The sequence below is a fragment of the Rhizobium sp. ZW T2_16 genome (assembly GCF_044987325.1).
Lineage (GTDB): Bacteria > Pseudomonadota > Alphaproteobacteria > Rhizobiales > Rhizobiaceae > Neorhizobium > Neorhizobium cellulosilyticum.
Genome location: NZ_JBJDRG010000025.1, coordinates 1 through 43,133 on the forward strand (window position 1 = coordinate 1; position 43,133 = coordinate 43,133).

At 57.1% G+C, this 43,133-nt stretch carries 40 protein-coding genes and 3 pseudogenes; 12 read left to right on the forward strand and 31 right to left on the reverse strand.

The genetic code is table 11. The annotated features are described in order from the left end of the window. Positions 1-102: pseudogene (locus tag ACI3K0_RS27500) on the reverse strand (IS5/IS1182 family transposase); the annotation flags it as partial. Positions 103-210: 108 nt separating this feature from the next. Here ACI3K0_RS27500 and ACI3K0_RS27505 point away from each other — a divergent pair. Continuing rightward, on the forward strand, positions 211-1,242 hold the full coding sequence (locus ACI3K0_RS27505) for an IS110 family transposase (protein ID WP_148148374.1): 1,032 nt from the start codon (positions 211-213) through the stop codon (positions 1,240-1,242). A 388-nt stretch (positions 1,243-1,630) separates the two neighbouring features. Here the strand turns inward: ACI3K0_RS27505 and ACI3K0_RS27510 are convergent, their stop codons facing one another. From ACI3K0_RS27510 to ACI3K0_RS27560, 11 genes are all read right to left on the reverse strand, one after another. Beyond that, positions 1,631-2,548, reverse strand: coding sequence for an MBL fold metallo-hydrolase (locus ACI3K0_RS27510; RefSeq protein WP_404946692.1), 918 nt, complete (start codon positions 2,546-2,548; stop codon positions 1,631-1,633). A 250-nt stretch (positions 2,549-2,798) separates the two neighbouring features. Next, positions 2,799-3,164 (reverse strand): response regulator, encoded by a 366-nt coding sequence (locus tag ACI3K0_RS27515; protein WP_206828761.1) that lies wholly within the window; start codon positions 3,162-3,164, stop codon positions 2,799-2,801. Between the two features lie 120 nt (positions 3,165-3,284). Continuing rightward, positions 3,285-6,119, reverse strand: a complete 2,835-nt coding sequence (locus ACI3K0_RS27520) for an MASE1 domain-containing protein (protein WP_206828798.1) — start codon at positions 6,117-6,119, stop codon at positions 3,285-3,287. A 175-nt stretch (positions 6,120-6,294) separates the two neighbouring features. Continuing rightward, positions 6,295-7,710: a mechanosensitive ion channel domain-containing protein gene (locus tag ACI3K0_RS27525; RefSeq protein ID WP_286195073.1), complete on the reverse strand. Its 1,416-nt coding sequence runs from the start codon at positions 7,708-7,710 to the stop codon at positions 6,295-6,297. A gap of 159 nt (positions 7,711-7,869) precedes the next feature. Continuing rightward, positions 7,870-8,301 (reverse strand): CBS domain-containing protein, encoded by a 432-nt coding sequence (locus tag ACI3K0_RS27530; protein ID WP_206828763.1) that lies wholly within the window; start codon positions 8,299-8,301, stop codon positions 7,870-7,872. A gap of 174 nt (positions 8,302-8,475) precedes the next feature. Then, positions 8,476-8,886, reverse strand: coding sequence for a cupin domain-containing protein (locus ACI3K0_RS27535; RefSeq protein ID WP_206828764.1), 411 nt, complete (start codon positions 8,884-8,886; stop codon positions 8,476-8,478). A gap of 71 nt (positions 8,887-8,957) precedes the next feature. Next, positions 8,958-9,716: an SDR family oxidoreductase gene (locus tag ACI3K0_RS27540; RefSeq protein WP_404946693.1), complete on the reverse strand. Its 759-nt coding sequence runs from the start codon at positions 9,714-9,716 to the stop codon at positions 8,958-8,960. A gap of 35 nt (positions 9,717-9,751) precedes the next feature. Then, positions 9,752-10,567, reverse strand: a complete 816-nt coding sequence (locus ACI3K0_RS27545) for an alpha/beta fold hydrolase (protein WP_206828766.1) — start codon at positions 10,565-10,567, stop codon at positions 9,752-9,754. Positions 10,568-10,849: 282 nt separating this feature from the next. Beyond that, complete coding sequence (locus ACI3K0_RS27550) at positions 10,850-11,512, reverse strand: response regulator transcription factor (protein ID WP_206828767.1); 663 nt, start codon at positions 11,510-11,512, stop codon at positions 10,850-10,852. A gap of 152 nt (positions 11,513-11,664) precedes the next feature. Continuing rightward, a complete protein-coding gene (locus ACI3K0_RS27555) occupies positions 11,665-12,192 on the reverse strand; it encodes an Rrf2 family transcriptional regulator (RefSeq protein WP_206828768.1) in 528 nt (175 codons plus the stop codon). An 84-nt stretch (positions 12,193-12,276) separates the two neighbouring features. Further along, positions 12,277-13,023, reverse strand: coding sequence for a sensor histidine kinase (locus ACI3K0_RS27560; protein WP_206828769.1), 747 nt, complete (start codon positions 13,021-13,023; stop codon positions 12,277-12,279). A 233-nt stretch (positions 13,024-13,256) separates the two neighbouring features. On the opposite strand from ACI3K0_RS27560, the gene ACI3K0_RS27565 reads away from it, so the two are divergent. Further along, positions 13,257-15,275, forward strand: coding sequence for a mechanosensitive ion channel family protein (locus ACI3K0_RS27565; protein WP_404946694.1), 2,019 nt, complete (start codon positions 13,257-13,259; stop codon positions 15,273-15,275). Positions 15,276-15,477: 202 nt separating this feature from the next. On the opposite strand, the pseudogene ACI3K0_RS27570 reads toward ACI3K0_RS27565, so the two are convergent. Both ACI3K0_RS27570 and ACI3K0_RS27575 read right to left on the reverse strand, forming a co-directional pair. Beyond that, positions 15,478-15,660: pseudogene (locus tag ACI3K0_RS27570) on the reverse strand (MASE1 domain-containing protein); the annotation flags it as partial. Positions 15,661-15,830: 170 nt separating this feature from the next. Next, entirely contained in the window at positions 15,831-16,448 is a 618-nt protein-coding gene (locus ACI3K0_RS27575) for a TetR/AcrR family transcriptional regulator (protein WP_206828772.1), read from the reverse strand. Positions 16,449-16,777: 329 nt separating this feature from the next. On the opposite strand from ACI3K0_RS27575, the gene ACI3K0_RS27580 reads away from it, so the two are divergent. Then, positions 16,778-17,809 (forward strand): HlyD family secretion protein, encoded by a 1,032-nt coding sequence (locus ACI3K0_RS27580; RefSeq protein WP_404946695.1) that lies wholly within the window; start codon positions 16,778-16,780, stop codon positions 17,807-17,809. Next, a complete protein-coding gene (locus tag ACI3K0_RS27585) occupies positions 17,806-19,407 on the forward strand; it encodes a DHA2 family efflux MFS transporter permease subunit (protein WP_404946696.1) in 1,602 nt (533 codons plus the stop codon). The genes ACI3K0_RS27580 and ACI3K0_RS27585 overlap by 4 nt, the downstream gene beginning before the upstream one ends. Before the next feature lie 111 nt (positions 19,408-19,518). Here the strand turns inward: ACI3K0_RS27585 and ACI3K0_RS27590 are convergent, their stop codons facing one another. Continuing rightward, the gene (locus tag ACI3K0_RS27590; protein ID WP_206828775.1) at positions 19,519-20,394 is read right to left on the reverse strand and encodes an alpha/beta hydrolase; all 876 of its coding nucleotides are present in this window, start codon (positions 20,392-20,394) and stop codon (positions 19,519-19,521) included. 525 nt (positions 20,395-20,919) lie between these two features. Here ACI3K0_RS27590 and ACI3K0_RS27595 point away from each other — a divergent pair. After that, entirely contained in the window at positions 20,920-21,294 is a 375-nt protein-coding gene (locus tag ACI3K0_RS27595) for an SPW repeat protein (RefSeq protein WP_206828776.1), read from the forward strand. 353 nt (positions 21,295-21,647) lie between these two features. Continuing rightward, a complete protein-coding gene (locus ACI3K0_RS27600) occupies positions 21,648-22,589 on the forward strand; it encodes a mechanosensitive ion channel family protein (RefSeq protein ID WP_404946697.1) in 942 nt (313 codons plus the stop codon). A gap of 44 nt (positions 22,590-22,633) precedes the next feature. Here ACI3K0_RS27600 and ACI3K0_RS27605 read toward each other — a convergent pair whose 3' ends face one another. Further along, entirely contained in the window at positions 22,634-23,446 is an 813-nt protein-coding gene (locus ACI3K0_RS27605) for a class I SAM-dependent methyltransferase (protein WP_404946698.1), read from the reverse strand. Positions 23,447-23,815: 369 nt separating this feature from the next. On the opposite strand from ACI3K0_RS27605, the gene ACI3K0_RS27610 reads away from it, so the two are divergent. Then, complete coding sequence (locus ACI3K0_RS27610) at positions 23,816-24,097, forward strand: DUF4242 domain-containing protein (RefSeq protein WP_206828778.1); 282 nt, start codon at positions 23,816-23,818, stop codon at positions 24,095-24,097. Between the two features lie 269 nt (positions 24,098-24,366). On the opposite strand, the gene ACI3K0_RS27615 is transcribed toward ACI3K0_RS27610, so the two are convergent. From ACI3K0_RS27615 to ACI3K0_RS27625, 3 genes are read right to left on the reverse strand one after another with little or no spacing between them, the layout of a single operon-like run. After that, positions 24,367-25,386, reverse strand: coding sequence for a zinc-binding dehydrogenase (locus ACI3K0_RS27615; protein WP_404946699.1), 1,020 nt, complete (start codon positions 25,384-25,386; stop codon positions 24,367-24,369). Continuing rightward, positions 25,379-26,464: a Gfo/Idh/MocA family protein gene (locus ACI3K0_RS27620; protein ID WP_206828780.1), complete on the reverse strand. Its 1,086-nt coding sequence runs from the start codon at positions 26,462-26,464 to the stop codon at positions 25,379-25,381. The genes ACI3K0_RS27615 and ACI3K0_RS27620 overlap by 8 nt, the downstream gene beginning before the upstream one ends. Next, complete coding sequence (locus tag ACI3K0_RS27625; RefSeq protein ID WP_404946700.1) at positions 26,461-26,913, reverse strand: nuclear transport factor 2 family protein; 453 nt, start codon at positions 26,911-26,913, stop codon at positions 26,461-26,463. The genes ACI3K0_RS27620 and ACI3K0_RS27625 overlap by 4 nt, the downstream gene beginning before the upstream one ends. 100 nt (positions 26,914-27,013) lie before the next feature. Between ACI3K0_RS27625 and ACI3K0_RS27630 the strand changes: the two genes are divergently transcribed. Continuing rightward, positions 27,014-27,958, forward strand: coding sequence for a cupin domain-containing protein (locus ACI3K0_RS27630; RefSeq protein WP_404946701.1), 945 nt, complete (start codon positions 27,014-27,016; stop codon positions 27,956-27,958). A 147-nt stretch (positions 27,959-28,105) separates the two neighbouring features. Here the strand turns inward: ACI3K0_RS27630 and ACI3K0_RS27635 are convergent, their stop codons facing one another. The 11 genes from ACI3K0_RS27635 to ACI3K0_RS27685 form a co-directional block, all read right to left on the reverse strand. Beyond that, a complete protein-coding gene (locus tag ACI3K0_RS27635) occupies positions 28,106-28,951 on the reverse strand; it encodes an SDR family NAD(P)-dependent oxidoreductase (RefSeq protein ID WP_404946713.1) in 846 nt (281 codons plus the stop codon). Between the two features lie 123 nt (positions 28,952-29,074). After that, entirely contained in the window at positions 29,075-29,512 is a 438-nt protein-coding gene (locus ACI3K0_RS27640) for a DsrE family protein (RefSeq protein ID WP_206828784.1), read from the reverse strand. A 133-nt stretch (positions 29,513-29,645) separates the two neighbouring features. Further along, positions 29,646-30,611, reverse strand: a complete 966-nt coding sequence (locus ACI3K0_RS27645; protein ID WP_404946702.1) for an MBL fold metallo-hydrolase — start codon at positions 30,609-30,611, stop codon at positions 29,646-29,648. Positions 30,612-30,705: 94 nt separating this feature from the next. Further along, entirely contained in the window at positions 30,706-31,530 is an 825-nt protein-coding gene (locus tag ACI3K0_RS27650) for an alpha/beta fold hydrolase (RefSeq protein ID WP_206828799.1), read from the reverse strand. Between the two features lie 263 nt (positions 31,531-31,793). Further along, positions 31,794-32,093, reverse strand: coding sequence for a 4-oxalocrotonate tautomerase family protein (locus ACI3K0_RS27655; protein ID WP_206828786.1), 300 nt, complete (start codon positions 32,091-32,093; stop codon positions 31,794-31,796). A gap of 36 nt (positions 32,094-32,129) precedes the next feature. Then, a complete protein-coding gene (locus ACI3K0_RS27660; protein WP_404946703.1) occupies positions 32,130-33,131 on the reverse strand; it encodes a zinc-dependent alcohol dehydrogenase family protein in 1,002 nt (333 codons plus the stop codon). 129 nt (positions 33,132-33,260) lie between these two features. Then, positions 33,261-36,131, reverse strand: coding sequence for an ATP-binding protein (locus ACI3K0_RS27665; RefSeq protein ID WP_404946704.1), 2,871 nt, complete (start codon positions 36,129-36,131; stop codon positions 33,261-33,263). A gap of 219 nt (positions 36,132-36,350) precedes the next feature. Next, positions 36,351-37,319 carry an SDR family NAD(P)-dependent oxidoreductase gene (locus tag ACI3K0_RS27670; RefSeq protein WP_404946705.1) on the reverse strand — a complete coding sequence of 323 codons (969 nt, stop codon included), beginning with the start codon at positions 37,317-37,319 and terminating at the stop codon, positions 36,351-36,353. A 696-nt stretch (positions 37,320-38,015) separates the two neighbouring features. Then, positions 38,016-38,615: a LysE family translocator gene (locus ACI3K0_RS27675; RefSeq protein WP_404946706.1), complete on the reverse strand. Its 600-nt coding sequence runs from the start codon at positions 38,613-38,615 to the stop codon at positions 38,016-38,018. Next, positions 38,612-39,403, reverse strand: coding sequence for an alpha/beta fold hydrolase (locus ACI3K0_RS27680; RefSeq protein ID WP_404946707.1), 792 nt, complete (start codon positions 39,401-39,403; stop codon positions 38,612-38,614). The genes ACI3K0_RS27675 and ACI3K0_RS27680 overlap by 4 nt, the downstream gene beginning before the upstream one ends. A gap of 139 nt (positions 39,404-39,542) precedes the next feature. Next, on the reverse strand, positions 39,543-40,124 hold the full coding sequence (locus tag ACI3K0_RS27685) for an NUDIX domain-containing protein (RefSeq protein WP_404946708.1): 582 nt from the start codon (positions 40,122-40,124) through the stop codon (positions 39,543-39,545). Positions 40,125-40,207: 83 nt separating this feature from the next. Between ACI3K0_RS27685 and ACI3K0_RS27690 the strand changes: the two genes are divergently transcribed. The 4 genes and pseudogenes from ACI3K0_RS27690 to ACI3K0_RS27705 all read left to right on the forward strand — a co-directional run. Next, complete coding sequence (locus tag ACI3K0_RS27690) at positions 40,208-40,969, forward strand: DeoR/GlpR family DNA-binding transcription regulator (protein ID WP_404946709.1); 762 nt, start codon at positions 40,208-40,210, stop codon at positions 40,967-40,969. 84 nt (positions 40,970-41,053) lie between these two features. After that, on the forward strand, positions 41,054-41,503 hold the full coding sequence (locus ACI3K0_RS27695) for a hypothetical protein (RefSeq protein WP_404946710.1): 450 nt from the start codon (positions 41,054-41,056) through the stop codon (positions 41,501-41,503). Between the two features lie 55 nt (positions 41,504-41,558). Then, on the forward strand, positions 41,559-42,005 hold the full coding sequence (locus ACI3K0_RS27700; protein ID WP_404946711.1) for a GNAT family N-acetyltransferase: 447 nt from the start codon (positions 41,559-41,561) through the stop codon (positions 42,003-42,005). An 86-nt stretch (positions 42,006-42,091) separates the two neighbouring features. Further along, positions 42,092-42,466 (forward strand): annotated as a pseudogene (locus tag ACI3K0_RS27705) (M20/M25/M40 family metallo-hydrolase); the annotation flags it as partial. Between the two features lie 242 nt (positions 42,467-42,708). Here ACI3K0_RS27705 and ACI3K0_RS27710 read toward each other — a convergent pair. Beyond that, positions 42,709-43,133, reverse strand: a 425-nt coding sequence (locus ACI3K0_RS27710; RefSeq protein ID WP_404946712.1) for a class II aldolase/adducin family protein, incomplete at its 5' end; no start/stop codon positions are given.

Consider the following 43,133-nt stretch of genomic DNA (forward strand, 5'->3'; position numbering starts at 1 on the left):
GATCACCCGGCGGTCATCGACACGTTCAATTCCACGGCTATTGGTCGGCAAGAGAGGTGCGATGATAGCCCATTCTTCGTCGCTCAATTCGTGACGGCGCATGGCAAACTCCTTTCAAGGAGATTGATGGTGTGGAACGGCCCTTCGAACCCGCATCAAGGATGCGTATTGTGAAGACGCCAATCACCACACTATTGAAGGGACCGTTCCATGGAGAAGATTACCACAATCGGTTTTGATTTAGCCAAGTCGATCTTTCAGGTCCATGCCGTAACTGGAGAAGGGAAAGTAGCGGTTCGCCGTTCGTTGAGGCGTTCGCAGGTGCTTGATTTTTTCCGCTCCATCGAGCCTTGCCTCATAGGCATCGAGGCTTGCGGTACCGCCCACTATTGGGCGAACGCGATCGGAGAGTTCGGTCATACGGTTCGTCTGATGCCGCCTGCCTATGTGAAAGCCTACGTGAAAAGAAATAAGACGGACGCCGCAGATGCAGAGGCTATATGTGAGGCGGTGACACGACCGACAATGCGCTTTGTACCCGTCAAAACCGCGGAGGAACAAGCCGCCGGGATGGTTTTGAAGACGCGAGAGCTGCTTGTCCGTCAGCGCAGCCAGATGTCAAATGCCATGCGTTCTCACATGGCCGAACTAGGGATCATTGCCGCAACCGGGATGCCCAGCATCGCCAAGCTCGTCGTCATAGTACGCGACGAAGAAGATCATCGACTTCCCACTTCAGCTCGAGCGGCGCTTTTAGAAATGGGCGATCAAATTGAAATCCTGACAGGAAGGATTGAAAAGCTCGATTGCAAGATTGTCGCCGCAGTGAAGGCTGATGATGCCGCGCGCCGTCTGACAACGATTCCCGGCGTCGGACCCATCATTGCAGCGACTGTCTGCGCTTCAGTTCCAGATCCCGCTGGCTTTCGGACCGGGCGTGATTTGGCGGCCTGGATCGGCATTACACCGCGGGCGAACTCCAGTGGAGGAAAAGAGCGGCTCGGTAAAATATCGAAACGTGGCAACAAGCAGTTGAGGACTTTGTTAGTCGTTGGCGCGACTTCAATCCTGAAGCAGGCTCGAAGAGGCGCGAAACTACCAGCCTGGATCGCCTCTGTGCTGGAGCGGAGGCCCTATAAGGTCGCTGCGGTAGCGCTGGCTAACAAGATAGCGCGTACAATATGGGCGCTTCTTGTCAAAGGAGGGACTTATCAGGCTCCAACGATCATGACGAAGGCATAGACAGAATTCTCGGCGACAGGCGCCGGGATAGCGGCAAGGTACAACAGCGTGATGAACCAACGGAACGCAACCTCAATATCGATCAGACCGTGTGATTCAGGGCGCCGTGGAGCGCGTGAGATTGATTAGGCGATCGACATTGCGGACTTCATCGTGGCCAGCGGGCAATACCGCATCAACAGGCCGAACATATGAATGCACCGTCCAATGGTGAACTACGAGGAAAATACCTTGCTAACCGGGCCGTTCCACATATGAATCACACACCGTCAATAAGATGAACCCTGTTTATGGGGACACTGCCTAAGCGACTGACCGAATAGGAAGTGCCGTATGCGATGAGGTCTTCGACCAATCGCATACGGCACCAAGCTTTAAAGCTGTTGGATCAGTAATCCCAGAAGACGGGGACCCAACGGAAGGCTTCGCCGTCTGTCGCCACTCGGCCAACCGATGGAAAAGGCAAGTGCGTCGCAACCAGCTGTTCGCCGGTGTCGGCCAGCTCCCTCAGAAGCTTCAACCGGACCCGGGCGGCCTCCTCCGGGTCGTGCTCGAAGCCATTGTACCAGTCGGGATGATCAAAACCGACCGCGAAGATCGCATCGCCAGCGAATGTCAGCCGGTCGCCGCCCGATGAAAGACGCACGACACTGTGCCCTGGCGTGTGTCCGCCTGTACGGTAAATGACGATCCCCGGTGCGACTTCATACTCATCTTCGAACGAGTTGATGAGGTCTCGATATTCTGCAGCGAACTTCTTGGCTGCGGCGCGGAGTGCGTCAGGAAACCCCTGCGGCATATTCACATGCGTGAAGTCCGGATTTTCCCAGAAGTTGAGTTCGGCAGCCGCAACGTGAATTCGAAGATCGGAACGCAGCCGTTCCTTGACACCTTCCACGAGGAGCCCGCCGACATGATCCATGTGCATATGAGTGATGATGATGTCGGTGACGGATCCGAGATCGACACCGGCCGCTTCGAGCCGCCTGACCACCTGCCCGGCCCTCGGCAGGTTCAGATCCGGGTCAAGTCCAAGACCGACGTCGATGAGTATCGTCTGCTCGCCGTGGCGGACGAGAACGACGTTCAACGACCAGTCGAACGCGTCCTGGGGCAGGAACATTTCGCCAAGCCAGGCCGCACGCTCGGACGCTTGCGCATTGTGCCCCAGCATCTTTGTGGGAAGCGGAAGAACGCCGTCGCTGATGACCAGCACTTCGATCTCACCGATCTGAACGGCGTAACGCGACGGAACGAGTTCTTCCGTTCTAACTTGATCGGCGCGTAAAGCGTTAACTGCGCTCATGCTTGTCTCCTATTGATCTAGAATACGTGGAATTTTCACAGTGCTTCGTCGTGGAGTGCTCCCGTATTGCGATGTCTGAGCATCCGGGATGACGAGCCTGCGCATCAGATTGTAGGTTCGTGCCCGCCGGCGGTCGATTAGGCCCTCTACGAGGGCGGCCTAGCCATTGGGCTATAGCGAGTATGCATTCCGCTTAGACTATCACCGTAAGTGCCAGTGCGCGGTGAGCTGAGGGCACTCTCGCCAGGATTTAGCTATGCGTTGCCAGCGCTCTTCGGATCGACTCCAGCAAGGCGTGACCATCGAAGGGCTTTCGCAAGATCTTCTCAGCGCGGGATGATTTTCGATCCGACTTCTCGTGCCTGCCGCTTATTAGAAATATTGAAATGTGAGGATGTTTTTCCTCGACACAGGCCTGCAATTCGAAACCGTCCATATCCGGCATGCCGATATCGGTGATCAGAACGTTGATCTCGTTAAGACCGGCAGCCAGAAACGCAGCGGCAGACGAGAAGGTCCGTGGGGTAAACCCGGCTGATTCCAGGAGCTCTTGGAGAGACTCAAGCACTTGTGGATCATCATCGACAACTGCAATCACTGCCGCGCGTTGGTTCATATTCTCCTCCATAGACCGCGGCATGCCCCGTATTCGCTATCGACCGGTCTGCTATCCAATTGAAACTGTTTGCGATGCAAGGTTCGGGGCGAGCAATAAGAACGCACTGAACGCTTGCAGTTAACCGATGGGATCCAGTGCGGCTCGCAAGGTGAAAATGAAGATCGCGCCCTGGGGTTCATTTTTTTCAGTCCACAATTGGCCGCCGTGTGCTTCGACAATCGAACGAGAGATCGAAAGACCCATCCCCATCCCTTGGTCCTTGGTCGTGAAAAAGGGTTCGAAGATCTTGGTTGGAAATTGAACGCCTCGACCGCAATCGCTGACGGACACTTGAACCAAATCCGCGTTTCGCCGAACCTTCACCGTCACTGTTTTTCTATTCGACACGGAGGTCATTGCATCCATTGCATTACGGACGAGGTTCATGACGACCTGCTGGATTTGGACGCGGTCGAAGGGGGCAAGTATCAGGCCGACTTCTAGATCGATCTCAATACGTATACCGCGACGCGAAGCTTCGGAGGCCAAAAGATCTCGAATTTCGAAGATAATCTTGTCGAGGGAAGTGCTGTCTCGCGTATCTCTATCCTGCTTGAACAGAGCGCGGATACGGCTGACCACATCGGCGGCCGAGTTAGCGCTGTGAATGATGCGATCGACCGTTTTTTTTGCTCTTTCGATGTTCGGCGGGTCCATCGTCATCCAGCGCTGGCAGGCATTCGAATAGTTCATCACTGCAGCCAGTGGCTGATTGACCTCATGCGCGATAGACGCAGACAACTCCGCAAGACTTGCAGCCTGGCTGGCGCGCGCCAAGCTGTCCTGCGCCATGCGGAGGTTTTCCTGGGCCCAGACCTCTCCGTCGATGTCGAGGCAAATCACATTCCATTGGACGATGTCTCCCGCATCGTTCCGCATCGGAGCTGCTCGGGTCTCTACCCACCGATATTCTCCATCATGTCGTCGCAGCCGATGTCGCCGGGCATATGGCTCGCCCGTCGTCAGGCAATGATGATATTGTTCCTTGACGCCAGCGACATCGTCAGGATGCACACCTGAATCGAGAGTTCCATCGAGGCGGGTTTTCCCGCTGCCATCCAGCGCATCGAGATTGTAACCCAAGAACTCTCTAAGCTGTTGGCTGCGGTAGAGCGGCTCTCCGTCCGGCCCCGCACAATCGATCATCGCGGGTAATGTTTCCACCAACTGCCATAGGAAGCGTTCTCGCTCGCGTAGCGCCTCCTGGGCCTTCATCTCTTCCTCAATATCGATCGACGCAATATACCATTGAACGATTGCGCCATCTTTTCCTTTCAACGGTTGCGCCCGCGCCTCGATCCAGCGGTAGCTTCCATCCGTCAATATCCGGCGAAAACGGTTGATGAACGGCTCACCAGTTACAAACCCGTGCTTGGCCTTGGCGAACATGACAGGAAGGTCGTCTGGATGAACGACTTCCCGGGCCAGGGCATCAAAGTCTTTGACATGAGGAGACGGCGTCCCTGCCTGACTCAAGTACCGTTGGCTCGCATAGGTCATTCGACCTGAAGGCGAGAAGCTCAATACGTTGAACGGAACAGCCTCTAGCATTTGCTCCAACTGTTGCTTGCTTTGGTGAAGCGCCTTATCCGATCGAACCTGATCTTCGATGTCCTGGGATAGCCCGTACCACTGGATAATCTTGCCGTCGTCGCCGCGAAGCGCTTCCGCCCGTCCTGCGACCCAACGATAAATGCCATCCTTCCCGCGGAGGCGGTATTTTAAGGAAAATGGGTCGCCAGTTTTAAACGAGTGCTGAAGAGTCGCGGCGAAAGCTTCCGCGTCTTCAGGGTGGACCAAGGCTTCGATGAATGCAGAAAGCCCCTTTTTCTCCGAAGTGTCATAGTCACCGACGTCCAGTCCGAAGAAATCGACGACCCGTTGGCTGAAGAATACCGGATCACCTTCCGCACTTAGTCGCCACAAGTAACTCGGCACCATGTTGACAAGCTGTGAGAACTCCCGCTCCCGGTTCCGAAACGTTTCGACGCTGTCCTCTAATGTGCGTAAAGCGAGCTGATGCTCTCTTGAAACGGCGGCGACCACGAGTGCCGAAAAGGCTGAAATCGCCAGGAAGAGCTGGAGCATGACCTGCCGATGCTTCTCCGTCAGTTGATCGTCGATGACCTGGTCGCTGTTCGATACGGTGAATAGAACCGTGAACACCGCGAGTATGGCGAGTGCCACGGCGGCGCCTTTGAATTCGAAGCGGACTGCAGCCCAGAGCAAGGGCGGCATGATGATGTAGGCGAATGGAAGATAGCCGCTCAGTGTCAATGCGGCGAGAGCGAGAAGAACGAGGCACAGCGCACCAGCTTCTATCAGACGTTGGATCGAAATCCGGTTGGCATCTCGCCAGCTCTGAAAAACCACCAGCGCAAGCGGAGCAACGATCAGCACTCCGGTCGCGTCTCCAATCCACCAAAGCGGCCAAGCCGTAGTAAAAGATTGCGACTGAATGTCGAACCATGCAAGAGCTGCGCTTCCAACCGTCGCGCTGATGATCGGCGCCACCCCTCCTCCGAAAACGATAAGGGTCACGACCTCCTTCAACGTCTCAAATCGGTGGCCTCGCCCGGCGACGCGATGCACAATCCAGGCCCCGCTCATCGCCGCCAGCGCGTTGCCTATGTACATCACAGCTGCAGCGACAAACGGGCTATGAAACCACAAAGCGTTCGCAGCGAGTTCGGCGCCTGCGCCCGATACAATCCACCACGGCCACGTACCTTTCCCCGCAAACAGGAGTGTTGCGATAAAGAGGCCGCCGGGCGGCCATACTGAGATGCCCGTGCCTGGCACGACCGCCAGCATTTGAGCAAACCCACAGCCAAGGAGATAGGCGAAAAAGAATAATCCTAGATACCGTGCATCCGGTGATCGGGACAGGAAAGGCTTTATTGCCTCGACCATCCGCCGAGACAATGTACCGTCGTTCAAGGGCCCACCAATATCCAAGACCAACGCTCCCCTTCAGCCAGAACATCAAGGTCCGGTGACAATCGGACTTGATCAGTGTTCAACGGCTAGAGGGAAATGATAGCTTGAAAAAATCGATGGCGAACCTGTTCCGAAGGCTAGGTTTTGATTAGTTGGTGAAGATTGTACGGATCGATCTCAGAAGAGCGTGCGGCGTATGATCATCTTTCGCATCTGCATGAGCGACGCGCCGGGCTTCTTCCTCATGCATCACCAGCCTTGCAGCAATCTCGTTGGCCAGTTCAGGCCGGCTTCTGAACAGATCTGAGAGATCATCGCGACTAATCTCCCATATTTTCACGGCGGATATAGCCGTAAGGCTGCAGTCCTTTAGTGATGATGACAAGCTCGCGTCGCCATAGAAATCACCCGGTGAAAGGCGTCTTTGCTCCAATCCATCATGCATCACCGCGACGACACCGGAATCAATCACGAAAATCGAGGAAGGTTGCTTGCCCTGGGGCATTATCGAGGCGCCCTGTGCAAAGACCCGCGATCTGACAGACTGGGCAAGCAGATCCTTGTCTGCCCTGGCGAGTGTTGCGAATATTGTATTTTGGTCGATGAGCTCGATGAACCGCTCTTCGGCGGGCTGGTGCGGATCGGCTCCGCTTGTTGTATCCGCGAAAAGCAAAGAAGACGCGGACGGTGCGAGTTGCAGGCCGGCCGCCCTACAATGCCGATGAAGCAGATCGATGATCTCGTTTCGAGCTTTTGCCATCCGCATAGGATCCTTAACACGTGCATAGATGTCCGCGTCGACGGCATTGGCATCGATACTTTTCAGGGCGACCATCGGCGCCGGATCTTTGATAATCAAGTTGCAGCCGGCCAGAGCAGTGTTAAGTACAGCCTCGATCGCCGAGGGTGTTCTTGTCGGCTTGATCCTCACATTCAATTGCAGAAGATGCGTCTCTGTCGGCCGGCTGACATTAGTGAGGCCGAGCTTGGCCAGTGCACTATTCGGCAAAACGACGACATTATTGGCTATCGTCAATATTTGTGTCGAGCGCCACGTGCTGGCGACCACTCGCCCCTCCATGCCGTCGTTAAGGCGTATCCAGTCTCCGAGTGCAAATGTGCGACCAAGCGTTAGAGCGATGCCGGAGAAAACGTCGCCCAAAGTGTTTTGCAGAGCAAGCCCGAGCGCGATGGCAATTACACCGGAGGTCGCGATCAAGGTTCCAACCGGCAACCGAAATACGAATGCGAGAGCCGATAGCGTGACGCACAAATAGACGCCGCCGACAACAATGTCTTGGAGAAGCCGCGCTTCACGCGGCCGGCCTTCGAGCACGAGATAAATGCGCACAAATCCGATGACGGCCCAGGAGAGGTGCAACCACCATAGCATCTGCCCAAGAATGACGAAAAACGTATGCTCATCACCCGATTGAAAACCACCTGATTGACCAAGCGGGATCCGCCCGAAAACAAGGACCGATGTCATGGCGCCGAAAAATACGATTTGCACGACGAGCCGCAGGTTCGAGCGGGCCGGACCAATAAGCTTCCAGACGATCATTCCGGCAATGCCGAGAATGATAAGCCATGCAACAGGATCGCTGGCCAGATCACCATATTGAACTTGTGGCATATCGATTTTTCCCCGAACCTGTAGTGGATTGCTGAATGGGTGTCGTGCTTGTGTTAAATCCGGGGCGCTACACTGGCAAAGGAGCCGTCAGTAGCCGATCCCGGCGATATAATTCTCCATCATTTTCTCCTGCAGCTGCTCTTGTTCGTAGAGCACTTTCAGAACATCCCGCATATCGAGTACTCCGAGAGGTTTAGCCTCGGCGCTGAGAACCGGCATGTTTTGGAGGCGATTACTGATCATGACTTGCCAGGCCGCCTGCAGATCATCCGCCGGATGACAGGCAATGATTTTGGGGCTCATGAGCTCTTCGACCGAGTTCGACCGTCCGTGATCGGCAATGTGACGGATGAGATCGGATTTGCTGAGCACACCCTTTGCTCTGCCATCGGGTGAGCAGACAATCGCGAGCCCGATGCCGGGAATGGTGAGAGTTGCAGCGGCGTTATGCACCGTGGCCGCTACATCTATAATCTTCAAGCGAGCCGAGATCATCGGGTAGAGTTTTTCGATGCGCATCGCATTCTCCTGACGAGACCGCGCAGCTGCCGGATCCGTCTTCTATTGCGAAATGTCAACCGGAGTGGCGCGGCGGCAGCACCACTCCGGTTAGCCGGCGATCGTCGTGCTCAATGCGGGACAATCACCGAAATCGCCCGCGGGCTGCGCCGCGCGGACGGATTGTTGGCAAACTTACTTCTCGTAGTTCGTGAGATTGGTTTCGGACGTATCGACCACGAAGACCGCCAGAAGACGCGCACGTTCGGTCTTGCTTGCGTTTTCGCTAACCGCGTGGTGATCGCCCGGGTATTCAGAAAAGTTCTCGCCCGCATGGTAGACTGTGACGGGCCCGCCGTTGACCTGGCTGGTGATCGCACCTTCCAGGACAGTCGCATAGATGAAAGCCGAGTCCGGATGGGTGTGTGCTGGAGAGGAGCCACCGGGTGCATATTCGACGAGCACACCCTTCAAGCTTTTTCCCGGAACATTCGGAAGCGGTTGGTCATATACGACCTTCACATCCTCGCCTACAGCGTCATGGGCTGCAACAGATGCGGCCAACGACAGCACGCATGCACTCGCGCAGATGAGCAGTTTCAACATGGTCAGTTTCCTTATTCGTGAGAAGTCCGTCTGGACGATTTCGGTGCCAAGCGGACCTGAGACAGAGCCACTTACTTTTGCTGTGCCGAGTTAGATTTCAGCCAGTCCTCGAAGCGGATATCGCCGAGATGAGCGCCGGCATCCGGTACCAGCGTCCGGTCGTCGATCTCGACTTCGAAGTAGCGGGCCGTCGGATCAGCCGTGACAGTGCGTGGATCGTTTGTCGCCTTCAGATACAGCGCAATGAACTCGTTCATCGGTCCGCGGTCCGGGCCGGCGATCTCGGTGATGGAGTTCATCGGTTGGCCGACCGCGACCTTTGCCATCGCGTCCGCTACGTTGTCAGCCGCGATGGGCTGGAATGCGCCTGTCGGTGCCCGAACGATCGAGCCCTCGGTTGCAGACTGTGCGATAGCACCGACAAACTCGAAGAACTGGGTCGCATGAACGATCGTGAAAGGGATGCCGGATTTCTGGATATGCTCTTCCTGGAGGAGCTTTGCACGAAAATAGCCCATTGCCTGCATCCGGTCGGTGCCAACAACCGACAATGCAACATGATGGCGCACCCCGGCCTTCTTTTCCGCCGCAAAGAGATTGCGCCCTGCCGCTTCGAAAAAGTCCATTGCTGCCTTTTCCTCGAACGAGGGAGAGTTTGCCAGATCAATCACGACCTCTGCTCCGGCAAGAGCTTCATCCAAGCCCTCTCCGGTAACGGTGTTCACGCCGGAATTCGGCGAGGCGGCGAGGACGTCGTGTCCCAGCTTGGAAAGCCTTGCGACGGCCTTAGAGCCGATAAGCCCTGTGCCTCCGATGACGACGATTTTCATGTAGGATCTCCTTGTTAGAGTCGTGTGAATGATATTCAGTTGGAGCCGTGGACAGGCGTGGCCTCTTGGCTCTCTCGCGCTGCTTGCTCGATAATCGAGACCACTTCCTTCGGCCTCGACACAATCAGAGCGTGCGAGGCGCCGTCGAGTACGACAGTTTTCCGGGCATGGGCGCGTTTCGCCATGAAGCTCATGACCGCTGGCGGAATGCAGAGGTCGCGCGCACCGTAGATCGCGTAGGACGGCAGCAGCTTCCAGGATGCTCTCTTCGTCGGCTCAGCCAGTGCGGCTTCGGTAACCGGTCGTTGCGTGACCGCCATCTGTTCGGAAATCGGCTGGGGAACGTCTGCCGCGAATTGATCGTGGAACAGGTCGGGTCGGATATAGAGATCCCGGTTCCCATCCGGCAATGCAACGGTGTTCAGCGTCTTTGGCAGCGTACTTCCTGGAAATTTCGAAGAAAGGCTGCTGCTCGATTCTCCTACGTCGGGTGCGAAGGCTGCGACGTAGACGAGCGCCTTGACGTTAGGGCTGTCGTTCGCAGCCTCGGTGATGACTGGCCCTCCGTAGGAATGACCGACGAGAATGACCGGCCCCGGCACTGAACGCAGATAACTTGCGACAGCTGCGCCATCGTTGACGACGCCACGTAGCGGGTTGGCCGTAGCAATGGTTTTATACCCATCCTTGTTCAGCTCATCGATGACGTGGTTCCAGCTCGACGATTCTGCGAATGCGCCGTGTACGAGCACGATCGTCGGCTTGGGTGAAGCATCCCCGGCAAAACCGAAGGCGCACGCCGCAACACTCATTACAATGCTGAGTAAAAGAGTTTTGATCGCGTTCCGCATCTGCTTCTCCCATCGAACGTTTTCGCTGAGGGGAGATTGCGCGATAATGCTCCTTCGGCATATCGAGCCTTGGACGAGGTCATATAGTCCCAAAGGCGAGGTCGCGCACCTCGTATGAATTGAACATCCCGCACCATAGTGAGTGAAGCATCGCGGCACGTCAGGGAGGCTTACACGGTCGGCAGCTATAGAAGGATTTCTGCTATAATAAACTGAGACAATAGCCAGCGCGCGGGCCGACCGATATCGATCGGCAACCGGCCTGATGTGATCAGGAAAAAATTAGGAAGATAATGGTATTGAAGAGGCGTCCCGTAACGAGGACGGCAAGGCGTCCCAGACTCGGATGAGTTCCCCCACCGAAATGGTCTGCATCTTCCTCATGACGTTGCTACGGTGGAGCTTGACGGTAGCCTCGCTGATGCCCAGATCAAAAGCAATCTGCTTGTTGAGCCGACCAAGCGCTACCTCATAGAGGATCTGCTTTTCACGCGGCGTCAAGGTCGCAAATCGAGATGTGTGCTCATGCGTATTTACCGCAAGCTTGCGTTGCTCGACATCTCGTTTAATCCCAACAACCACTGCATCGAGCAAGGTCTGATCCCGCACGGGTTTGGTGAGAAAATCGACTGCCCCCGCTTTCATCGCCTGCACTGACATGGGAATGTCGCCGTACCCGGTGAGGAACACAATCGGTTTGGTTTTACCCTGCTCGCAAAGCTGGTGCTGGAGGTCAAGGCCGCTTGATCCCGGCATTCGTACATCCAGAACCAGGCAGCCTGGCCGGTCAGGAAGTGCCGCGGTCAGAAGCTCACGTGGCGATGAAAAACAAATCACGTCCAGACCGACGGATTCAATCAACTCCTGCAACGAATTCCGAACGTCCGCATCGTCATCGACAACGATTACCAGCGGGCTATCGGCGATAAGAGCCGCCGCCGTCATTGCCGGTCCCTCCGGCGGGTGTTCATCGCTTTCTTGTCATCATCAGAAACTGGACAATCACTCATGACCCTTCCCCACAAATCCATAGTCAGAATGCCATTTCGTTGGAGGCGGATTGCTTTCGCGCGCAGCACTTCCATTGGCGCGGAGCGCTAATTCAAGGTCGATCCGCCGGGGCCTTTTGAAACGGCTCTGCTTTCTATCCACCGATCGATGTCCTCGTAGAATTCTGCAGGCGCCTTACGGCCAAATTCCTCGGCGATATCGGCTAAAGACTGACTTGCCAAAGCCTCGCGCATCGCTTTCTCTGCACGCAACATCACGGCATGGATTGCACAAACGCCTTTTGTTGCCCAACGCGGAGGCTTCCCGTCAAAGGCCGCACAGCGACCGCGAATCTCCTGACAGTCGAAAAGAGGTTTTTTTCCCTCGATCGCATCCACGACCTCCAGCACACTGATCTGATCAGGCGATCTAGCTAGCCGGTACCCCCCCTTCACCCCCTCAAATGCGGCTACGATGCCGGCACGCTCAAGCTTCGGGAAGGTTTTCGCCAGAAAACTGGGAGAAATTCCTTGTAAGTCAGCGAGATCCCGGCTGCTGAGAGGCTTGTCTGGGGATCCCATCAGCCACATCAGGCAATGCAAACCGTATTCAACTCCAACCGTCATATGAGCCATAACGCGGACTATATTTGTCCGCGTTCATTTTGGCAAGTGTCAAGTTGCCGTCTCACTTTTAGCTATCTGCACTCAAGGTTGAAATCATGTGATCCCGTAGGCTGGCAGGGTCATAGTAATCCGTGTGCCGACACCAGGCTCGCTTTCAAGCTGGATGTCGCCATCCGCCGCCTGCACGAAAGTTTTAACGGCGGACAGCCCATAGCCGCCGTCGCGCGATGACCGTGTTGTGAACAAAGGTGTGAAAGCCCGCTCGAGCGTTTCCCGCGTCATACCCAGACCATCATCGGCGACTACGATTTCAACGCCAGCGACGCCAGCCGCAACTAGCGCCCGTGCAGCTAGCAGTATCGTGCCGCCGTCCGGCATCGCATCACGCGCGTTGACAATCAGGTTCAAAAGCACCGTCTGGAAACCAATCACATTGCATGCCAAGCGAGGCAGGTTTGGCTCTGCCTGAACTTCGAAATGAATTTCGGGCTCCCAGATTTTTTCAAGCAAGGCTTTCAAATCGAACAAGCAAGTTCCCACACAAACACTATCGATCGGCGTATAGCCACCGCGAGCCGATCGAAGAGACTGGCGAACGAGACCGCCGGCACGTTCCAGCGACGCCTGAGCGCTCAAAATGATTTGCGAAGCCCGCTTATCGCGAGAAATGCAGCGACTACGCGACAAAATATTGAAAGCGGATGTCGCGACCTGAATTAGATTGCCGAGATCGTGGATGACGGCTGCCATAGGCTCGTGGACAGCGTGTGTTTCATACGCGGCATTTGCCGAAAGCGTCGGCCGAGGCTCTGCAGGCGAGACTGGCTCTGATTGCAGCATTTTGTCCTCCGGATCTACTGTGATGGCTCGTTACATACGGAACTGCTCCGAAGCCTAGAGGAAAAGACGCTTTGTATCGACCTCGCAATCGACCCAAGCAGACCATACGGAAGGCTAGGTTCCCTACCGCTTTCGATGTTGCCCAGCACGGACCTACCGATAGGGGCTATCGTGCCTAGCAATTTGGTGAGGTGGCGCACTCCTTAGGAGGATGAGGCCCTACGCCCGTCCAGATGGGCGATGACGTCAAAGCAATGCATCATCCTGCAACCCACCAATCGCCATATCCGACGGCGCAGGCTCGTGAGTTCCATATGAAATTGCTGCTAACACTCATTCTCATACTTTGCTCGAACCCAATCGCTGAGGCCACGGTGACCATTTCCAAACTCGATGATGAGCGGGCAAGTACGTTTGAGCAGCCGACGATGCCTACATCTTCGACATCAAACCTTTTCTCTCAAGCCGCTCCCGCACCTGACGAAGATGCAGCTGTTGGTATCGTAAGCTGGGAGAAGCGTACGCGGGCCAGGATACACGCGGTTCTTTTAGCAATTAGCCTCATTCCGCACGAGGCGCGCCGCGCGCTAGAAATCCTTGTAAGTGACGTGACGGAAAATGGTTATTTGCCAGTCTCCGCTGCCTTCGCCCTGCTGGTTGCCGCAGGCGCGGCGGCGGAGCGATCAGTACGTCGGAACCGGCTGAATCACTGGGATGGACTGGAGCAATACCTCCCATCACTTGTCCTCTCGGTGCTCATTGCACCACTCTATTTTATCGTGAATCTTCCGCTCTCCGTCCGTCTCATTGCTGGCTCATATCTCCTTTTATTCGTGGCCTACCGCTTTGCTTCAGCCTTGGTTGACCATGTAGCGCTTTACCCAGTCCGCCGGAAACTCAAGACCGTGATCGGCTTGTCGCTGTTTACCGCCGCCGCAATTGTGGTAGGCGACGTGCTGCTTATCGATCCGGACGTAATCACAGCGATCGAGGTCCTGGCTTCCTGTGTGATATTGATGCTCGTCATGAGGTTGACCTGGACCACGGCAGGTCGCGATGCGGCCGTGAACACGGCGCTATCACTCTATACCGTGGGCGCTTGGCTCCTTTGGTGTTTGGATGCGCGCGCGTTTTTCTGGTTGAGCGTATATCCAGCGCTACTTCCACCAATCCTGCGCTCGATTACGCGTGTCGTGCAGGACGTCGCCTGTAGAAAGCTTCATATTCCGGTTTCAAACAGCCGGACGATCTTGCTTGTGCGCGGAGGGAGGGCATTCGTTCTAGCGTTGGCTCTTGCATGGCTCGCGTTTGTCTGGGAGACCGACATCAATTTCCCGGGTCACGATATCCCACTAGTTCATCGCGCCCTTTACGGTCTCGTGCGGGGAGCGCTCGTGCTTCTCGTCGCTGACATTATCTGGCACCTCGCCAAGGTCGCCATAGATCGAATGCTCGCCCAGCAAAGCCTGTCGTCGGCTGAACCGCACGAAAATGGTGAAATTGAGCATTCCACGCGTCTGCAAACGTTACTCCCGATCCTACGAAACGTGCTCGCCGTCGTCATTTTTGTCGTTTCGGGCCTGACGATCCTCGGACAGATCGGCGTCGATATCGGGCCGCTTGTCGCAGGAGCGGGTATTATCGGAGTGGCAATAGGCTTTGGATCACAAGCGCTGGTACGCGACATTATAAGTGGCTTTTTCTATTTGTTCGACGATGCTTTCCGGGTCGGCGAATACATACAGGCGAAGGATTATCGAGGGACCGTCGAGGGTTTCAGCCTCCGCTCTGTCAAGCTAAGGCATCATCGAGGTCCGATTTTCACTGTTCCCTTTGGAGAGCTGGGGGCCGTGGAGAACATGAGCCGCGACTGGTCCAAGACCAAAATACTGGTCACCGTTCCTTATGACACGGATCTCGAAAAAGTTCGCAAGATCGGAAAGGCTATTGGCCAGGCGTTGCTCGCGGACCCGGAAGTGGGCCGTTTCTTCCTCGAGCCACTAAAGCTAAAGGGTGTCGAAGATTTTGCCGAGTATGGAATCGTGATCAGCTTCGCGATGATCACCGTGCCAACCGCCCAACAGAGCTTCATCAAACGCACAGCCTACGCATCGCTCCGGAAAGCCTTCCAGGAAAATGGGGTGACTTTTGCCCAGCCGACAGTCAACATCGGCGGAAAGGATTCTCCGGATCTCATAGCTGCCAGTTGGGAACACCAGCGAGCAAAAGCATCAGGCCAAGCGAACGGCTAAAGTTGTCGACTAATGCAGTAGAACGTTTCTTCCGCCTTGATGAGATCCGAACCAGCGACCTGTTATTCGCTCTCGCTAATCACTTGATACCTCGACGCCGGTGTGTTGGCAAATGGCGCCGACACTACCGGAACCTATGTCGTCGTCCCCTGATGTTTGTTTCAATCTCGTGTCTCCCGCGGTCTTTCCGAGCAGCTTCACAGGGCCAAATTTGCTTCGAAGTGAGAATTAAGGTCGCGATGAAAACGCCGGCCGGTGGCCATATGGCGACCGTAATTTCCGGCACGATTGCCAGCGCGTCGGCAAATCCACATCCCAGGACATACGCGAGGAAGAATAGTCCCAGGTGCAGAAAGCTGGGGCGGCACGACCATACGGACATCATCTGCTGCTCCTCGCGGACTAAGGAAGCATTATGCGCCGCATATTCGATATAACACATGTTCGTACGGCTTGGCAGATGGATCCAATGGAAGTGATGCACGAATGGCAAGCGTACCCTCGTGCAGACGGCGACATATGTAGACGAAGGCCGCCAAATCGGTACTCAGTACGTTAGCGAGCGCGGATTCCATTCAAAAAAACATCAACCGCAGACATGACGATTCTCGAGATTTCCTCATCGGAAGGAGGCTCGCGCAGTCCAAGTACGACCTGCAGATGTGTGTTGTCCCGGAGCATGGCGACGAAGTGACCGGCGGCACCGGCACAGTCATCCACCTTGACATCCCCGCGATCGCGCGCGCGCACTAGCACCTCAGCCAATTGCGAAGCTGCTCGACCGGGCCCCTGGTCATAAAGGGATCGGGCGAGGTCCGGAAAACGGCTAGCTTCAGTTACGGCTATGCGGTAGACGGCGACCACGGTCGACGTCATGTAGATCTTCATCAGACGCTGCCCGAACGAGATGAGCGTGTCATGTAAACTACGACCACTTGTCTCCTCGAGCGAAAGGCTGGACAATGCGATGTCCGCGTTGCTCGTGACGATAGCCGTGAACAATCCCTCCTTGCTGCCGAACTCGGTATAGATGTTTCTCTTGGAACCGCCTGCCCGTTCGATGATCGCATCGATACTTGTCGCGGAATAACCCTGTTCGAAGAAGACTTCAGCAGCCGCTTGCAGCAGTGCCTCCCTACGGCCAGATGAGCGGCGAGAGTCCAAGGGTATCATGTGATGCTACTCCAATTCCATTAGATTGCGTGGTAACCATCATTACCGCGTCTGTCAAATGACGCGCTTTGCTTCAACGGGTACTGACTACTTGGTCAAAAGCCCGCACCACCTATGCCTCAGTATAGTCACGGTAGACTTAGCTAAGGCTCTCCTCATCCCCAAACCCGATATCGTGCGGTCCCGTTCGACGGCATCATTGGATTGTGCGGATCCGAGCCGGCGGGGAAACGTCTCTCGGTCCTTCCCTGTGGTCATCCACATCAACGACCATTGACTGGTAATTCAAGTTACCATAACGATGGTACTGACCATTACCGGAGGCCACTATGGCTACGACGAAGAAGAAAATGATCGGGACGACCCTGTGCCTCGGCGCCGTCGTACTGGCGGCCGCAGGATGGACCTGGGCCAGTTCCAAGAACCAGACTTACACAGACAATGCCTACATCCGCAGCAACGTGACGACCTTGGCGCCCAAAGTTGCCGGATATGTCACCGTCGTCGAAGTTGAGGACAACCAGTCCGTGGAAGCTGGTGACGTCCTGTTTCGTATCGATGACCGAGACTACCAGGCTCGCTTTGCACAAGCGGTCGCCAACATCGACGCGGCCCAGGCGCGATTGGTGAATGTTGATGCCGAGACGGACTTGCAGCAGGCACTCATTCAGCAGGCCAATGCGCAAAAGCAATCGGCTTCAGCAGAGTTGAACCGGGCGATCAAGGCTTCTGAGCGGCACCGCCAGCTGATAAGAAGCAATATCGTCAGCCAGGCGGACATTGATGAAAGCGATGCGGCTCGCGAACGGGCCGAGGCGGGAGTTACCGCAGCTGCCGCAAGTGTAGTGGCCCAACAGCGGCGAATTGCAGTTCTGTCGACCCAACGCGAGGCAGCGACAGCTGCTGTGGCTCAGGCAAAAGCCGCTCGCGATCTCGCCCAGATCGATCTCGACAATACGGTGGTGAAAGCCCCGATCTCCGGCGTCGTGGGCAACCGTCAGGTTAGAGTCGGCCGGCTGGTGTCGCCAGGCGCTTCACTGCTCGACATCGTCCCGCTGTCTGACCTGTGGATCGTAGCGAATTTCAAGGAAACGCAACTCGAACACATCTACCCGGGTCAACGAGCAGTTATTACCATTGATGGTTATTCCGAGGAAACAATCGAGGGGGTTGTCGACAGCTTTGCGCCTGGTAGCGGGTCCGCGTTCAGCCTCTTTCCCGCTGACAATGCCACTGGCAATTTTGTGCGCGTCGTTCAACGGGTGCCGGTGAAGATCCGCTTCTCCGCTACCAACCCGACTGCGCGCCTCGTCCCTGGCCTATCCGCAAAGGTTAAATTGGTCCAAGGAGCGAGATCGTGACGACGGCACCCGTTGCCATAACTGAGCGCGAGCGCACGACGCCGGGCACCTTGCTCGTCGTTGGCATCGTGCTCGCAGCCCTGACGGAAGCTGTCGCCAGCACCGTTCTTTCGTTAGGTCGCGGCGACATTATCGGCGACACCTACGCCACTCCGGATGAGTTCGCATGGCTCGACATCGGGTATACGGCGGCAAAGCTGATCGGGTTCATCCTGGCGTCATGGTTCATGACACGGATGGAGCCCCGCCGCCTGGTCATAGCAGCGACATTGATCATGGGCGCAGCATGTGGCATCGCCGCCCTCACCAACCGCCTGGAATTGCTTACTGCTCTGCGCGTCTGCCAGGGCATGGCCGGCGGTGTCTTGCTTGTGGCGGGTCAAACGCTGATTTTGGTGAGCTATCCGCGATACCAACAACCTATCTTACAGGCGCTGTTTGCGATGGGTTCCGTTGTTGCTCCTGCGACTATTGCTCCAGCGCTCCAAGGTTGGCTACTTGATAGCTACTCATGGGTGTGGATCTTCCTCGGTGTCGTTCCATTAAGCATCGCCGCGATCGGTTGCTTACTGATAACTGACGGGATTGCGAACCATGAACAAGACCCCTCCCCCTCCCCCTTCGACTGGGCCGGCGTGTCGCTTATCTCGATATCATTTTTCTGTCTTACCTATGTTCTAAGCCAGGGAAGCCGTTGGGACTGGTTCGAACAAACGCACATTGTCTGGTTGACCACCCTCGGCACAGTAACTTTGCTGATATTTCTTGCGCACCAGATGACAGTGGCGAAACGCGGCGTGATCAATTTCACCCCATTCCGCTCGGATGACTTTGCTTTCGCTTTTATCGTGAGTTTCGTAGCGGGGGCTGCATTATTCGGGAGTGCCTACCTAATCCCTTCGTTCGCGGTTGCAGTTCTCGCCTTCACTCCGACAGATGCCGGTCAGCTTCTTTTGCCGAGCGGAGCGGTCTTCATCGTCGCACTTACACTCACAGCCTTGATGATACAGTTTCGGAGGGTACCGCCTTTTGCCACGGTCCCTTTTGGTATTTTGCTTATCATGATGGCGATGTGGATGTTGTCTGGATCAACCAGTGAGAGCGGTGCTGACGACATGATGCTCGCCATTCTCTTACGAGGGTGCGGTCTAGGTTTCCTCTTCCTGTCGATCACTCTTATTGCGTTTACCAACCTTCAGAGGGCGGATATTGCGCTGGGGATAGGCCTGTTCAATACCGGTCGCCAACTCGGCGGGTTGATGGGTGTCGGTGGGCTTCAAACACTGATCGATCACAACATCACCACCAATATCACCGTTCTTGGCTCTCATCTTAGCACCGGCTCTCCCCAGCTTCTAGAACGTCTCGCAACCACCGTTAACTCTCTCACTGATCGTGGTATGGATGCGGCCGCTGCGAGCCGAGCGGCAACGAGCCTTTTGGCGAAGGCCATAGCCGGCCAATCAACAGTGATTGCGTTCGATACTGCGTTTATCGCAGTTGCCGTCTTGTTTGTTGTGGCTGCCCCAGTCCTCGTGGTCATCAAGATCGGTCTTCATCGCCTGATGCAATCCTTCGTTGACCGCCCCGCCATATAGACTCATACTCTAACGCTGCGGCACTGTTGAACTCGAAATCCTGCGGCCAGAGCCCGTCGGATGGGTTCCATCTATCGCACCCGACGATGCTCGATACGCTCTTCGTAATACTCAGCGAGTTACGGGTTCCAAAGTTGCTGTTGCGGCTCGGAACACATAGGTGCCCGGCCCGGCATAATGCGCCGCCGAGGGGTCGTCGATCTGGGTGTGGAATCTGGAATAGAGCGCGACCATCGCCGTGAAACGGGAATGCCGAAATCCATCCGAGGCCGTGAGTTCGGAGATATCAACCACGCGGGCGCCATACCGTTTTGCCGCCGCTTGGACCCGCGGATCGTGTACGTCGTCCGCCCCGACGCGCCTCCCCCCGGTAAAGAACCCGGATACCGCGAGCGCTCCGTCATCCTTTGATACCAGGAGCGTTAACGGACGTTCCAAACGGCCAATAGCCTCAAGCTGCCGGATCATGTCGGCGATGTCGATATCTGGCGCAGCCAACACGACGCTCTCCAGCCTACTAACCGTCTTGCGGCTTTTTCCTCTGCCCATCTCGGCTAGGGTTTCCATCGCAAGCCATCCTCCCATGCTGTGTGCAAGAAGTGCTATTCTGCCCTGTCGTTTACGAACCAGTATCTCGATCGTCTTCGCCAGACCGGGGCCCGATCCCGCTGCCGCTTCTTGATCGGCATTGTAGCTTAGTGTGCTCCCCCGAGATGGCCAAGCGAACAGGACTGCGGTTCGCCTATCGCTAGAGTCCGCGGCGATTTGAGCCAAGCGAAGGACGGTCTCTTGGTAAGTGTTGTTGTATCCATGCACAAAAAGGCGGACAGAACTGTCATGCGTACCGGAAACTGCCTCGGAAAATTCCTTTTCGCTCAGGCGTTCGGACGTCAGCGTGACGAATTCCCGACCGGGATCCGGAGGTACGCTGGGCCACTCTACCACATCCGCTTTGTGCGTCGGCGGGATCGATATCACGTGCTTCATGAAGCGAAGCGTTGGAGATAGCGCGCTGTTGAATGTTTGGGGGGATCCTTCATCTGTGGCTCGGACGGTGGAGACTAAGACGGTAACCCGTCGATATGGAGGATCCGAACCCACACCCCGAGGTTCAGAGATGCATGCACCGAGTGCGAAAACCGCGAATACTGCGAACGCGCGATTGAGGCATTGCAGTCGCTCGGCAGCAGACCCCACGGCCCTTCGCTGCGTCTCAATCGTCACGTTTTCTGTCCTCCTGATCTCTGACCTATTCGGATCTGACGGCGACAATATTCGTATTAATCGTAACGAACCGAAACCGGATCAAGGAAGAAACGGGCCTATGCCAAGGCATAGACGAATCTAGACCTTCGGCCAGTTCAGTATGGCTTTGCCTCAGATCGACCTCAGCCTCTCTAGAAAAGATTAGTCCCTCGTGGTGAGTTGGCACGTGCCGCCGCTCCTCTCATTCTCTCACAACCGTGGCGGCCTACCTTCCAGGCCAACGGAGACATGTAAAGGAGACGAAAAATGAAAAAAGAAGTGCCCAACAAGGGACTGGAATGGACAAACTTGCTGCTCGGGTTTGGACTGGTAAGCGCCGCTTTGATGTCCATGGGCGCACCGGCAGCAGCGTGGAACGCTGGCTTGGTTGGATTGTTGATCGCGGTATGCTCCGCCATGGCACTGAGCCGCTACGGCGACTGGGCGGAGTGGTGCAATCTCACTTTGGCCTGCTGGGTGATCAGTGCGCCATTCTTGCTGGGTTTTGGCTCTGCGGCAGGCGCAATGTGGACTCACGTCCTCATCGGGCTGAGCGTGGCGACCATCGCCATCATGCAGCTGATTGGAAGCGTCAAGGTCCGTAACAACACGCCACCCTCGAGGCGCTTTCCAGCCGAATGAGGTTCAGCATAACTACATCGGCGGAAGCACGATGACTGATGCCGGCACGGATGATCCATGTCCGCTTCGGCTGATCTAAAACAGGAATGGACCGGGATAACGGCACGTGCCCGGTCCGCTTTTCAAGTCAACGAGGCCGAGATGTATTTCTCTTCGTTCGTCTATGTCCTCCTCATCGTGGATACTCTGGGTATCCTGGGCATCATCGTCTGGCACGCGCAGGGCTCAAGACGCCCAACCGCTCGCGTTGTCGTCCAGATCACCTTTTTTGTTTCGACGACATTGGTCATGATGAGTGCTGGGATCTCACCGCACAGCCTTGGCGCGGACCAAGACACTCCTGAGCTTCTTCCGTGTATTCCCGCATCTTCTGGTGGGTACATCTCGCCTGGGCGAGCATCGGGTTTGTTCGGCTGTATATTGTCCTCGACCGGCGCCCCCGGGAGGCGAGGCTTGTTCAGGATCTGATCGTAGCGGGCGTATACCTGGGGGTTAGCCTTGCCATCGTTGGGTTCGTATTCGGCGCGCCTATTCGAACTTTGGTCGCCACCTCTGGCGTTGTTGCGATTATTCTCGGCCTCGCTCTGCAAAACACACTTAGCGATCTATTCTCAGGCATAGCGCTCACGCTCGGTAGGCCATTCTCTATTGGCGATTGGATACAGCTGGCGGACGGAACAGAAGGCCGCGTGGTCCAAAACAACTGGAGCTCCACGCAAGTTTTGACACCTGCCAACAATTTCGTTGTCTTGCCAAACAGTACATTGGCGAAAATCGGCCTAACCAATCTTACTCGGCCAGACGAAACCCATCTCATAGTTCTCGCAGTTCGAATCGCCGTCGGCAGGCGTCCGTCCGAGGTGGAGAGCGTACTCAAAGCAGCGTTATTGACCTGCGAAAATATCGTCCAGACGCCCCCTCCGATTGTCGCACTAAAGGGTATCGACGCCATCGCCATCGACGTTGAACTGCAGTTTCGGATCACAGCGCCAGCTGGCCGAACGCCTGCGCGCAACGAAGTCACAGATGTCGTCCATCAGCATTGCTCTGAAAACAACCTCTCGCTCGGCCCCTCAGCACAGAATTCGCTGTTCCTCCCGCGTCACCGGACGACAGTCGAACGAGTCGGCGACCTGAAGGGTATCGAACCGGCGGCCACAATACTAAAAACCGATACCACTGAAAATCCTTACCTTCACCTTCAACGTATTGATATGAAGATCCCTCATATCGCGCGGGCCACAACCGGCCTCGGCTTATCCCGCGGATCTGGCCCAACGCCCTGGGCAAACTAATCCACGTGGCATTTCGGCTGAGAGGAACCTTCTTGCGATCATCATCACTTCTTGGCAGTAATGATCTGGGCGCTTATCCCACCTTCGATTGGGCCTGGTCCGAAACGAGCGGCGAGCGCTGATTCAATGGCCTCGGTTACCGCCTGCAATCCGCCAGGTTCACGCGCCAAGATTTCGCCGGCTAGCGGAGTACCCTGACAATACCCAATCGCTGCGCTGCCTGCGGTTGTCGCTCGAGCTACCTTTGTCACAGTTTCGGCAACAGCTGTTGTGAAACCGGCTTCTAGCAGCGCAGCGATGATCGCCTGCGTGTCATAATAGCCGTGTGGCGTGCGCTCCATGAAGCGCGGGGGGGCTTCTGGGTAGCGCTCGGTAAGCACTTGCGTGGCAACGGTCACGAACGCATTGGCCGAAATCTGGTCCCAGACCGCAAACAGGTAAACGCCGCCGTCCTTCAGCACCCGGCGTACCTCTCGGTAGCTCTCCAACTTATCAGCAAAAAACATAACGCCGAACTGGCAGACAACCACATCAAAGCTGTCATCTTCAAAGGGCAGCGCCAACGCGTCCGCCTGCCTGAATGTCACCTGATCACTAGCGCCCAGCAGGCCAGCAGCGAGATCGAGCATCGGCTGATTGAGATCGGTCGCGATGATCCGGGCGGAGGGTGCTAGCCGTGTCGCAAGCACCCTTGTCACCACACCAGTTCCTGCGGCGATCTCGAGTACCTTCCGGGGATCGAGGGACGCAGTGCGTTTCGCCATTTCCTCCGCATAAGGCTCGAAGATCATCGACACCATATGCTCCTGGTAGAGGGCCGGAATGGCGCCCGCGAAGACCTTGTCTGTTCCTGTCATGACAACCTCGTCCTGTTGCGAAGAACTTTACGCCTAGTTCTCCTCTGGCGGAAGGCTCAAAGGACGGTCCGGCTCCCCAAGAACCGTATTCTCGACCACCACATGTAATTTGCTTGAATTGAGGTTCGACGGCCCCGTGTCTGAGGCACCTTGTTGGATGGATCGGGTGTTTTTGCCGCCCAAGGTGCTGCAAAAGACCTCCAAAACTGCAGGTCAGCCAACCCGGTTTTCAAGACGAAATCGATCTTCGCTCGAAAGAATCGACAGTAAGATGGCCAGCCCGCTGACGCCGGTTGCACAAGAATAAAATTGACTCGCGATCACTTTAGGAGCCAGCTGATCCAGGTTGAAACGGGGGAGGAGCCCGACATGCCGACTTTCATCATAGAGCGCGATATTCCTGGTGCCCACAAACTGACCGCGGAAAATCTTTGCGAAATCTCAGCCAAGTCGAACGATGTCGTTTCGAACCTGGACATCCCGTACAAGTGGATCACTAGCTATGTCGCTGGCGATAAGATCTATTGCGTTCATGAGGCTCCAAGTGCTGATGACATTCGACGGCACGCGGAGTTGGGTGGCTTTCCAGCGAACAAAATTACAGAAGTGTCCGCCATCATTGGACCAGAGACCGCAGCTTCTGCAGCCTAAGCTTGTCTTCCGACTGTGTAAAACTCGCAATACCATCTCTGGAGCGTCGCAGTTCTCAACCTCACCGCGTCGGTAAAAAAGAGCGTACGAGATCAGCGGCGAGGAGGAGCCGCGTTCGCCTTGAACGGATCCGAACCGTCGCCGATTAGATGGGATCATCCTGAGTTTCCGAGCTACGGCGTCATGCACTATGCGCACTTTCGTCACGTGCCGATGTTGGGGAGGCACGTAGCGTCCCAGCCCACATCAAGCACGTGCGGGGCCGCCCGTCAGACTTGCAAAACCACACGCCCCATTGTTTCGCCTGCTTCCAATGCCCGGTGCGCGTCACCGACGCCCTCAAACGAAACGACGCGGTCGATGTGCGCTCGTAGTTTGCCCCGATCGACCATCTCGGCGACTGCATCCAGGACCTTTACCTGCCTAAGCCTGTTCCTGTGATCCCTGGCTATTTGTGGTAGACCGATATTGACGAACGAGATGTCGAGGTTTTTCCATTCGGCCAGCGCGTTTCCGCCCATTGGCCAGTCCGAAACCACGGTGTTCACTAACTGGCCGTACGGCGTGACGTGTTCGAAGCTTCGAGCGAAGTTCCCATGCCCGACGAAGTCGAACACGACGTCAGCGCCGTCCTTGCCACTCCAGGACCTCAGCTTCTCGTTCACATCCTCACTCCGATAACGGATCGCCAGTTCGGCACCCATCGCAAGGGCGAACTCCGCTTTGACTTCATTCGATACCGTGGTGGCAATCCGGGCCCCGATAGACGCGAGATACTGAATGGCGATATGCCCTAAACCGCCCGCGCCTCCATGCACCAGGACATGGTCGCCCACCTTCACGTTCCCTTTGTCGAAGACGGCTTCCCAGGCGGTCAGCCCGACCACCGGAAGCGCAGCGGCCTGCACGAAGTCCAGGCTTTTCGGTTTCTTGGACACGTATGCGCCGTGGACAACCTTGTATTCCGCATAGCTGCCGGGATTACCCGGATAGCCGCCGTCGATGTACCAGACTTCGTCTCCGACCATGACCCCGTTAACCGCTTGACCGATCTCATCGACCACGCCAACTCCATCGATACCGAGGATCGTCGACGATCCGATCTCGGCCCCAGGGTCATGCCTTTCTCCGCTCTTCCTGTTCTGCCAGTCTGCGGGGTTGATGCCCGCGGCCCGTATTCGCACGAGGACATCGGAGGGTCCTATTTTCGGCTTGGCTATCTCCCGGACCTTCAGGACTTCAGGTCCGCCTGGAGCATCCATCACCAATGCCAGCATTGTATCAGACATCGCGCGCCACCCCGTCGCTATGCTCGATCGCTTTGATCAGCCTGTGGAGTTTGACAGCATCGCCGAACGTCGGACCCTGGCCAGTGCCAAACTGGAGGTCGGAAGCAAACAGTTCGTAGAGCTTCCTCACGTTCCCCATCAGGACGTTTTCTTCAGGTCCGAAGTCGTCAGGCACGGAGATCGGGTGAAGCGTCTCGTTTGCCTGTGCCCCCATGAGCTTGAAGCCGCCTATCCCCACGTAGCCAACGGGGCTTGTCAGCAACAAGTCGCCTCTGGTGCCGTTAATCTCCACATGGAAATTGGTCGCACGTGACAGCCCGCCGCGGAAATGGCTCGTCACCAGACCGCCAGAGGTCAGCTTACCAGTAAAGGCAACCTGATCGGCGACGTCGAGCGGGACAATTTCCCTGCTATCGATCATCCGTATACTCGGACGACGACTGACCAATGTCCCCGACACGCTGAGAAAATCCTCATCGAGGGCGAACAGTAAGGCATCGATAGTGTGGGCGAACGGCACGTGCAGCATGCTTGCACCTTTGGAGGGGTCCAGCGTGTATCGGAATGCCTCCTCCAATTCTTCCCCCCAGGTTATCCCCGATCCGATGACAGATGCCGAAAGCACCTCGCCGAGATAGCCCTGCTTGATAAGACTGCGCATGTGACGAAGTGTCGGGTTCGCGCGGGTCTGAAGGCCGATCATCGCCGAAACACCTTTTTGCGCGGCCAGCGAGTTCATTGTTTCAGCATCCCGCAAGTTCATGCCGAGCGGCCATTCGGAAAACACCGACTTCCCGGCCTCGAGCGCGGCGGTCACGAGTTGAAGGTGTTCGGGAACCCTGACGGTGACCACCACGAGGTCCACTTCAGGGTGATGGACAAGCTCTTCAGTGGACGAGACCGCGTGGTCGAAGCCGAACTTTTCGGCGGATGCTTTTGCGGTTTCGATCCGGCTGTGGCTCAGCGCCGAAAGGCGGTACTGAGGCAGGCCTCGCAGTGCGGGAACATGCGCGGTCGAGGCCCATCCCCGGTCAGTGTTAACACCTATGATACCAACTCTAATCGGTGAATGGGTCATTGGACGCGCTCCTTGGAAGCGATTTCCAGGATGGTTCGACGGAGCTCAAGCCTGGCGATCCGCCACTCGCCGCCTTCCAGGTGCCAGGTTTCATGGTAATGCCCGTACCCGTGCATGCTGGCGGGTCGTGTCTGGTCGACGCGCGGGAAAACCAGATAATCCTCCATCGACCAGATCGCGTTCACCTCGCGGTCGGAAACCCGTTCCATTTCGGCGTTGTGGACCTGATGGATCGTCTGCGCGCCTTCGAGATAACGGGCGCTCGTCGTCACGAAATCGTCCAACGACGCGAAGGCGTGTATCGTTTGCCCTTCGGTATCCATGAAGCGGATGTACGGCTCATTCAGGAACAGCTCCTGGAACTCGTCCCATTGTTTGGTGTCGATGTATCGGCAGTACCGAGCTTTCCTCGTTTCGATCTCGTGGAATACTTGATTGTCGTCTTGCATTTGAAGTCTCCTTTCTGATGCCTACATAGGACGCTCGCTCTGGACGGTTGAGATCGATCAGTCCTGTATTCTTGTCGAATCGTCCAATGGTCATCAGTTCATGGATACGCTTTCCAAAATCTTCGCCGCCCCGCGTATAAAAGGCGCCAAGTTCACCTGTCTGGAAGCGAGCGCGCCGTGGGGAATCTCTTCCCCGGGCGAGCGCGTCGTGAAATTCGTCCACGTTGTCGAAGGGGCGGCTGTGCTGACGACGCCCGACAGGGTCGAACCAACGCGGCTTCTAAGCGGAGACGTTTTCATCTTGCTCGACGAGACCGCATATAAAATCTTCGATAACGAACGCTCCCTCCTGATCGATTGCGTCGATATCGAGCGCGGCCGGGTCGGAGACCGAATAGAGTTCGGCGGCGGCGGAGCCACGACGACGTTCATCAGCGGATCATTCGAAATCGAGCGGCTTGAGCGCGACTCCGTCCTTGACGTGCTTCCGCGCTTTCTGCACCTCAAGAAAAGCGAGGGCCATACGACCGCTATCGCGTCGGTGCTCGAGATGTTGGCGATCGAAACCGCTAGTCCAGGCCTCGGGGCCGAGGCTGCCGTCGCTCGCCTTTTCGAGTTGCTGTTCATCCACGCCATACGCGCACATGTCGAAGACAGCAGCAGCCCCAAGCAGGGTTGGCTGGCCGCGGTGTCCGATAAGCGCCTGAAGTCTGTCATCGAGGCAATCCATGCCGACCCCGCAAGGGACTGGACCATCGAAAGACTGGCCCGAACCGCAGGCATGTCTCGGTCCGCCTTCGCCGTGCACTTCAAGAGCGTCCTCAGGCAAACACCCGTGGAATATCTCACAAGCTGGCGTGTGCATTTTGCCTCCACAATGCTTCTGAAATCGTCCGCACCGATTTCGGAAGTCGCCCGTAGGGCGGGATACGGTTCGGATGCCGCATTCAACAAAGTGTTCAAGCGCATCACGGGACACACTCCATCCATGTTCAAAAAGACAAAGGGCGAATCGCAAGATCAGAAGACAGGTCAAATGGTCTAGATCGACCGTCGTGCCGTTGAGGAATGTCTCGCCGCATTGGCAGTCACGTCGCTGATGAAGTTATGCAGACCGTGCTTTCGCTCGATCGCACCCGCGTGAGCGCGCCTCGACCGCCCAGCCCCATGAATATCACCTGCTGAAACGTATTCATCCCCGATCTCCCAGGAGATCGAGGGCCATCTCCCACAGTCTATGGGCGTTGGCACTGTTGAGGGCATATTCGGCCACACCTTCTAACTTCAGTTGAGGGCGACGGGGGACTATCGGAGCCTCAGCGCAGTTTTCGAAATAGCGCCCGTTCGTTCCTTCCACCAAGGGGGATGCCGCGAGCAGCACCGATGTGGCCGCGCCTTCCTCCGGAGTCTTACGGAGATGCTCGGGCGTACGCAGGCCTCCTGTGTGACGCTGCAGATTGGTAGCGATGGCTCCGGGATTGAGCGCGTTTGACACAATGCCGTCATCGGCCCAACGATCCTTGATGGCTACGGAAAGTAGTGTGCAAGCGGTCTTCGATTGGGCGTAGGCAAGGAGCGGATCGTAGGGAATGAAGTAGAAGTGCGGGTCGTCCCAGAATACCGGACCGAAGAGGCTGCCGCTGGAACTCACGGAGACCACGCGCGCTCCCTGAGCCAGTGCAAGGGAGCGGCGAAGACCGACAGTCAGAGCGAAATGCCCGAGGAAGTTCGTCGCGAACTGCATTTCCCAGTCCTGGGATGAGCGCTGGAGGTCCGGCAGCGCCATGATGCCCGCATTGTTGACGAGCGCATGCACTGGACCTTCCCAATCGTCGACGAAGCGGCAGACCGAGCTTAGGTCGGCGAGATCGAGTTGACGGACCTGGATGGCGGGATTGGCCGTCCTGATCCGGAGGTCCCTGGCGACCAACTCGGCATCGTCGGGACGACGGGCGGCAATGACCACGGAGGCTCCAGCGGCTGCGAGGGCCGCCGTCGTCTCCACGCCGATCCCGCTTGCGCCCCCGGTCACAATCATCGTCTTTCCCCGCAGATCGACACCGAGCAGAACGTCCGACGCTGTCGAATGGAATGCGAATGGGAGTTGAAGCATGTCAGCCTCCTTAGGAATGATGTCGCGGCCGGCTTGGCTAGCCGAACGTCACTCGGTTATCTTGACGAAACCCTGCTGGACGAGCTGGATCGTGCGCGCCATTGCATCCAGGTTGATCTTGATGCGGGGTAGGAGATCGGCATTGCCCCAGCCGTTCACCTTCGCAGTCGCGCCGCAGAGCTCGACCTTCACGCCGATGTCTATGAGGTCGGCGACAAGCTTCTTGTACGGGTTCCCGGTGGCGATGTTGCGCGACGTGTTGTAGGCGGCGTCGTCAAGCGTGACGTGGCCAGCGTTGGTGTGGAAGACGACGATCACCTCTGACGCGGCTTTCCAGTTAGCGATGTCGGTCGTGATCAGCTGAAGGTGGAATAGCGCTGCGGGCAGGTCGCCTTCGAATTCGAGCCCGCCGATGCTGTGGACTGATTTGACTTCCCGCAGTTCAACCGGAATATCGATGAACAAGGCGGTTTTTGTTTCTGACATGATCGTCTCCTAATAACTGGAATTTGTTGAGCGGATCGGTTCGGGACGCCCCGGCGGGGCGCCCCGATGGCGCGTATGGGCTTGGGAGGAGCGCGCCAGGAAAGGGAACAATCAATTGTGCAGTTCTTTGCGGCTACACGCCCTCGTATACGAGCCGCGTGAAGAAGCCCGGATCAATGACGAAGTTGCCCCACCTGGCATCGAATGCCGCAGTCGGCTTGGCGGCTACCGCCTCGTCGCGAGTCCTACCCTGACGCTTGAGCGTCGCCACGTTCTCGCGGACACCGACCAGCATGTCGCGAAACTCACGCAGCTCTTTGCGGTTGCTGACCGGGTTTCCGTGGCCTGGAATGATAATCGTCTTGTCCGTGGAGTTGGCAAGGTTCGCCTCGGACGCAGCAATCATGCCGTCGATGCCGCCGCCCGTTGAATGGTCGATGAATGGATATATCCCGTTCCAGTAGGTATCGCCGACATGCAGGACGTCCGCCTCGGCGAACATCACCGAAATGTCGCCATCGGTATGCGCCGGCCCGTAATATTTCAGGACAAGGGTCTCTCCATTGAGCTTGAGCGAATGCTCCTTTGAGAAGACGTGTTGCGGCACGCCGTTACGTTGGAGCGGGAGGAAATTGTAGTCCCAGTCTTCGACCCGTTGAACCTGAGACAGATATTTGCGGGTGTTCTCGTGCGCGATAATCTTGGTCCCGTCAGAGCCGATCCAGGCGTTTCCGTCAGCGTGGTCGAAATGCCAATGGGTGTTGATCAAATGTGTGACTGGCTGTGGCGAGATTTCGGTGAGAGCCTTCGTCATCTGCTCGCGGGATACGCTAATCCCGGCGTCGACCATGACGAGGCCGTCGTTTCCGTCCATCACGGCGATGTTGCCGCCGGAGCCCTCGAGGACGGTGATGCCGTTCCTGAGTTTATGGGCTGAGATGACAGACTTGGCGGCACTGTCCTTTATGAGGCTCACGAGGCCGCGGGCCTCCGCATAGGCTGCGCGGGGACTCATCCAGCCGCCCGTGGCAGCGAAACCGGCCGCGCCGATGCAGCAAAGGCAAAACCCACGACGGGAGAGCATGTGTTCGGACTTCATGACATACCTTTCCGAAGCCGGTCTCAGGCGAGCCGACCGCTTTCGAGCTGGAACTGATAAGATGGAGGGCAGGACTGGAATCCTGCCCAGGCGGTCAGGCTTTGATGAAGGCCAGAATGTCCGCATTGATCACGTCCGCATGGGTGGTGAACATCCCGTGCGGATAGCCGTCATAGACCTTGAGTTTTCCGTTCTTGAGCAGCTTGACGGAGAGTTCGGCGGAGTCTGCAATCGGCACCACCTGGTCGTCGCTGCCGTGCATCACCAGGACCGGGACGTCTATGGCCTGCAAGTCCTCGGTGAAATTGGTCTCAGAGAAGACCTTGATGCATTCGTAGTGGGCGTTCGCTCCGCCCATCATGCCTTGACGCCACCAATTGCGGATCGTCCCTTCGGCAATCTTGGCACCAGGACGGTTGAAGCCGTAGAACGGTCCGCTGGCGATATCTAGGTAAAGCTGCGCCCGGTTGGCGGCCAGAGCTGCTCGGTAACCATCGAACACCTCGATAGGAGTACCGCCAGGATTGTCAGCGGATTTGACCATCACAGGCGGAATGGCGGAGACGAGAACCGCTTTGGCGACCCGGCCCTTGCCGTGGCGGGCGACATACCTCGTGACTTCGCCGCCTCCCGTCGAATGGCCGACGTGGATCGCGTCGCGAAGGTCGAGCGCCTCAGCGAGGGCTGCGACATCGGCCGCGTAGGTATCCATGTCGTTGCCACCTGATGTCTGGCTCGAGCGACCATGGCCCCGTCGGTCATGCGCAACGACGCGGAATCCCTTGCTGAGAAAGTACAGCATCTGATTGTCCCAGTCGTCGGCGCTCAGCGGCCAGCCGTGGTGGAATACAATCGGCTGCCCGCTACCCCAGTCCTTGTAGAAAATCTGCGCGCCGTCCTTCGTCCTGATGCTGCTCATGGTCTCATTCCCTTCTTCAATGTCTGCTGTGGTTGAGTTCAACGACACCGTGGCGGCCATAGCCTCCAGAGGGAGCGTCGTGGCGAGTGCGAGAGCAGTGGCTCCGATCAGGACATCCCGTCTCGTCGCAGTGGGCATTGTCATTGTTGCGTCGACCGAATTCATGTCTCTTACCTCCGCGGGACGGACACAGGTCCTCTTTCGGCTTCCGGGTGTCTGCTGTCCGGATGCCGGGTTTTCTGCTGTGTCGAGATTGCGAATTGTCAGCCCAGGACCGGAGCCGCCGTTGCCCATTCTTTTCGGGTGGTTGGCGTGCCATCGATCATCTCGACAATGTCCTTGGATTTCGAAAGCGTCGTCATCAAAGACTTGGGTCCTTCGAACGGCCTGCCGCCGATATGCCACCCATCGGTGTGTAGTTCCTCGATAAGGACCCACACGACCTCGCGGAAGGCCTCGGAGCCTTCGAACTTGACCATGACGTCGGTCAGGGCCTTGGCAAGGGCGTGTTTCTCTTCCGGCGTGAAGACGCCGTCGACCAGTTTCACATTGACGAATGGCATGGCATCTTTCCTTTGTTCAGAGATGTGAAGGTGGCTCTAATCGGCGACGTCGATCACGATTTTGCCGTTGGCGGTCTTATTCTCGATTTCGGCGTATGCTTCCGCGATACTCTCGAAACTGAAGCGGCGTGGATCGACGAGAGGTGTAATCTTACCGGCTTCGGCTAGCCGCTTCGCTTCTCGCAGGATTTGCCCGTGATGGGCGCGCCCTTCCCCCGTCAGGATCGGCAGGAGCGTGAAGACGCCCGAGTAGCTTGCGGCACGGAAGGAGAGCGGGCCGAGTGAATGCGTGCCCCAACCGAGGCAGCTGACGACATGGCCGAAGCGAGTCACGGCGTTGAAAGCGGCGTCGATCCCAGCTCCGCCTACGGTGTCGTAGACGATGTCAAACCCGCGTCCGCCCGTATGGTCTTTCACATACTCTTCGACGGTCGTCTGATGGCGGTCGATCGCCGTGGCGCAAAGCTCTTCGATCTGGGTTTGCTTGGAGGCCTTGTCGACCGCGAAGACGTCAGCTCCGAAAGCCCGGGCAATCTGGATCGCGACGTGACCGACACCGCCTGCACCAAGCACGAGTACCTTCTGACGCGCTTGAACCTGCGCGCGATCGACGAGGCCTTCCCAAGCGGTGATGAAGACCAGCGGCAGCGCGGCCGCCTCGCGCATGGTCAGGTTCGTGGGCTTGGGGGCAAGCAGGTCCGCATCGACAGTGATGAAAGTCGCGAGCGAACCCTGGAGACCACCTACGCCCCCCGTCAGGCCGAACACCTCGTCCTGTGGTTTGAACGCGGTCACGCCGGGTCCGACGGCTTCGACAATCCCGGCGACGTCCATGCCGAGGATGGCTGGCAGTGGATGGCGGGCGTGGGGAGCCTGGCCGCTTTTGATCTTGAGGTCGAGCGGATTGACGCTGCTGGCCTTGACCCGAACCAGAACCTCGCCTGCCGCGGGCGCTGGGCAGACCATCGTTGTGCGGACGAGGGCGGAATTGGCTTCGTTCAGAACGAGAGCGTCCATGGTGGTGGCTTTTGTGGTCATCTGGGTGCCCTTCATGCGGTGTCGACGACTATCCGGCGACACGCAGAAGATGGCAGAGCGGCCCGCTCTCAGGCCAGTGAATCGTGGTGAAATCTTGTGGCCTATAGGTTCACGGAGACGCAGGAGAGGTCAGGACATCTCAGCCAAAAGAGTCTTGGCCGCCACCACGTCGGCCGAATCGAAGCCCTCGGTGAACCGGTTGTATACCGACGCCAACGCCGCACGTGCCCGAGCGGTGTCCCCTTGTTCGCGTATCAACCTTGCCATACTGGTTGTCGCTCGCAGTTCCCAGGACAGGGCATCCTGCGTCTCCGCCAACTGGATCGAATAGCGATAGCATTGTTCAACGAGATCCAGGTCCTCGCCCCCTCGTCTGAGCACATCACCTTTCAGACGGTAGAGTTCCGCAATGCACCAGAGCTCGCTTGTTGTTTCGCTGTCACTAATCGCCGCCTCGACCAAAGAACGCGCTTCAACATATTGTCCGAGCGAGGAGAGACCTTCTGCCAAATATCCAAGAAATCTGACCTTGTAGAGGTTGAAAAGCTTTGCCTGACGCAGTTCGGCTAATCCGTTTCGGAGGAGAGGCACCCCGCGCTCGTGTGCCCCCAGCTCGATCAGCAGAGCTGCCTTCCAACAGCGGCTGAACACCTCCCATGGGCCGAGCGAATTCGCCGACGCTACGTCGAAAAGCTCTGTTATCGCAGAATCTGCCGCCGCCAGGTCCCCGACGTGTACGAAGACTGGGCACGACCAACGCGCCAGGGCTTCACATAACGAGATCGCATGGCCCGAACTCCGCGCTGCCTGAACGGCCGTACTTACAGCGTTCATGGCCTGCTCTGGAAAACCCTGTATCCAGAGCAGCTGAGCGGGCTGAATTCGTGCCGAGACCGACTGGCCGAACCTGAAACGCACTGAGTTCGGGGACGATATTTCAGCCGAGACATCGTGCGCCAACATGAGATCCGCATGATGACGAGAACCCCGGAAATCACCCATGCAGAACAGGGTCATACTGAGCATGCGGTCACCGATAAAACGATCAAGCCCACTCTTGGCAATAACGACGAAACGTTCTGCGCTGCCCAGGGACGAGCGATATTCACCCATACCCACCTGCGCTACCCACAGGCCCCAGAGCGCTTCCGCCTGAGCGTCGAGGTCGCCCAGTTCTTCCGATACCTCCAGTGCCTTGGCAAACGCGGCTATCGCTTGCGGCGCAAAACCGATCTTGAAAGCTTGAGATAGCCCGAGCGCTCTGTAGAGCTGCATGATGTGACGCGCGTGCTTGTTTCTTGTCACTCCGGGGGCGATGCCCAGCAGCGCGCGTTGGACGTTGGTCAGGCACTCGTCGACGAGAGAAAGCTGATACCAAATCGGAATGGCGGCGACGGTGACCTCAAGGCCAACTTCCAGATCGCCCTGGTCCGAGTACGCCCAGTCCAGAACGGAGCGCACGTTGTTGAGATGGATCTCATACCGCGACAGCCATTCTTCGCTCGACAGGGATTCGACTTCCTCCTGCGAATGTTTGAGGATTTCGAGTAGATAGGCCGCCAGTTGCCGCATGACGGCATTGAGTTCTCCTTCCTCGCGAACTTTGTCCAGGACGAAGGCCCGTGTCGTGTCGAGCAAACGATATCGCGCGGCAGTGCGCTGAGCATCGACGGCAACCAGGGATTTCGCGACGAGGTCCGCAAGATGACCCGGTATATCGCGCTCGGGGGCGGAAGGGTCAGACGCAATCGCAACAGCCGCTTCCCGTCCAAAATCGCCAGCGAACATTGCGAGTCGACGTAGGACTCTTCGCTCCCCCTCAGACAGCGCCCCATAGCTCCAGTCGATCATCGCAGCCAGGGTTTGATGGCGGGGCAGAGCGGTGCGCCGTCCACCTGTCAGCAACCGCAAGCGATCGTTCAGAAGTTCCGCGATGCCGCGCGTGCCAAACGCCTCCACCCGTGCCGCCGCGAGCTCAATGGCGAGTGCGATGCCGTCGAGTTGGCGGCATATGTGCGCGACGACAGGCGCTTCGTCATCATCGAAAAGGTAACCGCTTCCAGACGACGCCGCTCTATCGACGAACAAGCGAATAGCAGGGAACTCCAACGCGTCGGCGGCAGTCAAACCCGCGGCCGATGGCGGCATATCCAGCGGTGGGAGCCGATAGACACTTTCACCTTCCACCCGCAAAGCCTCTCGGCTGGTGGCAAGAATGCTGATTTCCGGAGCCTGACGGAGTAAGGTTTCGACGAGCCGAGCAGTGGCTTCGAGAACGAGTTCGCAACTGTCGAATACGAGGATCATGTGCTTTGCACGAAGGTATTCGACCAGGGACCCGGTCGGATCGCGCGATGTCTCAGGGAGACGAAGCAACGAAGCCAGGACAGAAGGGACGAGTTGCGGATTCGTGACCGGTGCCAGGTCAACATAGCACAGACCATGCCTATGCAATGAAGCCAGATGTTCCGCTACGCAAAGACCTACGGTTGTCTTTCCTATGCCGCCTGGTCCGACGATCGTCACCAGCCGAGACCTTAGGAAACGCCCTTCGACGATCATGATTGGCTCTTCACGTCCTATGGCTTGGGTCAGCTGTCTTGGAAGGTTGTTCGGCGCGGTTGTCGCCTCGGGTTCTTCTTGGACGCGGGAACGGACGAGAGGCGCAACGAAACGGTAGCCGCGTGAAGGAACGGCGGCGATGAAACGGGGGGCCGCTTGATCGTCGCCGAGCACTTTGCGGAGCAATGCGATCTGCGCTCTGAGGTTGGATTCCTCCACCGTGGCGTTTGGCCAGGCCCGCGCGGTCAGTTCGTCCTTCGTTACCAGTTCACCCGATTGCTCGGTCAATGCGATGAGTATTTCGAGAGCTCGGGAGCCAACGGCGACGGGCTCGTCGTCTTTCAGCAACAGATGCCGCACCGGATAGAGGACGAACGAACCGAAGGCGGTCGCTTCACCAGCCGCGAGCGTGACATTCGGTGGCGCTTCCCCTTGCATTAAGTCCTTCTCTGATGACTGAGCGCTTCGAGCCCTAAGTATGAAGTAAAGTCTCGATGAAAGGCAATGTTAGCTTGTCGAAATACTTGAAGCGGGCGACCGCTCGAACCAAAATTGTAATATACGAGAGGGATGAAGAAGGGCGTCGATCTATTATTGCGCAACTTCTATGTCCCATGCCATTGGCGCGGAGAACGCACAACGGCTAGCCATGGTATGTCAGGGTCTTGTAATGTCGATACCGGTCAGCCTCGCGGTTGCCTGCCATAACAACTCGGCTCTTTGCGGGTCGATCGCGTAGGGTCTTACCCCGAAGGAACTGTCCTGATCCACGGGTGCGACATCACAGTTTTCGCAGTACACGCCCCCTATCGAGTCCAGCATTGGCGAGGTTGCGCACCAGACGGTCGTCGCCGCGCCTTGCTCCACGGTTTTCATATCCCGTGTGGGATCAATGATGGGTGTGCCGTCCGCCGCAAGAACTGCAAAAGCATCAAGTTCCGCGCGCGTCAGGTGCTGGATCCCCGGCGTGATTATCATTCCAGGGTGTACAGAAAACGCGCGGATGCCATGGTGCCGCCCCCGCTCGTCCAGCGAGACAGCAAGAAGTGCATTTGCTGTCTTTGACTGGCCGTAGGCCATCCATTTGTCGTAGGGACGCCGGACGAAATCAAGGTCGTCGAGATCGACGTCACACAAGTGATGTGCCCGAGACGAGAGGACAACGACTCGAGACTTGGGTGCGGCAAGCAGTGCAGGCCACACCAAGGCGGTGAGCCGAAAGTGTCCAAGATAGTTGGCGGAAAAATGGCGCTCATGGCCATCGATGTCGCGAATTAGCGGCTTTGCCATCACACCCGCATTGAGAATCAAAATATCAAGTCGGCTTTGGCGCTTGAGAAATGCTGCGGCGAATCTTTCAATTGACGGGCGGTCGAACAGATCAATGTGCTCCACCTCCACGCCAGCAATCCCCTTCAAGGCGGCTCGGGCGGCCACCGGGTCTATCGCGGTTACGCAGACACTTGCGCCGCGTGCCGCGAGCACTCTAACTGTCTCCAGGCCCAGACCGGAGGAGCCACCGGTTACCAATGCAACCCGCCCTGTGAGATCTACGCCAACAGCAGCTTCCGCCGCAGTTGCGGCAGGTCCGAAAAGCGTGTGAAGGGAGGTTTGAACTGCTCGCATCTTTGCCCCACCCTTTCAATTGCGGTTCGCTAAATCCACATGGAACCTAAAGCCCGTTTCCGCTCGATGTCGCCAGTCGATGTTATACAGGCCAGCACCGGATTTCGCTACGCTCCGATGAATTCCTGATCGACCTCGCCCCTCATCTACTGTGTTGTCATTAAGTGATCGGGCGTGTCGACGAATTCTAGCGGCGGTATCCAATCCGGATAGGCATCGTCTCTTGTACCGGTCGCGACACTGTCTCGGCATCTCTGATCCGGCGCAATAGTCCCGAGTGCAGGTCTTTGGCGGGATGACACAGAGCCTTCCAGACTTCTTTCGCCTTGAAGAGAAGCGAACCCGCGGAAGGTAGGTGACGAGTTGAACATCATCGAAATATTGGTCGGAGCACCTTAAACTTGCAGGATATTTGGCGCCCCGTCTGATCGTCAGGAAGGCAATGCCGTTTCACACAAAACCTGGAGGCTGCGCAGTAACAGGGACGCCATTCGGAGGAGACTCGCCGCCCTTGCGAATGTTCTATGATTGCTGCGGAACGAACACAGCACGGCCAAAGCAAGCTATACGAGATTAGGATGCGCCTTGAAATCCACACCATGTCCCGTTTGGTCGCGCTGGCAATTCATGCCGTCAGACAGTTCACCGATGCACGCCGGGACAAGCGTAAACAGGGCTACACTATGGCGATCTGAACTAGACGCCAGCGCACGCCAGATAGGCGGCGCTTGCCGTCAGGAGTGCTGCGAGCAGCCTGTTCATCACTCTGATTTTCGAGGGATCGGCTACCCAACGGCGAAGGAAGGTTCCGGCAATTGCCCAACATCCGATAGAGAGGTAGCAAACGATAAAGTAGATGGTCGCGAAGGTCAGAAGCCGGTCAACATCTGCGCCTGCCGAGAAGACGCCCATTCCGGCGATCGATGCAAGCCAGGCCTTTGGATTGAGCCATTGTAGCAACGCTCCATCCACGGCGCTCGGTGCATTCCCCGTCCGCCCTGGAGACATTGCCCCACCGTCGGTCGCAAGGCCAACTGCCATATATATGAGGAACAGGACACCTGCCCAGCGGACAACGGCGAGCAGATTGGGAAGCCAGCTGATGGCGGCGCTCAATCCAAGGCCGACAAAAACCAGCAGGACGACGAACCCTATTGTTGCCCCTGTGACGAACCACATCGACCGGACAAATCCATGTCGCATCCCGGCCGACATCGCAACAATATTGACGGGCCCGGGCGAGATGGAGGCCGCCAGCGAGAAGGCTGCCATGGAAAACAGCAAGGCAGGAGTCATGATCCCGATCCCTTCAAGTTTCGAGTTGTTTGCAATGATCCCGACGACCCATGTTTGCCGCCATGGCTGAGGAACGAGGCAATGGATCGCTCTATTGTTGTCGCGCGCGCTACCGGGGCCATGTGAGTCTCCTCTTCAAGAACAATGACCCGGACGCCGCAATCGCGCAAAGCGGCCTCAACGATTGCCTCGGCAAAAAACTGGTCCCGGCTACCCCCGATAATGAGCGTACGAGTATGGAACGGTACCGCGTCGGTCCCAGGCGGTTCGCTTCGGAGCATAGCGTCGAGATATCGAACAATAACCTCTGGCTTGCCGAACCGCTGCAACATGCGATTTCCGCCAATGCACACTCGCAAACCCACCAGCCAGTTAAGCAAGGGATTTCGGAACATGGAGGTGAATTCTTTCAACAAGCCTCTCATATCCCCGGCCTCAACCAATTCGATCTGGCGTCTCAGGATACGCTTTCCCTCGGTCGAAAAACGACGGGCGCTTGCTACCAGGATAAGTCTGTCGATTTTTTCAGGCGAACGCGCCGCGAGGTGAGAGGCGATAACGCCGCCATAGGAGATGCCCACCACATCCGCTCGCCCGCCGAAGTGTCGATCGATAATTTCCGCAGTATCATCCGCCAGCCCCTCGACCGTTACGGTAGTGGGGTTCGGATCGTAGCCGACGAGAACGATACTCCGGTCGTTCGGTAGCAGCCGTTTCAGGCGCCTGATGTCCTTCGACAAACGTTTGCGGCCTGGCGTCATCATGAAACCCTGGCCACCGTTAATCACGAGGATTGGGTTCCGGCCACTGCCGATCCGTGCAAACGGAACCCGTCCCAGAAATGTACCTGTCTCTATAGTATGCATGATTAGACAACCGAACGGATGGATCGCGACGCCTACGGTTTATCCCGTCGCCATGATCCTGTTATTTGAACACATGAAGGGCGGCATGCTGGAGAAGCATGATCGTCTTGCCGTCCCGAATGCGCCCATCCCCGATCATTTCCAGCGCTTCATCTATCGTTGGTTCGAGGCGCTCGATATCCTCGTCTTCATCCGCGTTTCCACCGCCGTCGGATACCTGGTCCGCGGCTGAATAGGAACCAATGAAGAAGTGAAGCCTCTCGGTCACCGAGCCAGGGCTCATGAAGGCATCGAAAATCTGGCGCACATCGCTGACCCGATATCCGGTTTCCTCCTCGACCTCCGCCTTGATCCGATCCTCCGGACTGGCATTGTCCAGAAGACCGGCCGGAGCCTCGGTCAGAAGATCATCGTGGCCATTCACGTAGGCCGGGTAGCGAAACTGCCGGGTCAGAAGGACCGTACGACGCTCAAGGTCGTAGAGAAGGATCGTCGCACCATTGCCGCGATCATAGGTTTCCCGACTTTGCCGCTGCCAGGTCCCGTCCCCTCGCAGGAAGCTGAACGTTGTCTTCTTCAGAATGTACCAGTCGTTGGAGAGCGTAGTGACCTCTTCAACCTTGACCCGATCAGATATTGTCATGCTCGTCTCCGCTGCACATAATTGCATGGTATTGCATGAATTTATATTTCGTGCAATAAGCCGCAAAACAGCGCGAGGACGTGATGCTGACGAGCGAAAGAAAAGCCCTTATCCTTGAGACCCTTGGAACCACCGGCCGCGTGGTCGCGAAAGAGCTCAGCCTGACGCTGGGCCTGTCGGAAGATACGATCCGTCGCGACCTCCGCGAGCTCGCCGCGGAAGGTCTGCTTCAACGGGTCCATGGTGGAGCGCTACCAGCATCCAAAGCACTCGCTGACCTCCCCAGCCGAAGGAACATTTCCGTCGAGGACAAGACGGCCATCGCGAAGGCGGCGGCAGCGATGGTCAGGAACGACCAGATCATATTCCTGGATGGCGGGACCAGCACCGTCGCGGTCGCCCGTGCCCTTCCGATGCAACTCCGTGCGACCGTTGTCACGCACAGCCCCGATATAGTGGTCGCGCTGTCCGACCACCAAGGCGTCGAAGTGGAGCTCGTCGGCGGCCGCATCTACAAGCACTCCAACGTGGCAGTGGGCTCCGTGGCCAGTGAGGGTATCTCCCACATCCGCGCCGACATTTTTTTCATGGGCGTAACCGGCATCCATCCCGACCATGGACTGACGACAGGCGACAGAGAAGAGGCGGCAATCAAACGCGCCATCAGTCGCCAGTCGGCGGAAACGATTGTCCTCGCATCGAAAGAGAAACTCGGCGCGGTGTCCGCTTACGATATCATCGGTCTTGATCAAATCGACGGGCTGATTGTGGAGAAGAGCTGCCCGAATGATCTCGTGGAGCCTTACAGATCCCGTGGGATCTCGATCACGCGCGCTCAGGCTTGAACAAATTGGTCAGGATGTTGGCGCGACCACGCCCAGCCTTATCCAAACAGAGCGAACCATGCCGTCCAACTTTGAGTGAACCCCTTGTCTCGAAATATACTCTTTCTCTTCCCGTTTTTTGCCTCTCTGCTCGCCGGCTGCCAGAGCGCACCGCCCGCGACGCCGATAGGCTATAACGGCACCACCAAAGATGGTGTGATGACGGCCAGGCCGTTGACGGATGCCGAGATGGCCAAAGCGATGAAATCGGCACAGCGTGCAAGTGACATGGCGCCAGCTATCGCGGCCGCAAATACCTTTGGAGGACTGGATCCAACCGGCATGACCCAAATGGCCGTCACTGCCGAAACCACCCGACGCATGCAGGATTTCCAGCAGTATGTCCCCGGCATGATGGCCGCAAACGTCCAGCGGTTGGAAGCCTATTGCAAGACGAACCCCAGATTCGACGCCTGCATCGAGTTTCGGAAAACCAAGGCCGAAATGAAAGCGCGTGGTCAGCGTATGCCGGACGGGTCCATTCCCAAGCCGTGATGGCGGCCGGATTTTAGTTAAGGCTCCAAACGGCCGATGAATCTGGGAAGAGAAGATGGTGAACATTCGCAAGGCAAAGACAACAGACATTCCGGCGATGAGCCGGGTGCTGACCGCCTCGATCACATCCCTTTGCATCGAGGATCATGGCAACGATTCAAGCCGCCTGCACCAGTGGACGAAAAACAAGTCCGAAGCAGGTGTCGGCGAAATGATGGACAATCAGGATCAAACGGTCTGGGTCGCAGAAGTCAGCGGCGAGATCGCTGCGGTCGGGGCAGTCGCAGGCGACAGCATCGTCCTCAACTACGTGGCTCCTGAGCATCGCTTTCAGGGGGTGAGCAAGGCACTGTTGGCCACTATGGAAGACTCGCTCCGCGATGCAGGCATATCGCTGGGAAAGCTGGTCAGCACCAGAACGGCGTTGCGCTTCTACCTCGCCTGCGGCTGGTCCGAGTTGGGACCCGGCGCTGGCGGAATCCGACTGGAAAAAATTCTTTGAAAGGCAAGACAACAAAGGCGTTTTTGGCGAATTGAGCAATGTTTAAATTCTTCGGCCGCCCGCTGCGGCCGGTTCTCGCCTCATCTGCTAAGGGTACCGGCCTCGCCTACAATGTCGAAACGCATGTCCACTATACGCAGGGATTCATTCCGCTCGTCAACGATGTCACACTGGCAAATGAGGCGACAGACGTGGCGAACAATCTGTTCGGTGCGGCCCATGTTCGAGCCGGCTCGAAACCGATGACGGCGTCGGAAGACTTCGCCCAGTTCCTCACCAGGGTTCCGGGGTGCTTCGTATTTCTTGGCAACGGTGAGAAGTCTGCACCGCTGCACAATCCGAACTATGATTTCAGTGACGCGGGACTGGTTCACGGCTTGCGGTTTCACGCGAGGATAGCGCGGCGTCGTTTGGCCATGTCGAATGGAGCGGAGACAAACCCTGGAGCCGCCGGAACGTAAACCGTTATCACCACCCGTCTAAGCGGCAGCAGTCCGTGATTTCAAACCTTGAAGAGAACCGGACCTTGGCATTGACCGCAAGTATTTTCAGCTATTTAGGCGATCCAGTGGCACCCACGATTTTCTGGCACTTTACGAACAGAATGCCCAGACCTCGGCAGGCCCGAGGACAGAGCAAGCCGGTCGGCCGTTGTTTCAGCCATGCGGCGTCGAGGTGGCGCTCGCCATCCCTCATCCTGCAGCTATCCGCGCGAGAGTTCATCAACTTGCGCCTGCGTGAGAGACGAGACCTTGAGGCCTCTGACCAGCAGGTAAAGTTTTGCGGTCTCTTCCAATTCTTCAGCTGCATATTGCGCGTCCAGCAATGATTTACCGGAAACAACCGGCCCGTGGTTTGCTAGAAGGACCGCATGCGCATGACTGATTTTGCGCTGGACAGCCGCTGCCAGCCTCACATCACCCGGCGGGAAATAATCGACGATCGGAAGCCTTCCGACGCGCATGACATAATAGGCGGTAAGCGGCGGAAGAGCGTCGGCACGATTGATTTCCGGCAGGATGCTGAGTGCAACCGCGTGAGTTGAATGAAGATGAACGACGGCGTTGGCAGCCCTGCGGTTGCAGTAAACGCACTGGTGCAGAAATGCTTCTTTTGTCGGTTTGTCGC

Excerpts from the sequence above, each read along its gene's own strand:
- ACI3K0_RS27505 (WP_148148374.1), top strand. The coding sequence starts at position 211 with ATGGAGAAGATTACCACAATCGGTTTTGATTTAGCCAAGTCGATCTTT.
- ACI3K0_RS27510 (WP_404946692.1), bottom strand. The coding sequence starts at position 2,548 with ATGAGCGCAGTTAACGCTTTACGCGCCGATCAAGTTAGAACGGAAGAA.
- ACI3K0_RS27515 (WP_206828761.1), bottom strand. The coding sequence starts at position 3,164 with ATGAACCAACGCGCGGCAGTGATTGCAGTTGTCGATGATGATCCACAA.
- ACI3K0_RS27520 (WP_206828798.1), bottom strand. The coding sequence starts at position 6,119 with ATGGTCGAGGCAATAAAGCCTTTCCTGTCCCGATCACCGGATGCACGG.
- ACI3K0_RS27525 (WP_286195073.1), bottom strand. The coding sequence starts at position 7,710 with ATGATCGTCTGGAAGCTTATTGGTCCGGCCCGCTCGAACCTGCGGCTC.
- ACI3K0_RS27530 (WP_206828763.1), bottom strand. The coding sequence starts at position 8,301 with ATGCGCATCGAAAAACTCTACCCGATGATCTCGGCTCGCTTGAAGATT.
- ACI3K0_RS27535 (WP_206828764.1), bottom strand. The coding sequence starts at position 8,886 with ATGTTGAAACTGCTCATCTGCGCGAGTGCATGCGTGCTGTCGTTGGCC.
- ACI3K0_RS27540 (WP_404946693.1), bottom strand. The coding sequence starts at position 9,716 with ATGAAAATCGTCGTCATCGGAGGCACAGGGCTTATCGGCTCTAAGGCC.
- ACI3K0_RS27545 (WP_206828766.1), bottom strand. The coding sequence starts at position 10,567 with ATGCGGAACGCGATCAAAACTCTTTTACTCAGCATTGTAATGAGTGTT.
- ACI3K0_RS27550 (WP_206828767.1), bottom strand. The coding sequence starts at position 11,512 with ATGACGGCGGCGGCTCTTATCGCCGATAGCCCGCTGGTAATCGTTGTC.
- ACI3K0_RS27555 (WP_206828768.1), bottom strand. The coding sequence starts at position 12,192 with ATGGCTCATATGACGGTTGGAGTTGAATACGGTTTGCATTGCCTGATG.
- ACI3K0_RS27560 (WP_206828769.1), bottom strand. The coding sequence starts at position 13,023 with ATGCTGCAATCAGAGCCAGTCTCGCCTGCAGAGCCTCGGCCGACGCTT.
- ACI3K0_RS27565 (WP_404946694.1), top strand. The coding sequence starts at position 13,257 with ATGGGCGATGACGTCAAAGCAATGCATCATCCTGCAACCCACCAATCG.
- ACI3K0_RS27575 (WP_206828772.1), bottom strand. The coding sequence starts at position 16,448 with ATGATACCCTTGGACTCTCGCCGCTCATCTGGCCGTAGGGAGGCACTG.
- ACI3K0_RS27580 (WP_404946695.1), top strand. The coding sequence starts at position 16,778 with ATGGCTACGACGAAGAAGAAAATGATCGGGACGACCCTGTGCCTCGGC.
- ACI3K0_RS27590 (WP_206828775.1), bottom strand. The coding sequence starts at position 20,394 with ATGAAGCACGTGATATCGATCCCGCCGACGCACAAAGCGGATGTGGTA.
- ACI3K0_RS27595 (WP_206828776.1), top strand. The coding sequence starts at position 20,920 with ATGAAAAAAGAAGTGCCCAACAAGGGACTGGAATGGACAAACTTGCTG.
- ACI3K0_RS27605 (WP_404946698.1), bottom strand. The coding sequence starts at position 23,446 with ATGACAGGAACAGACAAGGTCTTCGCGGGCGCCATTCCGGCCCTCTAC.
- ACI3K0_RS27610 (WP_206828778.1), top strand. The coding sequence starts at position 23,816 with ATGCCGACTTTCATCATAGAGCGCGATATTCCTGGTGCCCACAAACTG.
- ACI3K0_RS27615 (WP_404946699.1), bottom strand. The coding sequence starts at position 25,386 with ATGTCTGATACAATGCTGGCATTGGTGATGGATGCTCCAGGCGGACCT.
- ACI3K0_RS27620 (WP_206828780.1), bottom strand. The coding sequence starts at position 26,464 with ATGACCCATTCACCGATTAGAGTTGGTATCATAGGTGTTAACACTGAC.
- ACI3K0_RS27625 (WP_404946700.1), bottom strand. The coding sequence starts at position 26,913 with ATGCAAGACGACAATCAAGTATTCCACGAGATCGAAACGAGGAAAGCT.
- ACI3K0_RS27630 (WP_404946701.1), top strand. The coding sequence starts at position 27,014 with ATGGATACGCTTTCCAAAATCTTCGCCGCCCCGCGTATAAAAGGCGCC.
- ACI3K0_RS27635 (WP_404946713.1), bottom strand. The coding sequence starts at position 28,951 with ATGATTGTGACCGGGGGCGCAAGCGGGATCGGCGTGGAGACGACGGCG.
- ACI3K0_RS27640 (WP_206828784.1), bottom strand. The coding sequence starts at position 29,512 with ATGTCAGAAACAAAAACCGCCTTGTTCATCGATATTCCGGTTGAACTG.
- ACI3K0_RS27645 (WP_404946702.1), bottom strand. The coding sequence starts at position 30,611 with ATGAAGTCCGAACACATGCTCTCCCGTCGTGGGTTTTGCCTTTGCTGC.
- ACI3K0_RS27650 (WP_206828799.1), bottom strand. The coding sequence starts at position 31,530 with ATGAGCAGCATCAGGACGAAGGACGGCGCGCAGATTTTCTACAAGGAC.
- ACI3K0_RS27655 (WP_206828786.1), bottom strand. The coding sequence starts at position 32,093 with ATGCCATTCGTCAATGTGAAACTGGTCGACGGCGTCTTCACGCCGGAA.
- ACI3K0_RS27660 (WP_404946703.1), bottom strand. The coding sequence starts at position 33,131 with ATGACCACAAAAGCCACCACCATGGACGCTCTCGTTCTGAACGAAGCC.
- ACI3K0_RS27665 (WP_404946704.1), bottom strand. The coding sequence starts at position 36,131 with ATGCAAGGGGAAGCGCCACCGAATGTCACGCTCGCGGCTGGTGAAGCG.
- ACI3K0_RS27670 (WP_404946705.1), bottom strand. The coding sequence starts at position 37,319 with ATGCGAGCAGTTCAAACCTCCCTTCACACGCTTTTCGGACCTGCCGCA.
- ACI3K0_RS27675 (WP_404946706.1), bottom strand. The coding sequence starts at position 38,615 with ATGACTCCTGCCTTGCTGTTTTCCATGGCAGCCTTCTCGCTGGCGGCC.
- ACI3K0_RS27685 (WP_404946708.1), bottom strand. The coding sequence starts at position 40,124 with ATGACAATATCTGATCGGGTCAAGGTTGAAGAGGTCACTACGCTCTCC.
- ACI3K0_RS27690 (WP_404946709.1), top strand. The coding sequence starts at position 40,208 with ATGCTGACGAGCGAAAGAAAAGCCCTTATCCTTGAGACCCTTGGAACC.
- ACI3K0_RS27700 (WP_404946711.1), top strand. The coding sequence starts at position 41,559 with ATGGTGAACATTCGCAAGGCAAAGACAACAGACATTCCGGCGATGAGC.